This is a genomic window from Sphingobacterium faecium, from assembly GCF_003054045.1.
In the GTDB taxonomy this organism is placed as follows: Bacteria; Bacteroidota; Bacteroidia; order Sphingobacteriales; family Sphingobacteriaceae; genus Sphingobacterium; species Sphingobacterium faecium.
In genome coordinates, this window is record NZ_QBKH01000005.1 from 1 (window position 1) to 57,671 (window position 57,671).

Here is a 57,671-nt window from a genome sequence, read left to right on the forward strand (position 1 = left end):
GCAGATCACCATCAGGTACTCCATTTGCTCGATAAGATGAAGCAGGTGCGGAGCAGTACCATCGAACTGGCAGATCTAACAGATATCGTAACCCCAACAGAACTGGAACTAGGGGAAGTTCAGAACAGCTATCAGAACTTTTATCTGGCCTATCTGAATTATGTTGCGATCAACAAAGAAGGCATCTACCAGAAACGAAAAAGCTTTATTCAGAATGAAGTCAAATATATCAATGAACAGAGCCACAGAATCCAGCAGAGCTTCGATCTTCAGAAAAGAGAACTGGCACTTGCCGAAGAAGAATATGCCAAATACCAGATCCTGGCCGAAAAGAAAGTGATCAGCCAGCTTGAACTGCAGCAGAAAGAAGCACTTCTGCTCGCCAAGCGGCAGTCTATCCCACAGACTGAAAATACGATCATCGGTAACCAGAGCAGCCGGCTTTCTAAAGACAAGGAGATGTCCGAGATCAACAATCAGATGTTTGAAGAAGAAAAGAAATTCTATCAATCGCTGAACACGTTCATCAGTGATGCTGAAAATTGGAAAAAACAGTATGTGATCAGTAGTCCTTCAAAGGGCACTTTGATCTATGGTGATTTCTTACAGGAAAATCAACTGATCAAAATGGGAGAAGAGCTGTTTTATGTCAATGCCAATAAGGAAGATTATTATGGCGAGATACTGATTCCACAGAGCAAGTCATCGAAAGTGAAAGTGGGACAGGAGGTGTTGATCAAAGTACAGAGCTATCCCTATCAGGAGTATGGTTACCTAAGAGGAAGCATCGATTACATATCCGACATACCGATCAGGGACAGTGTTTTCTTCTCGAAGGTGATTTTGAACAGAAATGAAAAAGATTCGGTCATCAAGCTGAAACCGGGTATTCTGGCCGACGCAGACATCATCACTGAGGACCAGTCCATCATAAAAAGAATTTGGTTGAATCTTACGAAATCACTGAAATTTTAAAAAAAATAAATAACCAAGTATATCATAAAATTAAATTATTTCTTATGAAAGAAAATTTGCATCACTTTGTATTTCTTGTTCCTTTTAAAAATGTTAAAAACTACATTAATGATTGTATAGAATCAATTCTGAAGCAAGAATATGTTCATTTTACAATATATCTACTTGATGATTGTTCAACTGATGGAACTTTAGACGCAATAGTATTTCAGGACGATCGAATAAAAATGATACGCAATTCTGAGTCTATGGGTGCAGTAGCAAATTTATATCACGCTCTCAAGACTTTAAATATTGAAGAGGACCAAGTTGTAGTATGGGTAGATGGTGACGATTGTTTATTTGGAAATTATACCTTACAAATCCTAAATTACTATTACAATGAAGGGTTCTTAATAACATATGGACAATATATTGATAATTTTGGAAGGACCGGTTTATGTAGGAATTATACACTCGATGAATATGAAGATTTACGAAAAGCAACATGGAAAGCTTCTCATCTCAAAACATTTAAAAAAAGCTTATTTGACCGCTTTATGAAATGTGACCCAAATGGTGAATTTTTAAAAGATAAGGAGGGCAATTTTTTTATGGCAACAGGTGATATGGCTTATATGCTCCCTTTACTTGAATTAGCAGGCTACGACAAATTAAAATTTGTAGAAAATGTACTATATTTTTATCGCATAAGTCCACATAATGATCATAGTACATATGAAGGTAGGATAAAACAGGTTTTGGCAGAAGAAATAATTAGAGAGAAATCTCGCATTAATGTATATTGATATTAATTCATGTTGAAAAGGCAGCCCGGAGGAGTGTTTCTTAGGGCTATTTTATGTTTATATAGGTATATCGATACCGTTTAGAGAACTGACAATTGAGCTTTATCTACTTTTCATATCAAATATAATGATAGATTTTATTGAAAAATGGCAAGTGATAAGAATGGGTTGACAACTTTCAAAGTAGATTGAATTTTCTATGGATACAAAGTCCTATATATGATTAACATAGGAGTACTTAAGTTGTTTTTGTGGTTAAATTGATAATATCTTACTAGAATATTACTATAAATTATTATTTAAAATTAATGCTATAATTCTTATCTTGTTTATGTAAAAGGTTAAATGTTTTTTATTATTTTCACAGATTAAAACTAATACGTCTATTTATTTAATAAGGTATGGAAAACTACCCACTCCCGATGAACGAATTGGAGCGCATCCGTCAGTTAAGATCATATGAACTATTAGGACTAGGGAAAGACCCAGATCTTGATGTGTTCGCTCAGGCGGCTTGTCTCATAACAGATTGTCCTGCTTCGCTTATCGCTATGATGGAAGAGGATACACAACGGATACAGAGTTGTGTCGGAATGGAATTGGATTCAGTCGAGCGGCGCAATACGGTATGCCAGTACACCATAATGAGTAAAGATGTTCTGGTCATCTCCGACACAATGGAAGATCCCAGGACGTCAACCAATCCATTGATTCGGGAAGGGAATATTCGTTTTTATGCTGGCGTTGCTTTAATGGATGATGAAGGAAATGCTTTAGGGACGATTTGTGTAATCGATTTTGAACCTAAATCACTAACAGCAAAACAGGTGGATTCTTTGGAACAGCTTGGTAAGGCTGTTACAAAAATTCTGTTGGGTAAAAGGCGTAAAATACAGGCTGGTTATTTTGAAGAGATTTTTCACATCACGAATAACTTAATTTGTGTCTTAGATGGCCAATACTTGATCAAGGAGATCAACCCTGCTTTTGTGGAAGTGTTAAAAGTAAAAAAGGTTGAAGTCTTAGGAACTTCATTTCTCACAGCACTCCATCATAATACAGCAGATTTTCAATATTATTTAAATGAAATTGCTGAATCTAATCAGGCGATCCAATATACAACTGTTATACCACAGACAGGTAATAGCGATGTTATTATCGAATGGTTTTTTAAATATGATGCCCATACTTCTGAAATTTTTGCTTTCGGACGTAATGTGACCCATGAGCATGAAGAACAATTGAAGCTGGAGAATTCAGAGCGCCGTTTTCGTAATTTTTTTGAAAATGGGATAGGCTTGATGAGTATGCACGATCTGGAAGGAAATATACTCGAAGTCAATGAAAAAGGACGTAATCTGCTCAAATATTCAAAGGATGAAGTTCAAAGCCTCAATCTCAAACAACTTGTCCCGAATCACCACTTAGTTCGTCTTAATGAGTACCTAGAACGGATCAAATCTAAAGGTGAGGATTCGGGCATGATGATTCTGAAGTCAAAAGAGGGTGAAAAGATCTATTGGCTGTATCATAATATGCTGGAAAAAGATGTGGATGGTAAGGCTTATGTGGTGAGCACGGCTCTCAATATGACGGAGAGAATACAGCTGGAAAATGACTTATTACATACCAAACAGATATTGGAACAAACCAATGCCGTGGCACAGGTAGGTGGATGGGAAGTCAATCTGGAAGAAGATAAAGTATTTTGGTCAGATTCTACAAAATTAATTCATGGTGTCCAAAAAGAGTTTATGCCTGATTTTGAACATGCTATCGGTTTTTATGAAGAAGAAAGCCAATCAAAACTCACTAAGATATTTAATCAATCGATCATAGATGGTTCTTCTTATGATGTCGAATTGCGACTCAAAAAAGCAAATGGTGAGGTCATATGGGTTCGTGTAAAGGGTATTCCTGAATTTGAAAAAGGAATCTGCAAGCGCGTGTTCGGTATTATCCAAGATATTGACATGAGTAAAAAGCTGTATCTGGAATTGGCACGCAAGGAAGCGATGTTACAGGCATTTGTGGACTACGTACCGGCATCTGTAGCGATGTTTGATCGCGATTTTCGTTATGTTTCGGTAAGTAATCAATGGATGGATGATTTTCATAAAGAAGAGCAATCCATTTTAGATCAAAATTTATTTGATCTTTTTCCTGATATTCCAGAACATAGAAAAAATATTTATAACCAGGCACTTCAAGGTCAAGCTTATAGAAATAGGGATGAGTTGATGGATGTAGAAGGCTATCCGGAACCTCAACATCTTAATTGGGAAGTCAGACCTTGGCATCTTGCTGATGGAAGCATTGGAGGGATTATTATCTTTACCCAGAATATCAGCGAATCGGTTCAGGTAAATCTGGAGTTAAAACAGGCTAAAAAGCTAGCGGACTTGGCTAGCAAAGCTAAATCTGAATTTTTAGCTAATATGAGCCACGAAATTAGAACTCCTCTGAATGGGGTAATTGGATTTTCCGATCTGCTGCTCAAAACTCCCCTCAATGATGTGCAAAAGCAATATCTAAATTATATCAATGAGTCAGGAAGTAGCTTGTTAAATATTATTAACGATATCTTGGATTTCTCGAAAATTGAATCGGGCAAACTGGAACTTTATATTGATAAATTTAATGTGTACGATCTGGCACACCAGGTCATCAATGTTATTCTGTATCAGGCACAGCGTAAGGATGTGGAACTTCTGCTGAATATTGAACAAGGATTACCGCAAAATATCTGGATCGATGAAGCCCGTGTCAAGCAGATTTTGATCAATTTATTGGGTAATGCTGTTAAATTTACGGAGACCGGTGAGATCGAGTTGAAAATTGAAAAATTAAGCAGTGCGGATGATCAAATTAAATTACGATTTTCTGTCCGGGATACGGGCATCGGTATACCTATCGAAAAGCAGCAACGTATTTTCGATGCTTTTACCCAAGAGGATAGCTCGGTTAGCAAGCGATACGGAGGTACAGGTCTAGGCTTGACCATATCAAATAATTTATTGAAATATATGAAAAGTACGCTTTGCTTGCAAAGTGAGCTGCATAAAGGATCCGTATTTTACTTTGATCTTGAAATGAAATATGAAGAGGGTGAAAAAGAAGAATTTAACAAGCTTCCACTAAATCGTGTACTGATCGTTGATGACAATGCTAACAATAGAACCATTATAGAACATATGCTCACTTATAAAGGTGTCCATGCTGTCCATGCGGAAAATGGCTTAGCAGCCTTACAGTTATTGATGAACGGAGAACGTTTTGATGTCATTTTAATGGACTATCATATGCCTATTCTTTCTGGCTTGGAAACCATCCAAAAGATCAAGGAATTGTTTTATAAACAGGAAGAAAGCATACCGCTAATCGTGTTACATACCTCGTCAGAGGAACATGAGGTCATTTCTGCTTTTCGTCAACAAGATCGATCGTTTTGTTTATTAAAACCATTCCGTTCAGATGAACTATATCGTATGCTCAATAAGGTTATACAACAGAATAAGACTGATCTGAGTTTTGGTAAGCAAGATTCGGGAAATACTTTATCAACATTTCAGAAGCATAGCGCAAGGGTGCTTTTGGCAGATGATAACACGGTCAATATGGCGCTCAATCAGCGTATGATGGCATCCATTATGCCCAATGCCGATTTGGTAACGGTTTATAATGGGGAAGAAGCTATATTGGAATGTATGCAGGCTAATTTTGATCTGATCCTCATGGATGTACAGATGCCCGAAGTGGACGGCATAGAAGCAACTAAGCAAATACGTAAGCTACCCGGTTATAAATATACCCCTATTATCGCCATTACCGCAGGAAATATTCGTGGAGAAAAGGAAAAATGTTTACAAGCAGGAATGTCAGAGTTTCTTCCTAAACCCATAAGGCAAGATGACTTGTATAGTGCACTTCAAAGGTTAATTCATATTCCGGTAATGGAGGAGGAGGTTGTGTTTGATGCGGCTGAGCATTTAGACATAGGGGCTTTGCAAGAGCAAATTGGTAATGACCTTTCCTTTAAATCTTTCTTCCTTAATCTGGTTATAACAGAAGTACAGCAAGCAGCTATTCGGTTGAAAGAGGTACAGCAAGCGGGGGATATCAACCAAATGAAAATAAGCCTGCACAAATTGCGAGGGACTGCTGCTACCGCTGGACTTACAAAGCTGACAAAATTGACTACTCATTTGGAAAAAGAGCTTGCAACCCGAAGCGCAGTTCCTTCTTCTATTGATGAAATAGAAAAAGAAATTGAAACGGGATTACATCTAATCACAAAACTTTTAAACGAACAATAAGCGTCTAATTATAATCGATAAACTTACTATTTATCGATTAGAATTAGACGCTTTAATATAAGGGGTGACTGTTTTCTTTAAACCTAGTCACAATACCTGTATGGTTATAATGATGATTACTGTCGCTTCACTAATCTGATTTCTAATATTTTATGACTCTTATTTTGACCGGATCCACTTGTTTTTATGTTTAATTGGGGAGCTGTTAAAAGTTCTTGTGCACATGAAAAACGAACAGTCTTCATACCGGGTGCACTTGATACTGTCGATAATGTTCCTACCAATAGGTCGTTTACCCATACTTCAGTCGCTCTTGGCTCTTGCTCATCTAAATATTTGATATAGACATCAGTTGTTGTGTTACGCTCTTTTTTCATGATGTAGCTAAACCAGCCATCAGCTTCACGCCAGCGGGTATCGTCAAATACACCTGAAACACTGTTTTGCTGTTGAATAAAATGGTCCGATTCGGGCTGTTGCTCTCCACACACGACTTTATCCATGGTCAAGGCATTTAATTGTAAACTTTCCAGCTCATCGCGTTCCATCTTCTCTTGTATTTCAGTCAGTTGTTTTTCTGTTGCCTGTGGCCAATAGATGATGTAGCGGCTATCGTGTACTTGGTAAAAGGGTTCAAGTTCCATATTGACGTTATCTTTTCCTAATCGAAGTCCTGATAACGAAAAATGTAATGGTTTTGAAGCTATGGGCTTCACCAATTGCGGGATCGCTGAGGGTTCACTGGTTAAAATAGGTAAATCGGAGGACGGGATCTGCTTGCCCTTGGCGACATGCCCCATACGGCTATCGTCAGCCAATAAATCGGGTAATGTTTCGGTCGCTATACGTGCCGCCAATACAATAGGACCATAGAGTAGGCTATAGTAATTACTCCGATCGGGCAATTGTTCGGCACGGATAGCCATAGGAAGCTGGATGTCTACGCGATCGCCTTTTTTCCATTTCCGTGTAATGGATAGTATATCTCGTTCCTCTTTTTTGATCTGATATATCTGACCATTAATACGTACTGTTGGGGCTTCACTTAACCAGATGGGTTTACGTATATGCAAGGTAAAGGTCGACGATTTTTGTTTAGGATGAATAATCAGACTCGTACTCGCTTGTTCTGGAAAATTATTTTCCTGTATCACTTCAACGCCTTGCTCATGCCAATTTAAGCGAGAGGGAATAAATAGATTGACATAGAGCTGATCATCTTGATGTGCATAGATCATTTCACCATATTTAGCATGGTTTTCTATTCCCGATCCTACACAGCACCACATACTGGTTTGAGGTTGTGAATATACCCGATAATGTCCCGGACGAATTTGTGTGAAGTAAACAAAACCTCCGTGCTCTGGATGTTGGCTGGATAAAATATGATTATACAAACTTCTTTCGTAATAATCCAGGTATTTGCCTTGCGGATTAGTTTGATGAAGCATTTTTGTCAACCTAAGCATATTGTACGTATTGCAAGTTTCAGGACCTTCAATACTATGGACCATCTTGGAAAAATCATCCGTTGGATTAAAATGTTCACTGACACTATTGCCGCCAATGGATATCGAACGTTGCGAAACCACAATCTCCCAGAAAAAGCGCACCGCATCTTCCCAGGTTTCATCCTGAGCAATATCTGCTATCCTTTTAAATCCCAGTACTTTTGGAATTTGGGTATTAGCATGCTTGCCGGTCAATTTATCTTGATGGTGGATCAAGGGATCTAAGATCTCCTGGTGACTGAACTGGCGTGCTAAGGTTAAATAGGCAGGGTTTTGGGTGATGGCAGCTACATCGGCAAATGTTTCGTTAAGTCCGCCATGCTCACTGCGTAACATGTCCTGAATCTGCTGATCGGACAAGTGCTGGACGAGCCTAATCGCCCAGTCCGTCATTTTGATCAGCATATCTTTAGCCTCTTCGTTGCCAGTCAATAGGTAGGCGTCGCGCAGACCCGCATATGTTTTATGGATATTATATAAAGGCACCCATTTGTTATTTAAGTTGAAACCTCCGGCTTGAATATTTCCTTGCCTGATTTCTTCCCAAATCACTTGACCTCCCGGTACACCGCCAATGTATCCATTTCCATTAGCCTCTTGACACTGTTTTAGCGTGGACAACATGTAATCCAATCTTTTTTTGATCTGTACATCGTCCGTAGCCGCATACATATGAGCTAAGGCAGAGATATAGTGTCCACCGATATGTCCATCCAGTCCCGTATTCTCCCAATTGGTATACGATTCTTTTTTTTGTGGTAAACCGGCTTCTCTTAGGAAAGGAGCGAGCAGACGATCGGCATCAAGTTCTAATAAATAATTCAGATCCAGGTCTTCAGCATGTTTGAATGGACCAGAAAGTAAACGTACATCCTGGAGATCAAAATAGCTTAATGCTGGTTTTGTTTGAGCTGATAATTCAGTAGCACAGACGACCATATAGGTGATACAGGAAAGGATTCTTTTTAGCTTCATAGCAGTTCAGGTTGAGGTTATACCGTTGGAGACAACGGCTTGTCTTACATTAAATGTTATGTATACATTTATTAAAAAGGCACAAAAAAGGGTTCATTGAATGGATCTGTTGTGATTAACCATTAATGGACCAACTGGGTAAATAACTTAAAAAAGATATGATTTTTTCTTTGTATATGTCTTTGTTCAAACGGAAGTAGAATGCTCCTTTTTTAGAGTTTTCTTTATCTTTTTCCTTGAGTTTAATAATCAGCTCTGAGGAAAGTAGTTTACGGCTGAAATTTCGGGTATCCAGTTCGGTATCGTATACGCCTTCGTAAAGGGAAACAATCTGTGGAATCGTAAATTTCTCGGGCAATAGCTCAAATAGGATAGGGTAGAGAGCAGCCTTAGCGCGAAGCTCACGTTTAGCTTTTTCGATCATCTGATCGTGATCAAAAATTAAATCAGGTTGCTCTTTAAGTGGAAACCAGCGGGCTTCAAATTCTTCACTGATGATATGTTTATATTGGTGAATATCGATCAAGGCAAAATGTGCGATACTGACGACGCGACCATACTTTTCACGGTCGGGATCACCAAAGATGCCACAATCTTCCATATAGACATCCTCTAATCCAGTGAGTTTTTTTAAGATACGGGAAGCAGCCTGCTGTGGATTTTCATCGGGTTGAACAAATCCGCCCATTAAGCTCCACTTATTTCGTTCGGGCTCAAATCCTCGTTTTATCAGCAGAATTTCTAAAGATTCGCCGTTAAATCCAAAAATAATACAGTCCACAGCTAATAATAAGCTTGGTTCGTTTTTGTAAAAATCCATCATTGATTAGTCTCGTTTTATAATTAATTAGCGATACCATATGTCTCGTATCTGTTACAATATCTAAAATGTTTCATAAAATAATACATTTTATACCTATTTAATTGATTAGCTTATTCAAACAGGGAAATATTTTATTGCTATTGCAATACAAATCAACGAAAAAAAAAATTAAAATTTCATTTTTTAAAAAAATAAATGTTAATTTGACATTAATTACTTTAAAGACCGAGTCGTTTGATGGATTCATAAAGGTTATTGAAGTATAACAGATTATAAATCAATATTATAAACCAAAACTACAAATAATGAATAAAGCATATGTGATCGGCTTAGATTACGGAAGTGATTCTGTTCGGTCGGTTTTAGTCGATGCAGAGAATGGCGAAGAGATCTCTAGCGCGGTATTCTACTATCCTCGATGGAACAGTGGCCAATATTGTGATCCGTTGACTAACCAATTTAGACAACATCCCTTAGACTATATCGAGGGTTTGGAATCTACCATTAAAGCATGTCTTGAAAAAGCGGGTAATCCGGATATTGCCAAAGCTGTGAAAGCGATCTCCGTAGATTCAACTGGATCTACCCCAGTAGCTGTGGATGAATCTGGAGTACCACTCGCTTTATCCGAGCGCTTTGCTGAAAACCCAAATGCGATGTTTGTGCTTTGGAAAGATCATACGGCTGTTAAAGAAGCTCAGGAGATCAATGACCATGCAAAAAAATATGAGCCGGATTATTTAAAATATGTGGGTGGAATCTATTCCTCAGAATGGTTTTGGGCTAAATTGCTTCACGTATTACGTGACGATCAGGATGTGCGCAATGCCCTTTATACGTGGGTAGAACACTGTGATTATATTCCATTTTTATTAACGGGAGGCACCCGTGCTCAGGACATTAAACGGAGTGTCTGTGCCGCGGGACACAAATCTTTGTGGTCAGCTGATTTTGGAGGTCTTCCACCGAATCAGTTTTTTGCGGAATTGGATCCTGTATTAGACGGCCTTGTTGATCGTTTATTTACCGATACGTATACTTCAGCTGAATCTGCAGGAACACTTTCGGAGGAATGGGCAAACCGATTGGGACTGTCTACTGAGGTCGTGGTGGGTGTAGGTGCTTTCGACTGTCATATGGGAGCTGTAGGTGGGCAGATCGAACCTTATTACTTAAGTAAAGTGATGGGAACTTCGACTTGTGATATGCTGGTGGCACCTCATGATGAAGTGGGTGATACCTTGGTAAGAGGTATCTGTGGTCAGGTGGATGGGTCGATTATCCCAGGTATGATCGGTATGGAAGCTGGTCAATCCGCTTTCGGAGATGCATATGCCTGGTTCAAACAAGTGTTAGTATGGCCTATTACGAATCTGATCGGAGAGTCTGATGACATTTCTGCAGCAGATAAAGCGAAAATAACTAACTTGATCGATACCCAGTTGATCCCCGAATTAAGTAAAAAGGCAGAAGCATTGCCCGTCACGGAGTCTTCCGAATTGGCCATTGATTGGTTTAATGGACGTCGTACACCTGATGCGGATCAAACATTAAAGGGTGCTTTATCAGGTCTTCATCTTGGAACTGATGCTGTCCGAATCTTTCGCTCTATCGTAGAGGCGACTTGCTTTGGAGCCAAGAGTATCGCAGACCGTTTTGTGGAGCAGGGTATTCCGGTAAAAGGATTGATCGGCCTGGGTGGTGTCGCGAAGAAATCCGCTTATATCATGCAGACGATGGCTGATGTGATGAACATGCCGATCCGCATCCATAAATCTGAGCAGACCTGTGCTCTTGGAGCCGCCATGTTTGCGGCTACAGCAGCGGGTCTATATCCGAAGGTGGAAGATGCTATGAAAGCGATGGGACAGGGCTTCGAGAAAACATACGAACCGCGTGCAGAAATGGTTGCCATCTATGCGAAACGATATGAACAATATAAGAAGCTTGGAGCATTTATCGAGCAAAAATAAACTAGGGGCTGTCTAAGGGGAAGCCTTAAATAGCGCTACTTGCTATCATTATTTTAATTTTTTTGAAATTATATCATCATGAGTTATACATCCATAAAAGAAGAAGCTTATCATTGCAATATGCAATTGCCTCAATTGGGATTGGTCCTTTTTACCTTTGGTAATGTGAGTGTTGCGGATCGTGATCGGGCTGTATTCGCCATTAAACCCAGTGGAGTTCCGTATGATGAACTGACACCTGACCATATGGTGATCGTTGATTTCGACGGTCATGTCGTTGAAGGTAAACTCAGACCTTCATCGGATACGAAAACCCACGCAGTGCTGTATAAACATTGGGAAGGAATCGGTGGTATTACACATACCCATTCGACATACGCCACCGCCTGGGCACAGAGTCAACGCGATATTCCTATTTTTGGAACGACCCATGCGGATCACCTGACCTCCGATATCCCCTGTGCAGCACCTATGGATGACCATATGATTGCAGGCAACTACGAGTATGAAACTGGATTTCAAATCATGAACCATTTTAATCAATATCAGCTCGATTATAAAGAGGTAGAAATGGTGCTCGTGGGCAATCATGCTCCTTTTACATGGGGAAAGACAGGTGCCAAATCGGTATATAACAGTGCGGTATTGGAAACGGTGGCACAGATGGCACTACTGACCGAACAAATCAATCCCAAGGCGCCACGTTTGAAGGATGCTTTGATTAAAAAACATTACGAACGTAAGCACGGTGGTGCGGCGTACTATGGTCAAGAATAGAATAGACCAATAATCAACTATAAACTAAACAAAATTGAAAGGAGATTGGATCTACAGCCAATCGTATAAACTATAAAATATGAATATCGATTTAAATAAATTGGAAGTTTGGTTCGTTACCGGGAGCCAGGATTTATATGGTGAAGAAACCTTAAAACAGGTTGCATTGCATGCCGAAGAGGTCGCAAAATATTTTTCGGCACACAGTCAGATTCCTGTGCAGGTTGTGTACAAACCTATCGTGAAAAATAGTGAAGAAATATACCATACGCTAACTGCTGCAAATGCTGCCGCAAATTGTATCGGGGTGGTCACTTGGATGCATACTTTTTCACCGGCTAAAATGTGGATTAGAGGATTGCAGGCTTTACAGAAACCATTATTGCATCTGCATACGCAATACAATCGGGATATTCCGTGGAGCACGATGGATATGGATTTTATGAATCTCAATCAAAGTGCTCATGGGGATCGCGAATTTGGGCATATTGTCACGCGCTTAAACATCGGTAGAAAAGTAGTGACTGGGCATTGGCAGGACGAAGAAGTGATCGAACGTATCCAAGTATGGGTACGTGCAGCAGCGGCTTGGCACGATTGGCAAGGGGCTAAATTTGTTCGCTTTGGTGATAATATGCGTTATGTCGCAGTTACCGATGGGGATAAAGTGTCTGCAGAGACTCAATTTGGATTTTCAGTAAATACTTATGCTGTCGGTGATCTTGTTGCGATTATCGCTGAGGTCACAGAATCGGAAATCAATACTTTATTGGAGGAGTATGAGGCCACTTATGAATTGGCATCCAATGTTATCGCGGGAGGAGAGCAACGCCAAAGTTTGGTGGAAGCAGCTCGCATTGAACTTGGATTAAGAAAGTTTTTAGAATCGGGGAACTACAAAGGATTTACCGATACTTTTGAAGATCTGCATGGTCTTGTCCAATTGCCTGGTTTAGCCGTACAGCGATTGATGGCTGAAGGCTATGGATTTGCGGGTGAGGGTGATTGGAAAACTCCAGCTTTGGTGAGAGCATGTAAAGTAATGGGGGCGGGTTTGCCTGGAACTACGGCTTTTATGGAAGACTACACGTACCATTTTGATCCGGAGAATGAAATGGTATTGGGTTCGCATATGTTGGAGGTAGATCCGGCTTTAGCGGCTGATAAACCTAGAATTGAAGTACATCCTTTGGGAATTGGTGGCAAAGCCGATCCTGCTCGTTTGGTGTTTGATGGCTTAAGTGGACCTGCTCTAAATGCTTCTCTGATTGATTTGGGAACACGCTTTCGTTTGATCGTCAATAAGGTAGTCGGTGTAGATGTGAAAGAGGAGTTGCCAAAATTACCTGTTGCACGTGTCCTGTGGAAACCACTTCCGGATATGAAGACCGCTTGCAGTGCTTGGATCTACGCCGGTGGGGCTCACCATACTGCTTATAGTTTGAGCTTAACACCAGAATATCTGGAAGATTTTGCGCGAATTGCTGGATTGGAGTACGTAGCGATCGATGAAAATACAACGCTAACGCATCTGGAAAACCAGTTGAAGTGGAATGAACTCTATTTTTTAATGAAAAAATAACCTAAATAGTCCTGCTCTTTTCCAAAAAGAGCGGGACTTCATGATAAGCAACTCGCAAGACTATGGAAAAATTTGCAACAGTAGATTACGTCATCTTTGTCGTCTACTTCATTATTGTAGCCGGATATGGCTTCTGGATCTACAGCAGAAAAACAGCTGCCAATAATAGCAGTAAAGACTATTTCTTGGCAGAAGGTTCACTGACCTGGTGGGCTATTGGAGCATCGTTGATTGCTTCTAATATATCTGCCGAACAGTTTATTGGAATGAGTGGTAATGGCTTTGAGGTGGGGATTGCCGTTGCCGCCTATGAGCTAATCGCTGCAGTCGCTTTAATTATTGTAGCCGTGTGGTTTATACCGGTCTACCTGAAGAATAAGATCTTCACGATGCCTCAATTTTTGAACAATCGATATAATGAAACGACCAGTCTGATTATGGCTGTTTTTTGGCTTTTCTTATATGTGTTTGTCAACCTTACTTCGATCTTATATCTAGGTGCAATCGCCATATCGAGTATGGCAGGTGGCGGGGATAGTTTTCACCTGATCATGGTTGCATTGGCTGTATTTGCGGTCATTATTACACTGGGTGGGATGCGCGTGATCGGTTTTACCGATGTAATCCAAGTCGTGGTTTTAATTATTGGAGGTATTGCTACAACCTATGTTGCTTTAACTTTGGTGAGTGAGCACTTTGGTCTTGGAAAGGATGTTTTGGCCGGATTCAATAAGCTTATGGAAGATTCGCCTAAACATTTTGAAATGATCGTGGATAAACCAGGAGTTGGAGCGACACAAGAGGAAATAAACAAATACTTAATGTTGCCGGGAATAGGGATGTATCTAGCGGGTATCTGGATTGTGAATTTGAATTATTGGGGATGTAACCAATACATCACGCAACGTGCTTTGGGGGCTGATCTAAAAACTGCCCGTATGGGAATTTTATTTGCAGGTCTTTTGAAACTGTTGATGCCGCTGATCGTGATGTTGCCTGGTATAGCTGCTTATGTGCTCTATAAAAATGGGGCATTGCAAGAGGAAATGGCACCAGGAGGTGTTTTTCATGCCGATAATGCATACTCCGCTATCCTTGGACATTTGCCAAATGGAATGAAAGGTTTGGCTCTTGCAGCATTGACGGCGGCTATTGTTGCTGGTCTGGCAGGTAAAGCTAATAGTATTGCGACCATCTATACGTTGGATATTTATAAAAAGTATATCAATACAGCAGCATCGGAAGCGAAAATGGTATGGATCGGAAAAATCACCATTGTCGTATCGATCATTGTCGCGGTATTATTTACTTGGAATGATACCTTAGGTATCGGTGGAGCTGGTGGATTTACCTTTATTCAAAAGTATACAGGTTTTATTAGCCCGGGTGTATTTGCGATGTTTTTATTAGGGATGTTTTGGAAACGTACTACAGGTCCTGCTGCCATTACGGGTTTGATTTCAGGTTTTGGTTTATCGATATTTTTCAACGAGTTTGCGACCAAAGTATTTGGTCCTGAAACTTGGTTGTATACCGCTTATATCAATAAAAGTGGCCAGTATGAAATACCATTCCAGATCTGTATGGGATTGGCTTTTGCTTTCACATTAGCTTTGATGATCGGTGTGAGTTTGTTTGGTCCAAAAGAGAATCCTAAAGCGTTTGTACTTGATAAAAAGATGTTCAAAGTAGAGCCATCGATTTTAGTATTGATCGTGGTCACACTGCTCTTAGTAACAGCAATATATGTACGTTTTTGGTAGATATAAATTATATTAACAAATTGTAAACCATAATGATATGAATAATAAAATATTAAGTGGTCTATTGTTGACAAGCGCATTTGCATGCGCCTGTCAACAAAATTCCAATAAGCAACATACTGCTACAAGTCAAGATACCACGATCAATTCGTTTGATACGACGATCGACAATAAGGAGGTAAAACTGTATACCTTAGCAAATGGAAAACTTAAAGCTGCACTCACCAATTATGGTGCAAGGTTGGTCCACTTACAAGTGCCAGATCAGGCAGGTCAGTTGACGGATGTGATCCTTGGGTATGACAGTGCTGCGGAATATAAAGCTCATGCTGATAATTTTTATGGCGCTATAGTAGGGCGTTATGGAAATCGAATCGGTGATGCGACTTTCACGTTGCAAGGAGTCAAATATGAATTGGAAAAGAATGATGGAAAAAACTCCTTGCATGGGGGTACACACGGGGTGTACAATCAAGTCTGGGATGTCGCTCATCGCTCGGATTCATCCATTACATTCACTTATCTTTCTCCTGATGGCGAGGCGGGTTACCCAGGAAAAGTGAATATGCAAGTTACCTACACATTAAATCATACGGGCGGATTAGTCATGGATTATCAGGCCAATACGGATAAAGAAACGGTTTTAAACTTAACCAATCATGCTTATTTTAACCTGAGTGGTGCTGGATCTGAAACGATATTGGATCATGAACTGCAAATTGATGGGGAAGCCATTACTGAAGTGGATGATACGTTGATACCGACAGGAAAAAGTATTCCGGTTGATGGAACACCATTTGATTTCCGTAAAGCATTTGTAATCGGAGATCGTATAGAGGTTGACAATGCGCAATTGAAAATCGGAAAAGGCTATGATCATAACTTTGAATTGGCAAAATCTACTGGTTTTAGAAAAGTTGCTGCAGTTTATGCACCAAAAACGGGGATAGAAATGCAGGTATGGACCACAGAACCAGGATTGCAGTTCTATAGTGGTAATTTTATGTCTGACACGGATCCTAAAGGGAAAAATGGTTTAGTATATCCGTTCCGTTCGGCGTTTTGTTTGGAAACGCAGCACTATCCGGATGCACCTAATCATCCTTCATTTGCTTCAACGGTAGTGAAACCTGACCAGACATATAAGACGAAATCAGAATATAGATTTACGATAAGATAATAAAGGATGAAAAAAATTGAGATACTATTAACAGCTTTAATGGTTAGTTCTACACCTTTATTTGCACAAAGTCCTGTAAATTTTAAAGTAGATCTTGATCGACCATCGGGCAAGATGTCCTCCGATATGTGGGGGGTCTTCTTCGAAGATATTAATATGGGTGCCGATGGGGGCATCTATGCCGAATTGGTTAAAAATAGATCGTTTGAGTTTGATGAACCTTGGATGGGTTGGAAGAAATTGACCAAAGAACCTGAGGGTACTTTTCTCATCGTGAACAATAGCAAACGAAAAGGCAATCCGCGGTCCTTGAAAGTTCATAATCCAAACGGTATCCAATTGGGTCTGCAAAATGAAGGATTCCGAGGTATGGGAGTCAAAAAAGGAGAGCAATATGAATTTTCATTGCTGTTCAAACAAGCTTCTGCAGGAATGCGGATCCGTGTTGATGTGTTGAATGAACAAGATAAAGTGATCGGGACAAGCAGTTTAAGCCTATCCAACGGAAGTGATTGGCAAAGTGGAAGTTCTAAATTTAAGGTTTCAGAAACTGCTGCTAAAGGAAAGTTGAATGTGTGGATCGAAGGTTCTGGAGATGCAGAACTTGATATGATTTCTCTTTTCCCAACGGAGACTTGGAAAAATAGACCAAAAGGGTTGCGTAAAGATATGGTACAGATGCTGGCCGATATGAAACCCGGATTTATTCGTTTCCCAGGTGGCTGTATCGTTGAAGGAAGAGACTTAGCGAGCCGTTTTCAATGGAAAAAGACCGTAGGACCGATTGAAGAACGCGAGCTGATCATCAATCGCTGGAATACGGAATTCAAACATAGACCTGCACCGGATTATTTTCAAACATTTGGATTGGGATTTTATGAATATTTCTTAATGGCGGAAGATATTGGTGCTAAGGCTGTGCCGATATTAAACTGCGGGATGGCCTGCCAGTTTAATACCGGAGAACTTGTCCCAATGGATGAGTTGGATACGTATATACAAGATGCCTTGGACCTCATTGAATTTGCTAATGGGCCAGTGACCACAACTTGGGGTAAGCTCCGGTCTGATATGGGGCATCCAGCACCCTTTAACCTGGAGATGTTGGGCGTGGGAAATGAAAACTGGGGTCCTCAGTATGTGGAGCGTTTAGCTGCATTTAAAAAAGTTTTAAACGACAAACATCCAGAAATAGCCATTATTGCCAGTTCAGGAACAGATCCTGATGGAGAACGTTTTGCCTATCTGGATGAGCAGCTTCGGGATATGAAAATCGATATCATTGATGAGCATTATTATCGACCACCATCGTGGTTTTTGTCCAGTGTCTCTCGCTATGATGATTATGACCGAAAAGGACCGAAAGTATTTGCTGGCGAATATGCTTCGCATACTACCCGGCCAAATGGTCCAGGGCGCAGTACTTGGGAGGCTGCACTTTCGGAAGCGGCTTTCTTGACTGGCTTGGAACGCAATGCCGATGTCGTTCAAATGGCATCCTATGCACCCTTGTTTGGTCATGTAGATGGTTGGCAATGGAGTCCAGATTTGATTTGGGTCGATAATCTACAGGCATACGGTACACCGAGTTATCAGGTGCAAAAATTGTACTCGACACATACTGGTACAGATATTATACCACTTCAATGGAATGGAAAGGCAGTTGCTGGTCAGGACAGTTTATTTGCTTCAGCTGTATATGACAGTAAAGCGAAGGAGTTGATTATCAAATTGGTTAATTATAACAATAAACCTGTTCAAGCTAATTTTGAGATCAATTCGCAGAAAAAACTGAAACCGGCCGCTGTGAAAACCACATTGGCAAACCCGGACTTAAGTATTACAACTAGTTTTGAAGAACCGTTGAAAATACAACCAAAAGTGGAAGAGGTCAAGTATAATGGGAAAAAAATCTCAGATACTTTTGCTCCGTACTCATTGACAGTCATTAAACTGCCTGTACAGTAAGCTTTACTTTTGCAATGATCTGATCATGAGTGGCACATCCGTGTGCAAATCACCATGAACTAAACGAAGCTTGTCTTAGACAGCTGAGCACTATATTTTAAAGCTGATACCTCCACCTAGGTATCAGAAGATAAATAGGCTCATGATCGGATCATTGTCTTTACCCTGTTGTATTTATGATGCTGCCATCGGCAGGGTCGTGTCACTCAATGCGGGTTTGGATAAGATTTGAGTTCTACTTGGTGCCATTTGGAATGGGGAGTCGATTAAATAGCCTTTAAAATAGAGCTGTAATAGACATCTGTGTTGTGTAGATGTTTATCTGGTAGCTGGGATTGAATGCGATTATAGGTGATGTAGAAAAGGAGGTAAGTCAGCAGGGTTTGAAACCTAACTGAAAGCAAGCATATGGTTGTGTTGGTGCTTTTTGGCGGACTAAGTTACTGTTTTACATTGTAATTAAATTCAAGGATCATGATACCTGTACAGCTGATTTGAAACAGTTTTTCGTGATAGGGTTTGAACTGTGTGGCTACTATACGCTCCTATTTTACTTGGTGCCATCTAGGACTTTTATATATTCCTGATATACATGGTGAATGATCTACTTATCGTTATTGCTAGCTTGAGAATTAACCACAAGGAGAGCAGTAATGTAAGTTGATTCATTGAAAATGAATAACCAAAATAATTTTATTCTGATGAAAAAACAGCTCATTTATATATGCTTATTATTTTTCATTACCGTAACGCAGAACCGGCTGTACGCTAATGAACCCGATTCGGCTTATCTTTTTGCCTATAGTTCTGGGAAAAATAACCATCACAATGGTTTACATTTTGCGTGGAGCCTTGATAAAAAGAAATGGCATAGTATCGGCCCTGAGGCCAGTTTTCTGCGTTCAGATTATGGACAGTGGGGCACACAGAAGAAAATGATTGATCCGTTTTTACTGCTATCTCCCAATGGTATCTGGCATTGTGTCTGGAGTTTGAATCAAGAAGATGGCGCTTTTGCACATAGTGCGTCAGTAGATCTCATACATTGGGAAAGTCAGTCTTATCCGTTGGTATTTCCAGAAGGTAACTGCCTCAGCCCAGTCCTAAATTACAATACAAATTCCGGTATCTATCAAGTACTCTGGAAAACGGATAGACCTACCGCAGAAAATTATGCGGTAGAAACGAAGGATTTTAAATTATTTTCTGCTGCAAAAAAAGTATCGCAGGTAAAACACTCGAAAGAGCAGGTACGTCTTGCTGATGGGATCTATCCGGGAACGGTTCATAAAGTCGACTGGCAAACCATCGAAAAGTTGATTAAAAAGCAACAGTTAGAAACTTATAAAAGCAAGTTAAATCAGGAACGTATGGCAGACGATGCTACTCGATTTGCATCACTAACGACAATCAAAGGAAAACTGAAGCTCGATGAGCATACGCCTAACCGAGAGATCAGTGATTTGCTGATTGGTGCATTTTTTGAAGATATCAACTATGCCGCTGATGGTGGACTATATGCCGAGCTGATTCAAAATAGGGGATTTGAATATACTTCCATGGATCGAAAAGAGTGGAATAGCTTGACGGCTTGGAGTACGACACATGATGGGGCAGTATTGACCATCGATACCGTTTCGCCGATCCATCAGAATAATCAGCACTATGTGACCATGAACGTTAAAAATGGTACAGGAATCGTCAATGAAGGATTTGGGGGGATTGCTATCAAAAAGGGGGAGCAGTATAAGTTTTCTGTTTATTCACGTGCAAAATCGGCACAGTTGGGTCAATTACTAATTCGATTAGTAGATCGAGAAGGAAATACGATTGCGGAAAACCGAACAAAGAAGTTGTCCAAAAAATGGCAACAGTACACATCAGAAATGAGGGCAAATGCAACTGTTTCAGATGCCCGATTGGTGATTACCTATTCTCAAGATGGAGCAGTTGACCTGGATATGGTCTCTTTATTTCCTAAAAATACGTTCCGTAATAGGGAAAATGGCCTGAGAGCAGATCTCGCGACTACTATTGCTGATATGAAACCACGCTTTGTACGTTTCCCGGGAGGCTGTGTGGCGCACGGAGATGGGATTGAAAATATCTATCATTGGAAAAATACCATTGGTCCAGTGGAACAACGAAAACCACAGCGCAATCTTTGGGGCTATCACCAGTCTTTTGGGTTAGGTTATTTTGAATATTTTCAATTTTGTGCAGATCTGGGTGCAGAACCTGTACCAGTGGTGGCAGCAGGGGTTCCTTGTCAAAATTCGGCGCATCACGGTCATCAGCTTGGTGGTCAACAGTGTGGTATACCCATGGAGGAAATGGGAGATTATGTGCAGGACATCTTGGATCTGATTGAGTATGCGAACGGGTCTGTCCATACCGTTTGGGGCAAAAAACGTGCTGATGCAGGACATCCAGCGCCTTTTAATTTGAAATATATAGGAATCGGTAATGAAGATTTAATTACCGATATTTTTAAAGAACGCTTTACCATGATCAATAAGGCGGTAAAGGAAAAATATCCTCATATCGAAGTGATTGGCACAGCAGGTCCATTTTATGAAGGATCTGATTATGTGGAAGGATGGGATTTGGCAACGAAATTAGAAGTTCCACTGATCGATGAGCATTATTACAACCCGCCAGGGTGGTTTATCCATAATCAGGATTTCTATGACCGCTATGATCGAAGTAAGTCTAAAGTATATCTGGGGGAGTATGCAGCACACCTGCCTGATCGTGCCAGTACAATTGAAACGGCGCTAGCGGAAGCCTTACATCTGTGTAATGTCGAGCGCAATGCTGATATTGTGACGATGACTTCTTATGCTCCTTTATTAGCAAAAGAAGGTCATACCCAATGGTCTCCCGATTTGATCTACTTTAATAATACAACTGTAAAACCAACAGTTGGTTATTATATCCAACAGGCATTTGGGCAACATGCGGGTCAGACGTATCTATTTAGTGATTTACAACTAGCTAACCCAGATGAAGCTATCAATAAACGTCTTGGAAAGTCAATCGTACGCGACGCAAAGTCTGGAGATATCATCGTGAAATTAGTGAATCTATTGCCTGTTGAAGTTGATCTTGAACTCGATCTTTCGACTATAGGAATTCATAAGCAACAAGTGAAGGCGACTGTTATTTCAGGAAAGCCAACAGATCGTACTGTTCAACCTGTTGCAACAACAATTGAGCTTGATCGTTGCAAATTGTCCCCTTATTCATTTACCGTTTTTCGTATACCTGCCCATAACTAGTCCAGCACATGAAAAAGATACCATTTATCATCCAATTGCAGCTAGTCATGTACTTGATCATGCATGGCGTATCTGTTTGTGGACAACATAAAAAAGATACGGCGACTCCACCTGTAGGTTATTTATTCGCTTATTTTTCGGACAACAGTCCAGATGGTGAGCAGCTTCGCTATGCTTTTAGCAAAGATGGTCTAAATTTTAAACCTTTACATGGTGGGAAACCGGTGCTTGCATCCGATAGTATTGCTTTAAAAAAAGGAATCCGCGACCCACATATCATGCGTTCTCCCGATGGAAAGTATTTTTATATGGTGTTGACCGATATGCGTTCAAGTGAAGGCTGGCAGAGCAATGATGGCATCATACTGCTCAAGAGTACGGATCTGATCCACTGGGAACATCAGGCAATTGACTTCCCTACAAGTTTTCCTCATTTAAAAGGATTTGATCGCGATAACTTACACGCAGTATGGGCTCCGCAAACCATCTGGGACAGTAATAAACAAAAGTACATGATCTATTATTCTATCGGTCGGCATGATTGGGAGTATCCAGTTGGAGATCAGAAACAACCCTATTTTAAGATTTACTATTCTTATGCGAATGCTGATTTTACCGATATCAGTACACCTGAACTATTATTTGATTTTGGAACAGCGGCTATTGATGGTGATATCGTCTACGATGAAAAAAATAAGAATTATGTCTTATTTTTTAAGGATGAGGGCTTATCTACCATGAATAGGGGTTTTCGCACTAAAAGTGGCGTCATGCGGGCAACAAGTAAAAGCCTAACAGGACCTTATCAAACAGAATATCGTCATTTAAATGTGGATCAGAAGAAGCCTGTGGAAGGTTCTAGCGTGTTTAAATTGATGGATTCAGATGAATACATCCTAATGTATGACTGCTATACAGAAGGTTATTATCAATTTTGCAAAAGTGCTGATTTAGAACATTTCACATTTATACAAAATACACCGGTGGGTGGCGAATTTACACCAAGACATGGATCGGTCATCTCCATAACCGCCAAAGAATTATTGACGTTGACCAATAAATTTGGAATTCCTGCTGGATTTTAAGCCTCTACATCGTGCTCATTTATTTGTCGTGTAGAATTGATGATCATCAATCCTACACGACAAATAGTACCTTGTTAACTAGATCGATCTGTTGATCATTTGCCTGGACCAAATGAGACATCATTCTATATATAAAAAAATAAATGTTTGTTTTACATTTATTTTTTTATATTTGTTTAACTGTTATAACCAATAGATTTTTAAACCTTCAATAAGAGACTATGAATTCGTCATGCCATGCTTGAGCTTTTAGCTACACTTAAAAAAAATTTGTTATTTTTTTAAGTGTACTTTTAACATTTAATAAATAGCTTTTTATATTTTAATTTTAAAACTTCAAATGAATTTGTGGTTATTTGGGTGGATATTAAGCTATTGTATGCGTAAATTTATAAAAACAATGCTCAAACTAATTTTATTTACCTCATAACTTAATCTTACATGAACAAAAGAAAATGGCAGCTAGCCAGTATCTTAATCATTTTTTTTGCCATTAATATGATGAGCCCAGTTATTGGACAGGAGTATAAATCTGGACCAACGGAAAAGGACTTTGTCGGTTATTTATTTGCTTATTTTAAAGGCAATGCTGTAGCGGATGAATCTGTTTGCTTTGCGGTCAGTACCGATGGTTATACCTATCGCGCCTTGAATAACAATCAACCTGTATTGGACTCTAAGCTTATCAGTACGACAGGAGGTGTCCGAGATCCACATATACTCCGTGGGGAGGATGGCAAGTCCTTTTATATGGTATTGACCGATATGACATCATCAAAAGGCTGGGACTCCAATCGTGCGATGATCTTATTAAAGTCTGAAGACCTTATTCACTGGAAGCATCACGTGATCAATATCCAAAAACGGTTTAAAGGTCATGAAAACCTGAAGCGTGTATGGGCACCACAAACAATCTATGATCCTGCTGTTGGTAAATATATGGTGTATTGGTCAATGCAACATGGTGATGGTCCTGACATTATTTATTATGCCTATGCGAATGCTGATTTTTCAGATTTGGAATCTGAACCTCAGGTATTGTTTGTTCCTGAAAATGGTAAATCGTGCATCGATGGGGATATCATCAATAAAAATGGTCTGTTTTATTTATTTTATAAAACAGAAGGACATGGTAACGGAATCAAGTTGGCCTTGACAGATGCTCTCACATCTGGAAAATGGATTGAACAGCCGGGTTATAAGCAGCAGACTGCTGATGCTGTAGAGGGTTCTAGCGTATTTAAACTCAACCACTCAGACCATTATATTTTGATGTATGATGTATATGGTAAAGGTAAATATCAATTTTGTGAATCCGTTGATCTGGATCGATTTAAAGTCATCGATCATGAAGTCAGTATGGATTTTCACCCTCGACATGGTTCTATTATCCCCTTGTCGCGAAGTGAATTTAAAAGGCTGACAGATCGTTGGGGAACACCTTCGGATATCAAGTTGTCAACTAGAAAAAATCCCATATTAGATGGTTTCTATGCCGATCCAGATGTGCTTTATTCGAACAAAACCAAAAAATATTATATCTATCCAACGAGTGACGGATTCAATGGTTGGGGCGGGTATTATTTTAAGACCTTTTCTTCCACTGATCTTAAAGACTGGAAAGATGAAGGGGTTATTTTGGATTTAAAGAAAGATGTACCCTGGGGACCAAGGAATGCTTGGGCGCCTACAATAGCAGAGAAAAAAGTGAAGGGTGATTATAAATATTACTATTATTTTACGGCAGCACAAAAAATAGGTGTTGCTGTTGCTGATCTACCTACAGGTCCATTTAAGGATTCAGGAAAACCATTGATCGATTTTAAACCGAATGGTATTAAAGGCGGGCAGGAAATCGACCCTGCAGTTTTTAACGATCCTAAATCTGGTAAAAGCTATTTGTATTGGGGTAATGGGTACCTGGCTGTTGCTGAATTGAACAAAGATATGATCTCCATTAAACAAAATACGATGCAGGTACTGAACGTAGATCGTACTTTTCGTGAGGGTGTCTATGTAATCTACCGAAATGGCACGTATTATTTTTTATGGTCAGAAGATGATACGCGCAGTGAAAATTATCGTGTACGATATGGCACGTCTTCATCACCGACAGGACCAATCCATATCCCAGAAGATAATATTGTACTTGAAAAGGACCCTTCAAAGGGAATTTATGGAACTGGACACAATTCTGTATTACAAGTGCCCGGTACTGACGAGTGGTATATCGTATATCACCGATTTAATTATCCTAATGGCATACATATGGGAGAAGCGGCTGGATTTAACCGCGAAGTATGTATGGATAAGATGGAGTTTGGGACAGATGGTCGTATTAAGAAGGTAATCCCGACTCATTAGTAAGCTTTACTTTCTTAATCATTTATTCACAAAAATTTGCACTTTAATGAAACGTTTACTTACCCTCAGTTTTCTATGCTTCATATCGTTTATGGGTCTTGCTCAAAAACTGACTGTTTCTGGCCCCGATAAACGACTAGTGGTGAATCTTTCTTTGGAAAATGGCCATCTCTATTATGATGTCCAATTGGATGGAAAAGTGATGCTCGAAAAGTCAGCGCTTGGCTTAAAAGGTCGTCAGGTCGATCTATCTGCTCATTTAAAATTAATCGATCAGGTGTATAACCAAATTGATGAACGATATGAGGAAAAGAAGATAAAACGCAAACAGGTCCATTACCAAGCAAACGAGTTGATTTGCAAATTGGAAAATGCTCATAAACAAGCTTTGCATGTCGTATTTCGAGTAAGTAATCATGATATTGCTTTTCGGTATCATGTGCCTCAATCTGGGGAAGCCGCTAATTTTTATATTGATGAGGAGATAAGTGCCTTCAACTTTCCAAATTTAACGACAACTTTCCTGACCCCTCAGGCACCTGCCATGTCTGGATGGATGAAAACAAAGCCAAGTTATGAAGAAGAATATACTGCCGATGAGCAACTGGGTGTGCGCTCTAAGTATGGTTTAGGCTATACCTTTCCTGGCTTATTTCATGTGGGTGATCGCGGTTGGGTACTGGTTTCTGAAACAGGTGTAGGGGCATTGTACTGTGGATCGAAACTGAGTGAAGGTACCAAAGATGGACACTATCAGATTGCATTCCCTGAGCTAGGTGAAAATAATGGTATAGGCAGTGCTCAACCCGCAATCGCATTGCCAGGAAATACACCATGGCGTACTCTAACGGTAGGAAATACACTAAAACCTATTGTAGAAACGACCATCGCGTTTGATGTTGTTGAACCTTTGTATAAACCTTCCAAACCGTATACGTTTGGACGTTCAACATGGAGCTGGCTAGAATGGCAGGATGGAAGTATTAATTTTGAAGATCAGAAAAAATTTGTAGATCTCTCTGCAGCTATGGGCTATGAGTTTGTTTTGGTCGATAATTGGTGGGATAGTAAGATTGGTCGTGATAAAATCGAAGCATTAATTGCCTATGGAAAAGATAAAGGTGTAGGGATTTGTTTATGGTATAATTCCAATGGATTTTGGAACGACGCTCCACAAACACCTAAAAATATGATGAATACGGCTGCTACCAGAAAAAAGGAGATGGCTTGGATGCAAAAGGTCGGTATAAAAGGTATAAAAGTGGATTTTTTTGGTGGGGATAAACAGGAGACGATGAAGCTTTACGAAGATATCCTGTCGGATGCTAATGATCATGGCCTAACTGTTATTTTTCATGGATGTACTCTACCTCGTGGCTGGGAGCGTATGTATCCGAATTTTGCTGGTAGTGAGGCTGTGCTGGCATCGGAGAATCTTATCTTTACCCAACATGCGAATGATACAGAAGCGTTTAATGCGAGCTTACACCCTTTTATTCGGAATGCTGTAGGCTCAATGGATTTTGGTCCAGTTCTACTTAATAAAAGACATAACCGAGAGAACAATGGTGGAATGATAAGGAAAACAACAGAAACTTTTCAATTGGCTACTGCTGTTCTATTTCAAACACCCATACAAAATTTTGGAATTACACCCAACAATCTAACCGAAATGCCCGCATATGTTATTGATTTTATGAAACAGATACCCACGATTTGGGAGGAGACTATTTTGATCGATGGATATCCCGGTAAATATGTCGTATTAGCTCGAAGACATGCTGATCGTTGGTACATAGCCGGTATCAATGCTGAGAAAACAGCAAAAGAACTCACATTGAAGTTACCGATGCTTTCGGGTGATCAATGGGAACTCTATCAGGACAACAAGGATCGATCAGCTCGACATCAGGTATTCAATTCCAAAAAAGATAAATCGTTAAAAATAACTCTTGAACCAGATGGCGGATTTATAATTGTTGGACAATAACCACATCACGATGACTTTAATTTAATTCAATATGTTTCGAATATTAAAATATATCACTTTAGCTCTCTTGATTTTTTTACTAGGAAAGGAATCTTTATTTGCGCAACCAGGTTTTGGTCATGCAGAAAAAATCAATGAGGATTGGCTTTTTCGTCTTGGTGATTGGGATATAACAAAGATGAATACGCAATCAAATACTGGGTGGAGAACGGTTCAGCTTCCACATGATTGGAGTGTGAAATACCCTTTAAGTCCAAATCTTGCCAGTGCGACAGGATATTTACCGGGAGGAATAGGTTGGTATCAAAAGAAACTAATGGTGCCTGCTTCAGATCACGGCAAAAAACTATACCTCTACTTTGAGGGAGTATATAATCGAAGTGAGGTGTTTGTGAATGGAAAATCTGCTGGTAAACGCCCTAATGGTTATATTTCGTTTTCATACGATATCTCTTCCTTAATAGATTTTGGAAAAGAAAATACCATTGCGGTTAAAGTGGATCACAGCCAAAGTGCCGATTCGAGATGGTATACAGGGTCTGGGATCTATCGGGATGTTTGGATCGTAAGAGCTGATCCTGTTCATCTGGAACAGTGGGGTGTATATGCCTATCCAGAAGTGAAAGGAAATCAGGGAAACTTACACATGGAAGTAGCACTTGCAAACGAAACAAGTTCAACTGCATCTGTACAAGTCTTACAAGAGTTGATGGATGAATCAGGAACTATTGTCGCTAAAATTGCTAAAAAGACCAGCATTATAGCTCATAGCAGTGTGTCCATACCAACGAAGATTACCGTTAAAAATCCAAAATTATGGAGTCTGGAGCAACCTAGCCTTTACACCTTAAAAACAGTCGTATTACAAAATGGTCAGGAGATAGATCGGTCGGAGGTAAAAACAGGCTTTCGAACCTTGACATTTCACCCAGATCAGGGTTTTGCCTTAAATGGTAAATGGACTAAAGTAAAGGGGGTATGTATCCATCATGATGCCGGTGTACTGGGGGCTGAAGTTTATCCTGAAGTATGGAGACGTAGATTGTTGACTTTGAAATCATTAGGTGTCAATGCTATCCGCACAAGTCATAATCCACAGGCTACTTCATTATATGACCTATGTGATGAATTGGGACTTCTGGTCATGAACGAAGCGTACGATGAATGGGAATATCCAAAACGTAAATGGATTACGGGTTGGAATGTGGGCACAGCGGGATTTCAAGGTTCATACGATTACTTTAAAGAGTGGAGCGAGCGCGATCTTGCCGACATGGTCAAACGTGACCGCAACCATATTTCTATTTTTGCTTGGAGTATCGGTAATGAGGTCGACTATCCTAATGATCCATATTCGCATCCTGTACTGAATGGAAGCCAAGGAAATGGATTTACACAACCCATTTTTGGAGGATACAAAAAAGATGCTCCCGATGCCATGCGACTAGGAGATATCGCGAAGCGTTTGGCTGCTGTGGTCAGAAAATATGATACCAGTCGACCGGTAACAGCTGGTCTGGCTGGTGTTGCGATGTCCAATGAAACTGAATATCCTGGTGTATTGGATATCGCAGGATACAATTACACAGAGAGCCGTTATCAGGAAGATCATAAGCGCTATCCTAAACGCGTGATATTTGGAAGTGAAAATAGACATGACCTTGCGGCTTGGAAGGCTGTACGGGATAATAACCATATTTTTGGTCAGTTTCTTTGGACGGGGATTGATTATCTGGGTGAGTCTGGAAGATGGCCATCAAGAGGTTTTTATTCTGGCTTGTTAGATTTTGCAGGATTTATTAAACCAAGGGGATATTTCCGTCAATCCTTATGGTCGGATAAACCAATGGCTTATCTAGGTACTTACCCTTTGAAAGGTCAAGCTAGTACAACAGATGTCTGGTCTGCATTGGAAACGGAGCAAGGTCAGCGAAAAAATGAAGTACCTTCCATGGATGCCTGGCCCATATGGAATTATCGAGAGGGACAATTGATCCGGGTGGTCTGCTACACCAATACGGCTGAGGCAAGATTGGAGCTTAACGGAAAAGTTGTTGGACATACAAAACCTTATGATGATGAACAGGGTATTACTTATTGGGATATTCCCTATGCTTCAGGAACATTACAAGTCATTGGTTTTGATCAGCAAGGGACCGAAATCGTCCGTCAGACCTTGGAAACGTCTGATCGGTCTTATGCCTTAAAAATTATGTCCGAATCTTCCATATCGGCAACTGTTGGAGAGGTGATTCAAGTGGAATTGCAGGTTGTAGACAAAAATGGCAAACCCGTGGTATTGGCTGATGATGAAGTGACTTGTAGGATATCGGGCGAGGCTAGGTTGTTAGGGTTAGAAGCAGGAGATAACAGTGATATGGCTGATTATACAGACCATAAACAAAGGGTGTATCATGGCAAAATGATCGCTTATATTCAATTGAGATCGGGACAAGGGGAGGTTGCTGTTCAATTTTCAGCGCCATGGCTTGAAAGTACTTCTTTAAACATACAGCGTAAATAATCCATAAAAAATAAAGTAACCATAGCGCAACGTTTTGAAAAATTATATGCTATATGCGAACATAGTTGATGATGCATAAAAATAAGAATATGTTTTTTTAACAAAGGAGATCGCTCCAATTGGAATGATGTCCCGTAGTATTCTTTTAAATATTGTTTTGATGGGTGAAAAATTAAAGCAATTCGTGTGGCAAGCATCTCAGGATGCTTGCTTTTTTTATGATAAGCAGGATTGAACATGATAATAGAAGGTTTTAATTGCTCTACACGTATGTAAGTATAAATACTTATGATGGTGATAAACTCCTCTTTTTAGTTGTAAATACTTGTTTTATAAGTGCAAACAGAAAAATAGAACATTTATTGCTTGAATTATTTTAATATCATGAAACCGTAGTATTAATATAATTCAAGCAATATGAGAGTCTATTCATTTATCATCACCATTTTCCTGTTATTACAAAGCTCGGCACTTATTTCTCAAGATTTAAAAGATGAAAATACGTTGAGGGACATTGTTTTCATGCGCACGGAAGGGTTGGTCATGACGCAGCTCATGGAAAAACATACAAAGGATAAACAAATGTTATTACTCTGTAAACGGATAAAAAACTACTATCAAAAAACTCAACCCATTTTACTTGAAATCGTGAAGGGCAAGACGCTTCAATTGGATCAAAATCAGTTTGATCAGATTTGGAAAGCGGGTGAAAAATCATTTGAAAATTATAATGATAAAAATGAAAAACAATGGAACTTATTATTTGAAGAACATATCAATGCTTGCGTGCAAGCTTATACTAAACTACTTCAAGAGAGACAAGATGATGATATCTCTTATTTCTCATTTCAGGCACTACCTGAATTGGTCAATTTAGCTGCGGTGTGTAAACAGATGCAAACACAATAAATAAGTCGGAGTCATACAGGTATGTTCTGATCTGTAAGTCATTTTTCCTGGTGACATGTGCTTTACTAAAGCTAAAATGAGTAAAGGTATCTAGGTTTCAATTTAAAGATCTATATTTAGTAGGTGAAATGCCTACTTTTTGTTTGAATAATCTAGTGAAATGCTGCGGATAATTGAATCCGAGTTCATAGGCAATCTCACTAATGGTTTTTTCATGATCAAATATTCGTTCCTTTGCTAAATCAATAACCTTTTGATGTATATACTCCTGTGCTGTTGTACCCATTTCACTTTTAATAAGATCACCGAAATAATTAGCGGAAAGATTCAGTTGGGAAGCACAATAGGAAACAGTAGGCAGACCATGAGTTGATGCCCTATGTTCTGAAAAATAAGTATGTAATAAATCTTCAAATTTTTCTAATATACCTTTATTGGAATCATCTCTAGTGACAAACTGTCGATCATAGAAACGGGTACAATAGTTTAGAAATAATTCTATATTGGACGTAATCAAGGTTTTGCTATGTTTATCAATACTTTGTTCCATTTCATATTGCATCTTGTTAAAGCAGTCTAAGACCATTAATCGCTCTTTTTCAGACAAGTGCAATGCTTCATTGGTATCATAAGAAAAGAAACTATATTCGTGTATTTTCTTACCCAATGAGGTCCCCTTAATCAGATCTGGATGAAAAAGCAATGCCCATCCTGCGGGTTGAAAAGTCGTTACATCAGGTTGAATACCGAGCAGCTGTCCGGGAGCTATAAAAACTAAAGTACCTTCCTGAAAATCGTAATTGTTGCGACCATACTTCAGTTCACCACATTTTAGCTCTTTGAGATAGATGGCATAAAGCCCAAAGTTAAATGTTTGTGCAGGCATCGGTATTGCTTTTGATAAATCGATAACCGTAATCAATGGATGTAAAGTTGCTACACCACGCATTTTATTGTAAGTATCGACATGATCTATTTTGATGATTTTTTCCATATCATTTTATCATAATCATTCAAAATTAAGCAATTATCCTGCGACTCCGATGCAATTGATTAGGAAACGGTGATAATGGTATGCATTTCTGTAATCAATATAAGGGGTATTCTTTTTTTTAACTGTAGTAAGATCGGCTATCAGGTGCAAATATTTTATATTTTTTTCAAAAGCTCTGTTAAAATATACACAATAAAGTCTTAGATAACGAAAGTATGATTAGTGATTTCAATTTTACTTTATTTTTTTTATCTATTTTTTCCCTACTTCAAAAAAAGTCTTATATTTGTCCCGATAAATAATAAAGACCCTTTAAACGGAGAAAACAAAATGTATATAGTTCGTATCGTATCATTTAACATTACTGCAATAGATGCGGTAGTGATTCTTCGTGCCCAGATATAAGAGATTTTTCAAATCACAATATTAAAAGCCCGAAGATGATTCGGGCTTTTTTGTTTATTCATTTTTTTGCATTCAAATTTTCCCGAATTGAAATCTGTTGGAAACAATGTCCAACGTATTTATGGTGTTTTTCAAACACATTTTTCAATTTTTATAATACAATTATGGGAAGTAAAATCTCAGGGAAAGACCTTATAAAACTAGGTTTCCCACAAAATAATACCATTAATATTGGTTTATCACAAATACAACGTTACAGAAAGCGGGAGAAGAAAGAAAAAGTGTTGCAAGAGGTAAAAGAAGTGTTATTAGATCCTGCAAAATTTAATAGTCATGGGGTCTGGGGCAAATTGTCAGAAAGTTTGGTCAAACCAGTTGAGGTACGATTGCATGAATTGCTGACACATCGTGTCCCCTTTTCAATCTTTGGAGAAGATATCATTGATGAGCGGGCAAAATTTCAATTATACGATGCCTTGAAGTTACCAATAGCTGTGGCAGGAGCATTGATGCCAGATGCTCATTCGGGCTATGGCTTACCTATAGGCGGCGTGTTAGCGACTCATCAAGCGGTTATACCCTATGGTGTAGGTGTGGATATCGGCTGCCGTATGAGTTTATCCATCTTCGATTTACCAGCATCATTTATAAAAGGTAAAGATGCCATGATGTTGAATATTTTAGCGGAGCATACCAAGTTTGGTATGTACGAAACACATAAAAATAAAGGTGATCATGAGGTATTATCCCGATCAGAATTTCAAGATATTCCGCTCTTAAAAGGTTTGCAAGATAAGGCATATAAACAATTGGGGACATCTGGTGGTGGAAATCATTTTGTTGAATTCGGTATCATCGAATTGAAAGCACCACGTGCAGAATGGAAACTTGATCCCGGCTGTTATCTAGCAGTTCTGTCCCATAGCGGTTCTCGTGGACTAGGAGCAAACATTGCTAAGCACTATACTTATTTGGCTAGAAAACAATGTCCTTTGCCACAACATGTTCAGCATCTTGCGTGGCTGGATCTCCAGACACATGATGGACAGGAATATTGGTTGGCTATGAATCTGGCAGGAGATTATGCAAAAGCTTGTCACGAAAATATCCATCAGCGCATTGCAAAAGCTTTGGGTAAGCGTATCGCATTGACAATCGAAAATCATCACAATTTTGCTTGGAAGGAGACTGTTGATGGGCAGGAATGTATTGTACATCGCAAGGGTGCTACCCCTGCTGCTCAAGGTACATTGGGTATTATTCCTGGCTCGATGACCGCTCCAGGATTTCTTGTCGAAGGTCTAGGAAATCAAAAGAGCCTAAACTCTGCTTCGCATGGAGCAGGACGTTTATTGTCAAGAGCTGACGCAAAATCAAGTTTCAGCAAAGCAGAAATGAGGAAGAATTTAGTAGATGCGGGAGTTCAACTTATGGGTGGGAGTATGGATGAATCACCGATGGCTTACAAGGATATCGATCAAGTGATGAATCTACAAAAAGAATTAGTACAGGTTTTGGGTGTTTTTAAACCCAAGTTTGTTCGTATGGAAAGTTAACATATATGGAGGTATATATACAATTAAGTTCAGGAAAAGGTCCTAAAGAATGTGATTTTTTCCTTACGCATGTGTTAGGCATCTTTCAAAAAGAAGCCTTTAAAAAGCAGATACAAGTGACTGTTATCGATGAAGATAAAAGTGGAAGTGGTTTAATACAGTCTGCGGTATGTAAATTAACTGGCGTCGATATCGATGTCTTTCTGCAATCATGGAAAGGTTCATTATTATGGATTTGTGAGAGTCCCTTTCGCAGTTCTCATAAAAGAAAGAATTGGTTTATTGGCCTTTTTGTGATTACAAAAGAAAAAGAAATAATCCTATTGGAAAAAGATATTCTCTATCAGGTCATGCGGAGTTCCGGTGCAGGAGGTCAACATGTAAACAAGGTAAGTTCTGCTGTTAGAGCACTTCATATGCCTACAGGAATCACCACTGTTGCCATGGATACCAGATCTCAGTTACAAAATAAAAAGTTGGCAAAGGATCGTCTGGCACAAAAATTAATGCAGTTGCAAAATCAATCGGCACAACATGATATCGATAAGCAATGGCAAAATCATGCTGAAATTCAACGGGGTAATCCGACTCGTGTTTTTAAGGGCATCCATTTCAAATCTTAATTTGGAAAGAAAACTGTTGCTGATCTTTCAAATATCATGGCTCTAAGCCCCTTGTATCTGATGCAGGGGGTTTTGTTTTGATAAGCTCAAGCTGAAAAATATGGTCACTCAACGACCTTTTACCGACTTTACAGTTTGATTAATGTATAAAGTTTTACTATCTTGTTTAGGTATCAAAGCAGTGCAGTAATGGCTATTGCTTTATTTTTTTTAAACTTAATGATAGGGTATTGGATACAAGTAAATTAGATAATCCTGTATGGTTTTCACTTTCAGAAACTCATCGCGATAGCGCACTTGAATTTGATGGAGTAAAATTCTACAAGCCTCAGTATTGTCCTTTTGGTGGTTTTATAAAAATGGATCAGACTGCACAGTCTATAGCTGAATATGCTCGAGATACGTCCAATTTCTATGTTGTGGGTGATCAACCCAAATTCAATAGTCCGATCATACTGCATCAAGAATTAGTTTGTAATCAAATGGTGCTTGATAAGGAGATATCGATAGCAATGGATGAACATATAGTCGATCTTCATGTCGATCACCATGATGATCTCCTCAACTTAGTCAATTTAGTTCAACCTGGATATTTCAAAAATAAGACTTCTGAATTGGGGAATTATTATGGTATATATAAAGACAGTCAACTTGTTGCTGTCACAGGTGAACGGATGAAGATGAACGCTTATACAGAAGTAAGTGCTGTGGTCACACATCCTCGTTATACGGGTCTTGGCTTTGCTAAAAAATTAGTTGCACATACTTGCCACCAGATATTTTTACAAAATAAAGTACCTTATCTACATGTGGCAGAAAATAATAGCGGTGCTATCAATCTCTACGAAAAGCTGGGATTTAAGACGAGAAGAAAAATAAGTTTTTGGAACTTAATTAAACCAGCGTAAGGGAAGGGATTTCGCTCATTAGTTAATGAGGTAACTATTTTAAAATCTTGACCAGAACACAGCGTGCTGAGGCTCCTTATTGATTCAAAAGCCTTATTTGAGCCTTTGATGCGTATTTCTGTATAGATCGAAGTCTTTCTTGGACTGCTTCTTAGCTTTTTGTGACTACTTATTGACGACCTTTAATCCCTATTTAGGAACAAAGAATCGAAAGTTAGAACGTAGGGGCAACAGCTCAATAACTTGTAGTCCCTTATTTGAAAATGGCTGTCCAAGTTTCTCTACAAGTGATACTTGTTTTGGAAATGACTGTCCAAGTTTCTCAACAAGTGACATCTATTTTGGAAATGACTGTCCAAGTTTCTCAACAAGTGACATCTATTTTGGAAATGGCTGTCCAAGTTTCTCAACAAGTGATACTTGTTTTGGAAATTGCTGTCGAAGTTTCTCAACAAGTGACATCTATTTTGGAAATTGCTGTCGAAGTTTCTCAACAAGTGACACCTATTTTATAAATTGCTGTCGAAGTTTCTCAACAATTGACACCTATTTTGGAAATAGGGACCGCACTTTCTCAACTATGAACCGGAGAAAGCTAAAAAGTAGTCAAACTTTTGCTGTACATTGAGCTAACATAGCTATCAACTGGTATAATAAATTAGCATGCTAACTATTGTAGTTTAGTGGTATATTTCATTTATTCTCATCTAAACCCGATCATGGTATCAGCTATCAAATCAGCTGATACGCTCGATCTTTTTAGATGAATGATGAAAAGATTAACATCCGATTCCAGATGGATTTATGGGGGTTATTTTTTCATTTCTACAATTGGATGGTGTATTACTGGAAAATTACAAGAATTGGCTATAAAGCACAGTTGATTGGCTTTCTGATGTAAGTCCATTGCTAATGCTATTTGCTGAGGATCTGTAATGGTAATACATGGATTTAGTCGAACTTCAACAAAACGTCCACTTCCATCTGGATTGACCTCAAGGATTGCTTCAGCATGATCCGAGTAGGTGAGGATTTCTATTTTGTTCTGGGCACAAACATATAGATAAGACATCATATGACATGAAACTAAACTGCTCAGCAACAGGTCTTCAGGATTATATAATTGGGGATCTCCTTTAAATACTTTGGCAGCAGAAATCTCCATATCTTTTTTACCTTCGATCGAAATGCGGTGACTTTTACTATAAAATCCAGCTGTGGTTGGTTGTTTTTTCAAAACCCAATTTAATGTTGCCTTAAATAAATGTTTAAACGTTATTTTTCTTGTCATTTCGCTACTGCTTCTATTAAATAGTACTGCATTATTTTGTCGACTTGCTTGTGTCCATATGGTGTATTATATGCTGTCGATGTTATTACAACTACAATTGGTACATCCTTAAAAATAAAAATTCTATTTCCACTTGAATAATATACTACCTAATCTACTCCACTCACGTTGTAAGTTTTATAGGATCTATGCGCCATTTATCCTACTAGCATCAATATCTAGTTCTTTTGCTGCTGCGGATACCGATACTTTTGTATATCATAGATCTAGCTCCACCTTCTTAAAAGAATCATCCAATACTCTTTTCATAATTAAACAAATTTAAATCTATTTTTTCAAATCTGTCTCCACTTTTAATATTGGAGGTCTAACTAAGAAATAGTATGTTTGGATAATCGAAATCTGAAAACAAGTTAATCTCACTGCATCAATGAAAATGAACCGAAGAAAATTTTTGGAATCTGCCGGAATGCTAGGAACTATAGCTGCATTACCCCTTTCTGGTTTTTCAATGTTTGAGCAACCTAAGTATAAAATGGGATTACAGCTCTTTACCATTCATAAGGATATGACCCAAGCACCTCTTCTCACTTTGAAAGCTGTAAAGGAGATGGGGTATGCGGATTGTGAGACGTTTGGATTTGACAGTGAGAAATGCAGCTTTTATGGACTTAAGGCTTCAGAGTTCAAGAAGATATTAGAAGACCTTGATATTACAGCTTCTAGTGGACATTACGGTTTTTCTTCATATCTAACAAAGCCACAAGATGAATTGATGAGATTTGTGGATCGGTGTATAAAGGGAGCCCTTGACTTGGATATGAAATATATCACTTGGCCATGGATCGCTCCAGAACAAAGGACGATTGATAATTTCAAGTTGATGGCAAACAAACTCAATGTAATAGGAGAGCAGGTAAAACATGCAGGCCTTGGATTTGCTTATCACCATCATGACTTCGAATTTATTGACCATGATGGTGAAAATGGCTTTGATATCATTTTAAATGAAACAGACAGCTCTTTGGTCAAGCTGCAAATGGATATGTATTGGGTGATGCATTCTTCTACACTCACGCCCAAAGAATTGGTCGACAATCAGCCAGGGAGATATGTGATGTGGCACATCAAGGACATGGATAAAGTGACCAGAGATTATACCGAGTTGGGCAATGGTTCGATTGACTATGTAGAAATACTCCCAGATCCGATCAAGTCAGGACTGGAATTCTACTATTTGGAGCAGGGAGGTAATTTTGCATACAGCCCCATGAAAAGTGCAGCTGATGATGCTGCCTACTTCAAAAAGCACTTACAACGATATCTTTAATATTGAGATAAAGAATCTTAAAAGAAGCTTATGGGTATGATTTTACAAGTTCACTTGTCCTATAATTTAATCTTCTAGATTAGTACGAGGTTTAGGGCCGCGCTTGTAGATAATCAACCCATTCAGGAAATTTCTTAACAACTGGTCACCACAAGGCTTAAAATTTGGGTGGTCTTCCTTACGGAATATTGCACCCAATTCTGTCTTTGTAATTCTGAAGTCCACCAGGGCCAATACTCCAACAATATCGTCGTCAGTAAATTTTAAAGCTACGCGTAGCTTTTTCATAATATCATTGTTGCTCATGGCGTAAATTTATGAAAACTATGCTAGAAAACCATAGCAAGTCGGTTGATATGAGTGAATCTGGTGGAATTTCTGAGAAACTGTTCTGTTAATACTGGATCTGGCACATTCCACCGGCCTATCTGTTCGTCGTAAAAACGGGAACCATAATCTTACTGTCGTCGAACAAGTAAACAATCCGAAATCTATACCCTAATCCATCGGTGTATTAATTTAAATAAGTTATGAAGTGATTTTTTGGGTAGAGTTGCTGAAAGAACACTAATTTAAATAAGGAATACGATTATTTTCTACTCTTGCAATAACTGTTATAAGCATAAAAAAGAAGCAAAATCCTAGTTTTTTCTGCTCCTTTTTTAATTATAATGGTGCTCTGCATTAAACCTATAGTGCTTACTTACTCAGCAGATTGCTTCCAATACGATAAAAATAGATCCAGTAGTTCATCTATCGTCATGTCAATTTCGGAAGCGGAATACATAATTTGCAATTCCTGAGATTGCTCGTCAAATGCCATATTCCAATACATTTTGGAGAGCCTCGTCTTATAGGATTCGGCATTTTTTAAATACACGACGACTAGCGTATCGCCGCCGACCTTATGTTTCTCTATTGCTGTAACATCTTTCCAGGCAATTGGCCCGATAGCTTTGGATAAAGGAGCTGATTTTCCACTTATCGTGTTTTCGTTGAATTCAAACATGGCAGATTTATCGTTCATGTTGATTAGGCTTTTAATGACTAGAATCAACATAATCAATAAAACTGCGCCACTACCAACTGCCACTTTTGCCTTAAAAATATGATCAAAAAGACCTAAGCCATACATAAATACAACAGCCAGAACGATACAGATTGCACCTGAACTTAATAGCAGATTTCTAGTTTTAGCACTATTTCTATAGATTTTTATTTCGTTATTCATATATCAAATTTGAATTAATGAACAGCGAAAGTAATCAATTTTACGGGTAAGGTCAATTTTAAACTATATATATTATTTCATTTTACCTTTGTTTTTCCGCCGCTTACCGAGTTTAATATAATGTTAATCTAAATGTAATAAATAGATTAGGTTGTTTGTCTTAATTTTGAATCATCAAGTTAAAGGAAATAAAAACAGTATCTATTTTTGATTGACTTATTGATAAAAGACTAATAACTAAAACAATAAAATAAAGACATTATGAAAACTTTAGTAAAAACATTTGCAGCAGCGGCATTGATCGCTATCGGTACTTTCTCTATGGCAGCTGGCAAACCCGACAAAAAAATAATCAATCTATCTAGCGCGACTTATGCACTTGATCATTATGTTGATATCATTACAGAAGGGCAGTCAATCGGTGTAGAACAATTATTTGCTGCAGATTTCACTCAAAAGTCACAAGGTGCGAACGTAAAAACGAATAACCGCACTGCAGTGATCGATTTTTTTAAAAAGCAAAAAGGAGAAAAACTAAACTGTAAAACGAGTACTCAGATTCTCGAATCCTCAACAAATTATGCAATAGCTAAAGTAACGATGCAATTTGATGGCTTTACTAAAAGTGATTTAGTAACCTTAATAAATGAATCCGGTGTGTGGAAAGTGACAAGTTCAGTGTCATCTTATAAATAAAAATTACGGAAAAATCATATGTTTCATGTTGAGTCACATCGTCAGATGTGGCTTTTTTGTTTAAGATAACTCCTAGTAAACCTAGTTAATCCTTGCTCATTAGCTTCCAATTTTAAGATTGGAAGCTAAAATTGGGATTATAACTTTAGGGCTGTCATGTCGCTATTCTGGATTTTTGTCAAACCTGTGACACGGCCTTTTGAATCGATCTGAAAAATGAGTGTAGCATCTAGATCTCGAGCGAAAAATTTGTGTTGTGAAAATGGAATCAATTCTTTTTTATCATGACCAACTTGTCCATACAGTTTATTGTTTTCGAGAAGGACCTCGAATATAGGGCCTAAATTAAATTGATAGCGACCTACATATCGTTGCAAAGATTTTAACGACATGGGAATTTTATTCTGTACTGTGATCTTGGCATCTTTCCTATAACCATTGGATGCTATTCCTGTGCCACACATAATAAAATTATCAATTTTGCTATGTTGATTTCTATTAAAGCTTAAAGTAACCAAACTACTTCCTAAAGTGAATTGATCTTTTGCATTGGGAATTAATCGCGTTTTTGTACCACCTAGATTATAATACATCAAACGACCATCCTCGAGTCGAATACGATATTGCTCGCCATTGTTTAAGGTATACACTCCTTGATAAGTCTCCAATTGTGCATCTGTTAGTGTAGTTTCATGGGTAATATAGGGTTTTCCTAAAGTTACAGCAAGCATTTTGGAGGCCAATATATCCAGATCGGCAGGACTATCACTATTTCTAAAGATAGATATTGCGATTTGCTCTTCTGGTAAATAAGCAACATAGGTATAAAAACCATTGATGAGTCCAACATGCTTGACACTTAGAATTCCCTTGATATTACCGATTTCCCAACCATATCCGTATCCAGTTGACCTTCCATTGATGAGTTTATATGATGTAAAGGCATTTTTTAACGTTTCGGGTTTTAGAAACTTTCCATCATACAAAGCATGATACCAAATTTGGATATCTATTGGAGTAGAGGCAAGTGATCCTGCAGCGTATGGCAACGTCATACTCAAAAAATTGGTATTTTGATAACTTCCATTTCTTTGAGAATAGCCAGATACCCTACCCTTTATAACATGATCTGGATTATCGAAATAGGAGTGTTTCATTCCTAAAGGTTTAAAAATCGTTTCTTCGATATATGTCGCATAAGTCTGTCCAGTAACTTTTTCAATGATATAGCCTAGTAATATATAACCTGAGTTGGTATATTTATAATCTGTCCCTGGTTCGTATTCAAGGGGTTCATCTTTAAAAAGATTGATCAATGCCATAGGACTTAGATCTTTCCTTTTTAATTCTTCTGTGAAGCTGACAAGGCCAGTATAATTTCTTACTCCAGCAGTATGTGTCAGTAATGCCTCGATCGTGATGATCTTAGTCTTTTTGGGAAAATCGGGAATGTATATACGAATATCATCTTGAAGAGACAATTTACCTTCTTCTATCAGTTTTAAAATGGCACATGCTGTAAATTGTTTGCTTACTGATCCCAAACGAAATACATGATCTAACGAAAGATCAACATCTTGTTCGATATTGGATTTTCCTATAGCTTTTTGATATAGAATCTGGTTCCCTTTTGTCACGTATATGGCGGTGCCAGGAGCATTTTTTGGAAGTTCATTTTTGACGAGGGAGTCTAATAGGTAGGTCTCATCTTGCGCCAAACTGATGTGCGAAAAAAAAACGGAAAATCCAAGGCATAGCCATCCCATAAATGATGTTTTCATGTTATATAATTTAGGTAATTGTGAAAAATTGTGATTTTACTTATTATGCTAATCCTTTTTTTGCTTTTTTCGAATTAGAAAGTAAGACATGATCAGCGCTAACCCCAAGCCCATGAGAATACTGGTGATCGTCAGGTTTAGCTGATATAATGGGAATAGCTTACTTAATATCATACTACAGATAATACCCAATGATATTCCAATACTGATGATACCTAGAACTAGTAAGAGAGGGGATAAATCAGATTGGCCTTTGAAGTAATCAGGTGCCAAGCCTCTTTCTAGAATTTCCATTCGTTCTTTGTGCCTAGTAGTGAAATAATAATAACAGATTCCAAATATAACTAGGGATATGGATATGAAAAGTGCTGCTGATGTGGTTTCCATTTTAAATTGTTTAGTGTTAATTTCTTAATAAGACTTAAAATATTTATCATTGGTCACCAATGTGACCGATTTATTTTAAACAGAGTCTAAGCATGTGTAGAATGAAATTAATCTAGCCATAAGTATGCTATTTGGACAACCCCGTAAGAAAGAAGATTATTATTTGCAGCAGGCAATTCTGGGCGAACGCGAAGGGTTTGAATATCTGGTGGATACCTATAAAAATATGGCTTATACTCTTGCTCTTAAAATTTGTGGTAATAGTGAAAATGCTGAAGAAGTAGTACAAGATTCGTTTATGAAAGCCTTTAAAGGATTATCTCATTTTCGTAATGCTTCAAAATTTTCAACATGGCTTTATAAAATTGTCTATTATACAGCCTTAACGAAAAAAAACAATGACGATAAAGACACGTTAGAACTTTATGAGGAATCTGGAGCAGCGGCATATGTAACAGACGAAAAAAAAGAATTTAATAATCTAGTCGTCGCTGATCGAAAAAAATACATCAATTTAGCTCTGGATAAGCTAGCTGAAGAGGAGAGAGTGGTAATCACTCTTCATTATCTTGGAGAAAAAAGTATTTCAGAGATAGCAGAAATCCTTGATCTTGGAAAATCTGCAATTAAAATGAAATTGATGCGCGGAAGGAAAAAACTAGAGAAGATTTTAAAAGATTTATTGAATGATGAATTAAAGGATTTATGATGAAAAAGAGAATATTAAAAGAAAATGATCCATTAGCCAGCTTGATAAATAAGGAATTAATGGATATTCCTTCCGCTGAATTTTCTGATCAATTGTTCCATGCTTCTATGACTAGTTATAAGGTCAGTTACAGCATAAAATATCGAAAACAAGAACGTTTGGGAAAGATCATCATGCTTGTACTTGTTTTTTTCAATTTAATGATGTTGTACAGGTTGAATCCCTTCAATCTTTCTCCTGTTGTTTCATTAAGTTTTCTGGCTGCTGGTGTTGCCATTGGAATTCTATTTTTATGGATACATATAAAATCGAGCCTAAAATCCTTACCGATATCTCCTCAACTTTTTAATAAAGAAATAAACCTCTAACGTTTTATACGCTAATAAAGTGAATTCATCATGTATTGTGATGGGTTAATTCGTTTACTGGATTCAATCTTAATGATTTTTATGAGAACTTATGATCGATGTAAGGGGGGGCTGTTAGGTCAATGTTCAGTATAAAAGTCAAATTTTTATTCTTTAACTTTACAAAAGAAGTATATCATGAATGAAGTATGGTAGATCATTTACATATTTTTGATCAGTGGGTTGAGGACTACAGCGAGGCGCTCATGAGACGTGCGCTATACTTGTTGTCGGATAGACAGGATGCTGAAGATTTGGTGCAGGATGTCTTTATTGCTGCTTTTGATTCTTATCCTACATTTAAAGGCAACAGTACTCCATTGACTTGGCTAATGCATATTTTGAAAAATAAGACCGCTGACTTTTACAGAAAAAAATATCGGAATGATAACCTGATAAGCTTGGATTATTTTTTTGATGAGACGGGATCTTGGAAAGATGAAGCTATCATTCAAGAATGGTCATCTGAAGATCAAAACTTGATGGATGATCCAGAATTTACCACAACAATGCAACATTGTCTTGAAGATCTACCTCCTAAATGGAAAATTCCTGTTAAGCTATATTATCTGGAAGAAAAAAAAGCTCCTATCGTTTGTCAGGAAATGGGGATTTCACCGACTAACCTATGGAAGATTCTTCAAAGAAGCCGTTTACAACTGCGTGCCTGTTTGGAAAATAATTGGTTTCATATCCAAAACTAATCGATTGATATGTTAAAAAGAATGATACATTTTTTACTACTTCCTTGTAGTCAGACTACATTGCTCATCGAAATGCAACAAAGTGGACAGCTTTCTTTTATTCAAAAATTAAGACTCAAATTACATCTTGCTATTTGTAAGTGGTGCAGAGCTTATCAAAAAAAATCTGCCTATTTGGATAAAATACTATTAAAGAATATCCATAAAGAGAATATTGAAATAATTAATGATTTTGATATAGAGCAACTTAAAGGTAAAATAAGAGAAAAAATAAAAAATAATTAAAGATGCTGTCAGGATTTTGAATGTAGAGCGACTATTGGTATAAATGATGATCAATACGTAGAATTTCAAAATCAATTAAGATGCAGGTAGCAAACAAAAACAGTGGTTCATATGTAATCTCTTCAGCTGGATATTACATTTCTCTTTTCGGTTCGTTTCTTATACTTCTTTGGGTCGGAATTTTTAAATTTACTCCAACCGAAGCACAGGCAATAAAACCCTTAATCGAAAATCATCTCATGACATCTTGGATGTATGATGTAATTCGAGTGCAGACAGTTTCGAATATCATAGGTGTTATTGAAATTATAGTTGCTCTTTTAATACTGCTCACTTTAAAATTTGAAAAACTGAAAAAATATGTAGGAGTTGGTATGTGCGTCATTTTTCTCATGACACTAAGTTATTTATTTACTACTCCTAACATATGGAGTATCATAGATGGTGTTCCGCATACTGATTTTTTTATTCTTAAGGATCTGATGTATTTGGGATTTGCAGTACAGTTAATGGTATCTCGTAAACTTTAAAACAATAATACAATGAAAAATAGCTTAATAATCGTGGCATGTTGTATTTTGGTCGTTGCATTGACTGCAATGGGCTTTTCTATAAACAAGAAGGCAACATCGCCTACAAGACAAACAATTACGGAAATGAGGACAGATAACAAAACAAAAGAAATTTATTTTGCAGGGGGCTGCTTTTGGGGAACTGAACATTTTTTCAAACAAGTGAGAGGAGTTACAGCAACTGAGGTCGGCTATGCAAATGGCACCATCAAAAAACCTTCTTATCAAGAAGTTTCTAAAGGAGTGACTGGTGCAGCTGAGACGGTAAAAGTTATTTATGATCCAGAAGTCGTCGATCTCAATCTACTGATCGATCTTTATTTCAAAACAATCGATCCCACTTTATTGAATCAACAAGGGAATGATATCGGAACACAATATCGGACGGGTATTTTCTTTTCTGATAAAGCAGATGAAGCTTTGGTAAAACAAAAGATTCAAGAATTAGCAACCAGTTATCCAAAGAAAATTGTGGTAGAATTTGGACCAATTAAAAGTTTTTATGATGCTGAAACTTATCATCAGGATTATTTGGATAAGAATCCAGGAGGTTACTGCCATATTGGAGCCGATCTATTTGATATAGCAAAAAAAGCAAATCCTCCTAAAGATGCTGATTATAAGAAAAAAGATCAAAAAATGCTTAAGAAGGAGCTTTCGGATTTGCAATATGAAGTAACACAAAACAATGCGACAGAAAGAGCATTTGAAAATGAATACTGGGATGAATTTAGAGAAGGAATTTACGTGGATGTTACAACAGGAGAACCTCTTTTCGTTTCAACAGATAAATTTGAATCGGGATGTGGATGGCCTAGTTTCTCAAAACCAATAAATGAAAAAATGGTTAAAGAACTTGCTGATAATTCCTATGGTATGAAACGCACGGAGGTACGTAGTAAGACTGGTGACGCGCATTTAGGACATATTTTTGATGATGGCCCTGCTGACAAAGGTGGGTTGAGATATTGTATAAACAGTGCCTCACTTAAATTTATTCCTAAAGAAGAAATGCAAGCTAAAGGGTATGGTAAGTACATCTCGCTATTGAACAAAAAAGATGAAAAGGCTACTAAATAAGCCAGCAATAGTGTTTATAAATTAAAATATTAGGTAGATAGTCAACAGTTAACTATTAAGCCATATCGTAAGATATGGCTTTTTGTATGATATACCTTTGGGCTAATAAATAATTTCATTTTAAAATAAGTAATATCCCGGTAAAATTGATCATGACTATAACGTTAATAATAGCAAACTAATCAACAAGTTTACAAACAAATGAATCAATTGAATGGTCAATAAGGTATTTTTACTTAAATATTTATTGGAAAAGATATGGAAAAAATAACAATTAAAAATACAGATTTGGAAATTGCACCAATCAATTTTGGAGGTAATGTTTTTGGATGGACTTTGGATGAAAAAGAATCTTTTGATATTTTAGATGCGTTTGTTGCTGAAGGTTTCAACTTTATAGATACTGCAGATACGTATTCTTGGTGGGTGAATGGAGTAGGGGGACAATCTGAAACGATCATTGGAAAATGGATGAAAAACCGGAATAATAGGAAAAAAATGGTCATTGCAACCAAAGTAGGATCGGAGACAAAAGAGCATGGTGTAGACATCAGCAAAAGACATATCCTAAAATCTGTTGATGAGTCTTTACAGCGTTTAGGCACTGATTATATCGATTTATATTATACGCATTTTGATGATAAGATAACTCCAATTGAAGAAACGTTATCCGCTTACGACGAAATTATAAAAGCGGGAAAAGTACGTTATATCGCTGCATCTAATCTTTCTCCGGAACGATTAATAGCATCTTTTGAAGTTGCCGAAAAAAACAATCTTCCTAAATATGTAGCACTCCAGCCGCATTATAATTTGATGGAACGCAACTCCTTTGAAAATGATTATGCACCCTTGGTAGAGAGATACAATTTAAGTACTTTTCCGTACTGGTCTTTAGCGGCTGGTTTTTTAACTGGAAAATATAGAAGTGAAGCGGATCTTAGCAAGAGTGCACGTGGCGAAGGTGTACGTAAATATGTAAATGCAACTGGACTGAATGTCTTAACAGCTCTTGATAAAATAGCATTGAAACATCAAACCCAACCTGCAACAATAGCCTTAGCATGGTTACTCGCCAATCCATTAATTACTGCTCCAATAGTTAGTGCAACAAGCAAAAATCAGTTGAAAACGTTGTTTGATGCACCTAAAATCTCTTTAGATCATGACGATTTAACATTATTAAATGAGGTTAGTCATTTAGGAATGCTTTGATCTGTACGGTAGGTATCACCTATAAATAGAAATCTTTCGTTATTGAAAGCCTCTAACGTTTCGCTGAGTTATTTAATTAAATTTCTCTCGGTCTAGTTATACTTTCGTCATGATTTAATTGGGGATTTCGAATTATATTTATTACCGCGTTTATGAACAGCAGTAGGCTTTATCATCGGAGTAGCCTTAGTTATCATTGGTGTGAAGGATTAGCTTCACGCCAATTTTTTTACCATCATATCGATCGGAAATATCTAGTTCGTATTTCTATTCTCATTAATTAGATCGTGTTGATTGTATGCCGCCTAAAAACCATTATAATTATAAGCAGTTATATTAGTAGATTTAGAGACGATGCAATACGGCAAGCTTCTATCGAATTTGTAACACGAAGTTTTTCTAAGATGTTTTGACGGTGTCGATTGACGGTATTGATACTGATTGATAGCACATCTGCGATTTCTTTACTCCTTTTGCCAATTTTTATCAATCGAAGAATTTCTATCTCTCGCTTAGATAGCAAATTTCTACTTTCCTGATTTTCAGATTGAATGATTTGTCCTGTGACACTATTAACAATATAGCCCTCATAGGATTCTGTATTTTCAGAAAAATGAGCAAAATTGTATAAACAAAGTGCTAACCAAATACTGCCATTGGGCGAATTACGCACATAAAACATCCGATGGGATATCCAAACATATTGCCCTTTTTGATTGTACATTCTGATCTTACTGATTACATGATAATTGTGTCGCTCAAGGATAGGTATATGCTTTAGAAAATGAAAATATTGTAATTCTAGCATATGCTTTTGCAGAAGGTCATCTGGGTGAATAAGATTAAAAATAACATCTTCCCAAATGGAGTTAATCTCAGCATCATGGTTAGAGATTCCTAATGTTTTGGCAAGACCTCCAGCATAGATATAGCTTTTATCATTCTTTAGATCACTTAAAACTGCTATTGCATTTTCAATGTGGGCATAAAGTTGTGCGATATGTCGGTATTGCTCAAGCTGTTTGCTAGGATCTGTATCTTGGTCAAATACCTGCTTTAAAAGCTTATCATTAAGAATGGTAGCAATATTATTCATATCGTAAAAATGGTTATTTATCAGTATTGATAGTGTTTATGTGCTCGTATACCTTTGCTAAAATAAAAAATTATAAGATTAATTGGATAAACTGATGAAGAAATTAATATTGGTCATGGTAACTATACTTTGGCAACAGTGGACAGTGGCACAAAATCTAACTAAAATGCGATGGTTTAATGAGCCAGCAAAGTGGGAAATAAAAGATCAGGCACTCCATATGTTTGTCACACCACAGAGTGATTATTGGAGGATTTCACATTATGGTTTTACAGTGGACGATGCGCCATTTTATTATGGTACTTATGGTGGAGAATTTGAAACTAAAGTCAAAATTTCTGCTGACTACAAAGCTAGATTTGATCAGATGGGATTGATGCTTCGCATTGATAAAGAAAATTATATTAAAACTGGAATCGAATTTGTTGACGGAAAATACAATTTAAGTACAGTAGTAACGCATCGTACTAGTGATTGGAGTATCATTAGTCTAGAGAATGCTGTACCTTATGTATGGATAAAAGCAGTAAGACGCTTAGATGCTGTAGAGATTTTTTATTCGTTTGATGATAAAAAATATACCTTAATGCGTAATGCTTATCTGCAAGATAATACACCGGTAATGGTTGGCTTGATGGCTGCATGTCCGGATGGAAATGGATTTAATGCAACATTTGAACACTTCTCTGTTAAACATTTAGCCGATCAAAGACGTTTAGAATGGTTAAAAAATCATGTTGATTAATCTAAACCCATCATATGTTCAAAAATATAATATTGTCGTTAATTAAAGAATAGAAATCATATCTAACTGTAATTAAATCCTAATACCTGAATCGGATAATAGCCATATGAATGCTTTATCCGATTTTTTTATTTTCATGATTAGTTTTTAGTGAGCTCATCGAACAATAGAGCGCAGTTTTATGAAGCAACCTTGCCTTAATAAACAGGGATAAATGTTGTAATAAACTGGTTTATAAAATATTTTAATAAAATCTACTTAGTTAGTAGACTTTGTGAAATTTATTTTTATATTTGCCTTATCGTTACTCAATTGGCGTTGGCAAACGAAGCCCAAATCAATATTTACTATTTAACAAAGTTTATGAAAAACTACCTCACTAACCCATTAAAAAAAGCTGTCTTCTTGACGGATTACGTTTCTCTTTATTGTCTTTCCTTTCGGATGCGAATGTGTATCTAATTTCAAAAAGTCTTATTAAAAAAATAGGGGAAGTTTTGACACTTCCCCAAGTTTGCATATCATGAACAACAAGTTTTCAATTGGCGTTGGCACTTGTAAGTATTCACTACAAAACATTGTAAAACTATGAAAAAATTAGGAGTACTTCGGTATTCTCTGTATATTTTCTTCTTTTTATATAGCGTAAACAAGCTTTATGCTCAAGAAGATCCCAAACCGATCATCAATGCCTCCTTAATAGGCACAATTATAGATGCTTCCAACAAAGAGCCCATCGCGGGAGTGACCGTACAATTGGAAGCGGTGACGCATAGTGTTAAAACTGATGGTCATGGTCGATTTCAATTTGTAACTGGTCAAAAACTTCCTTTTACTCTTATTATATCTTTTGTTGGATATGAAAAGAAAAGAATTGTTGTCAACACTTCTCCTGTAGTAATCGAATTAAGCCCTACTACGGAAAATATTGATGAGGTCGTCGTCGTTGGTTATGGTACACAGAAACGTCGAGATCTTACGGGCTCTGTCGCATCCCTAAACGAATCTTTACTGAAACAAAATGTATCCTCCTTGGACCAAACTTTGAAAGGAGGTATATCTGGAGTGCAGGTCACGCAGACCTCAGGACAACCAGGCGGTGGTGTTAGTATTCGTATTCGTGGAGGGGCATCTATTCAAGGCGGAAATGAACCCTTATATGTTATTGACGGATTTCCGATATATAATCAAACCGAAAGCACTGGAGTAGGAAGTGGAACACCAGTGAATCCCTTGGCAAGTATCAATCCGAGTGATGTTGAAAGCATTGAAGTATTAAAAGATGCCGCTGCAACTGCAATCTATGGCTCTCGTGGTGCGAATGGTGTTATATTAGTCACTACAAAAAAAGGTAAAGCTGGTCGTGTGCAATTGAATTATGATGGTAGCATTGGTAAGCAGCAAGTATTAAAAAAAATAGCGGTATTGAACGCTCCAAATTTTGCCATCATGCGCAATGAGGCATTATATGACGCTTATCCTAATCTGGGAAAATTTCAATATCTAACTCAGGATAAAATCGACCAATTGGGAGCGGGAACAAACTGGCAAGAAGAAGCTTTTCAAACTGGAAAAATAACCAATCATCAATTATCCGTATCTGGTGGAGCAGAACAAATACAGTACTTTATCGGAGCCAATTATTTTGATCAGGAAGGCATAATTAAAAATACTGATTTCAAACGTTTAGGGTTCCGTTCTAATATCAATGCGAATCCCTTTAAACGCTTAAACGTCGGAGCCAACTTCTCCATAAATAGGACGACATCGCAAATCGCACCATCTGGAATTGTCAATGCATTACTTATAATGCCCCCTACAGCAACGATATATGATGCCGATGGGGCTTACACACTAAGAAATCCATTTGAAAATATTTTTGCAAATCCAATTGCCACATTACAAGAAACTACCAATACTTCAAATGCATTACGCATTTCAGGAACTTCCTTTGCCCAATATGATATTATAAAAGGGCTACAGGCAAAAGTGCTGCTTGGTGTGGATCTAAACAATAGAAAAGATAAGTTTTACCTGCCTTCTTATATATATGAAGGTTCTGGCAATAATGGAAAAGCAAATTTAGGGAATCTGGATACCTATTCTTGGCTGAATGAAAATACGCTAAATTACACGACTTCTTTTCAGAAACACCATGTAAATGCTTTAATTGGATTTACGCAGCAAGAAGCAAAAAATGAGATTTTCAATGCAGGTGCTGAAAATTTTGTGACTGATGATCTTTTGTACAATAGCTTACAAAGTGGGGCAACCCTTGTACGCCCTAACTCTGATGCGTATTCCTGGGTACTGCATTCTTATTTGGCTCGTGTTAATTATAATTATGCAAATAAATACTACCTATCAGCTAGTATCCGTCGTGATGGTAGTTCGAGATTTGGGTCAGATAATAAATGGGGTAATTTTCCCTCTCTAGCTTTGTCTTGGAGAGTAAGTAATGAAAGCTTCTTTAAAGAAGCATTCCCTGCAGTCAATGATTTAAAGATCCGAACTAGTTTTGGAACTACCGGCAATCAGGAGATCGGTCAGTACCAATCTCTGTCAACATTATACAACCTGAACTATCTTTTTGGCAATAAAATAGTAACTGGTTTTGCTTCACATCGTATTGCAAATAAAAATCTAGGATGGGAAACTACTTATCAATATGATGGTGGTTTTGACATAGCCTTATTTAACAGTAGGTTACAATTTACATTAGATTACTACTATAAAAAAACAACTGATTTATTGCTCAATGTAGAAATTCCTTGGACCTCAGGTTATGCTTCTTCTTTGCAGAATTTTGGTTCAGTTTCTAATAAAGGATTTGAATTGGGCTTGAAAACCAAAAATTTAAATGGACATTTTGTATGGAATACAGATTTAAACTTTTCATTTAATCGGAATAAAGTGTTGACCATAGGTACGGGAGCGCAGTCTTATATTTCTGGAAATTACATTATTAAAGTAGGCGAACCTCTCGGTACTTTTTACGGTACGAAAACCGATGGAATTCTACAAAAAGGAGAGGAATCCATTAAAGGTGTATTTACAGGAAATGCTGTACCAAAAGCCGGAGATCGTCTTTATAAAGATATTGACGGTGATGGTAAATTTACTACAGCAAATGATCGTACCAGCATCGGGAATGCACAGCCAGATTTTATTTTTGGGCTTACAAATACGTTGTCTTATAGTGGATTTGATCTTACTTTTTTGCTCCAAGGAACAATTGGTAATGAGCTGCTCAATATCAACCGTCAAAACTTAGAAATGTTTACGGGTCAACAAAATGCTTCAACAGATGCCTTAGATAGATGGACAGAAACTAACCCAAGTCAAAGTTATCCTAGAGCGAAGTTGGACCCTGCTCCAATTTTTTCCAATCAATTTGTTGAAAATGGCTCCTTTGTGAGATTAAAATCCCTTCAATTAGGCTATACCATTCCTAAACAACTATTGACTGCTGCTGGAATCTCCAATTTGAATGTCTACCTATCAGGACAAAATTTGTTGACTTGGAGTAAGTACAAGGGGTTTGACCCAGAAGTAACATCTGGCAGCAATATTCAAATTGGAACGGATTCGGGTGTTTATCCAGCTTCACGATCACTAACTGTAGGTCTTTCTTTAACATTTTAAACAGGAGATATTCATGAAAATTACATATTTATTATTTGCGGGTACGTTATTATTCGGGTTCGTATCCTGCTCAAAATTAGATGAAAAACCTGAAAGCCTATTGGTTTCAGAACAATTTTACCTCAATGAAAATCAGGCAATTTCTGCTGTAAATGGAACATACCGAAAATTATATGAAAGTGGGCAGTCCATTTATAACAGTCTTTTTCAAATAGGGGTAGAGATGGCGACAGATGACTATGAGGCTGGACCAAGAGCACGTAATGCTCATGTAAGGGCTATCAGCAACTTGACACATGATGCTTCAAATGACCGTATGGAACAATTGTGGAAACAGAGTTATGATGCTATTAACGCTTCAAATCAAAATATAGAATACATCGGCCTGATTGCACCTGAAAAGATCAATGAAACGATCCGCCAGCGTCTAATCAATGAAGCTAAATTTTTAAGGGCATTGCATTATTTTAATTTAGTTCGTTGGTTTGGACCAGTTCCTTTGGTTCTCAAACCAGTAACATCACTTAGCCCAGAAGATCTATACGTGGCAAAGGCATCTGAAAACGAGGTCTATAGTCAAATTATTGCTGATCTTAAAGATGCAGAAAATCTACCAAATTATAAATCATATGGTGACAATGATAAAGGAAGAGCCTCATCGGGTGCTGCTAAAAGTATATTGGCAAAAGTATATTTGACGCAACAAGACTGGTCAAATGCGAAGTTAAAAGCACAGGATGTTATTGATAAAGAGGGATATGATCTGTTTCCTGAATTTACTGATGTATTCCATATAGATAAGAAAAATGGTATTGAACATATATTCTCTGCACAGTTCAAAGGGAATAGCGGTTATCAGGGAAATTCACTTGCCAGCAGATCAGCGCCTGCTGATATCCCGGGTATCAATGGTGATTATGCTGATGCTTGGCATGCAGAGGGCGGCTTATACGGTACTTTTGCTATACAGGATAAACGTTTAAAAACAACCTTTACAACCGGAATGATTTCTCCGGTGGATGGTAAATACTATGCACTGGCAAAACCACAATTCAATAAATATTATGATGAGAGTGTCGTGGGCAATCAAAGTCAATCCTCTAAAAATTTACCCATTATTCGTTATGCTGAAGTGTTGTTGATATTAGCCGAGGCTGAAAATGAGCTCAATGGACCAACTTCATTAGCTCAAGCTTCTATCAACAAAGTCAGAGCACGGGCTGCAATCGGTGATATTGGAAAAGATTTAAACAAAAATGATTTCAGGGAAGCAGTATTTGAAGAGAGACGGAAGGAGTTAACCTTTGAGTATCAAAGATGGTTTGATCTTGTACGTAGGGGAGCTACCTATTATGTTGCAAAACTAAAAGCGGCAGGTAAAACGAATGCGGCCCCAAGACATCTGCACTTTCCCACGCCACAACGCGAACTGAATTTAAACCCAAATCTTAAGCAACATCCAGATTGGATTAATAATTAAATCAATTCACAGTTATTAAAAATCCCTATCATGATAAAAAACAATTATTTATTGACGCTCATATTCACTTTTTGCAGCATAGCAGGCTGGACACAGGATAAGCGTCCAAATGTAATCTTGATCTTGGTTGATGATCTCGGTTTTTCAGATATTGAGCCATACGGTGCGTCTGAAATTCATACTCCAAATCTAAAAGAACTGGCATCTCAAGGGACTCGTTTTCAAGAATTTTATAATAACTCCATCTGTGCTCCTACAAGAGCTTCTTTACTTACTGGTCAATATGCCCATCGAGCAGGACTAGGTTATTTCAATGTAAATTTAGGTCTTCCTGCCTATCAAGGTTTCTTAAATAAAGAATCTCCAACTTTGGCAGAGGTACTGAAAAAAGCAGGTTATTCAACTATGATATCTGGTAAATGGCACGTTGGAGACGATTATGACCAGTGGCCGGCACAACGTGGATTTGAACGGTCGTTCAACTTTGTAGGTGGTGCTTCTAATTTTTATGAGATCAATGATTCTACGCAAGCAACAGTCCCATTGTATAAGAATAATAAACCCTTCTATTTACCTAAAGACCGCTATCTGACAGATGAAATTACCGATCAGGCTATTGGATTTTTGAAAGAACAGCATCAAGAGAAAAAGCCTTTCTTTTTATACTTAGCATTTAATGCACCACACTGGCCACTACAGGCACCAGAAGAAGAAATTCAAAAGTATCAAAGAACTTATAACGTTGGTTGGGACAGCTTACGTATCAAACGCTATGAAAGTGCTATAGAACAAGGTGTTTTTCCTTCGAATCAAGCAATAACTGCTCAAGACACGTTGATTCAAAAATGGAAAAAGTTAACCTATGACGAACAACAGTATTGGCAACGCAGACAACAGGTATTTGCCGGGATGATTGATCGGGTGGATCAAAGTATTGGTAAAATCCGTCAAACACTAAAAGAGCTGAAAGTGGATGATAATACGATTATTATATTTATGTCTGACAACGGTGCACAAGGGGGTGATCGTGCCCGAATTTACACCACCAGAAATGCAGGCCCAGTGGGCTCTGCAGGCTCTTATGATGTGCAAAACAGCAATTGGTCCCAAACTGGTAATTCACCATTAAGAAGTTATAAGGACAATCCATATGAAGGAGGCATCGGTGCTCCTTTTATCGTCTGGTATCCAAAGGAAGTAAAGGCCAACACGATTAAAAAAGGAACTGGACATCTCATTGATATTGCTCCAACGTTATATGATTATGCGCAGGCTAAATATCCAAACAGCAATTATGGTGTCGTAACTCATACACTTCCGGGTGTCAGCCTTAGGACGTTGTTAAGTACGGATCAAAAACAATTAGATCGTCCTCAGGCTTTATTTTGGGAGCGTGCCGGTAACCGAGCTGTTCGCTACGGAAAGTGGAAATTGGTTTCAATCTATCGAAATGGTAATAAAGCTGAGTTATATGACATCGACACGGATCGAGCAGAGAATCATAATCTAGCAGCACAATATCCCCAAGTGGTAGCACAGCTAGAAGAATTGTACAAGGAATGGGCAAAGGACAATGACGTTGTGAACTATGATCGCATCAAGATACAATCTTCATTTCGTTAACATTTAAAATATACATCAACATGAAAAAAATATTTTCCATATTATATTTATCGATGGGTCTAACGGCTCTTGGTATGGCGCAGCAAAAGAAACCTAATATTGTATTGATTTTGGCGGATGACCTCGGTTATTCGGATCTTGGTGCTTACGGAGGTGAAATTGAAACCCCTAATTTGGATCGGCTTGCTTCAGAAGGATTGCGGTTACGCGAATTTTACAACAATTCGATATGTGCTCCTACACGTGCTTCCTTATTGACAGGTCAGTATCAACATAAAGCTGGTGTAGGCTATTTTTCTAATGATCTTGGATTACCCGCATATCAAGGCTACATCAATCAAGAATCATTAACCATTGCCGAAGTGTTAAAAGAGAACGGTTATCATACGATCACCTCGGGTAAATGGCATGTATCTGGAAAAGGCAACAGCCTTCCCTGGCAACGTGGTTTTGATTTCGTCTTTCCAAAGGAAGAAAAGAGCTCTGATTCAGGGGCTCCAGGATTTAAAGGGAAAACTGATGCACAGGGATACCCATTGCCTGAACATGATGCTACCAATGTGATCAATCAGCATGCCCTATCATTTTTGGATCAAATAAAAGGTGATAAGAAACCTTTTTTTCTTTATTTGGCACATACTGCTCCACACTGGCCACTTGTCGCGCTACCTCAAGATATCGCAAAATATAAAGGAAAATATGATAAAGGTTGGGAGGCGATTCGCCAAGAAAGATTTAAACGTCAAAAGGAGTTAGGATTAATACGCCCGGATGTTAAGTTATCAGTACGTGACGAAGATATTTATGATTGGGATCGACTATCATTTGATCAGCGTCAATTGTGGGCAAAGAAAATGGAAATATATGCTGCTATGGTAGATCGGTTAGATCAGAGCATCGGTCAGCTGATTCAGAAATTGAAAGATAATGGACAATTGGATAATACCTTAATTGTATTTCTATCAGACAATGGTGCGCCAGCTGAAGATTTAGTCAAATGGCATCATGGAGCAAGAATAAATACGGGCCCAGTGGGTACTACAGGGTCGTATGAATCTCAAAGTAAAAACTGGTCATATGCTTCTAATACACCTTACAAAGCCTTTAAAGATTATACCTATGAAGGCGGTATTAACACACCGTTTATTGCTTGGTTTCCGAATAGAATATCTGCTCATACTATTAAAAATGGGGAAGGACATATTATTGATTTAGCGCCAACATTCTATGCACTAGCAGGAGCAAAATATCCAAAAATATATAAGGGAATTAAACCCAATGACTTGAAAGGGAAAAATCTTTTGCCGGTTATTTTTGAGGATAAAAATCAAATTGACAGACCCGAAGGACTTTTCTGGGAGCGTGCCGGTAATCGAGCAGCGCGTATTGGTAAATGGAAACTCGTCTCAACTTGGCCTTCATATAAGTGGGAACTTTACAATCTAGAAACAGATCCTACCGAAATAAAAGATGTCGCAAACCAAAATCATGATGTGGTATCCCAACTATCTCAAGCTTATTTTAACTGGGCTAAAAATAATGGTGTAGTTGATTTCGCCCAACTTGAAGAACGGGAACCTGAATCTATGAAAGAATTTAGAAAAAGTAAGGTGCAAGAAATAGCAGCACCTGCATTTCGTTTCTAGCGAAGTATGTATTTCTAAAAAATAGAGATTACGTATAGGAAGAACATTATTGGACATTAAAAGTAATCAAACAAATGAAAAAACAGATCATATTCGTCATCATTTTATTGGCCATCATAGCTATTGACAGCAAAGGTCAAAATCAATCATCCGTATTAAAAAAGGATGGGATGGAACAAAAAGATTTTCGAACAAAAGCAGCAGTGTTTCATGAAAAATTAAACGAACAGCTTAAACCACAAATTTTAGATGCAAGATCGGAAGAAGAATTTGATCAAGCACATTTACCACAGGCTATCCAGATTGATCCTGCAGTTGAAGATTATGGTCGACAATTGGATAGATTAATTAAAAGTGAACCAGTCTTCCTCTATTCTATACAAACAGGACGGTCTACTCAGGTTGCCAATTTGCTCGCCGAGCGTGGATTTGAAACGATCTATGTTTTAGCACCTGGTATTTCAGCGTGGATAGGAGC

At 38.0% G+C, this 57,671-nt stretch carries 43 protein-coding genes (1 of these 43 running past the window's edge); 34 read left to right on the forward strand and 9 right to left on the reverse strand.

The genetic code is table 11. The features are described from left to right. The 3 genes from C8N37_RS14110 to C8N37_RS14120 form a co-directional block, all read left to right on the forward strand. Positions 1-975 (forward strand): HlyD family efflux transporter periplasmic adaptor subunit (locus C8N37_RS14110; RefSeq protein WP_108159497.1); only part of this gene is annotated, 975 nt, incomplete at its 5' end. 44 nt (positions 976-1,019) lie between these two features. After that, complete coding sequence (locus tag C8N37_RS14115) at positions 1,020-1,763, forward strand: glycosyltransferase family 2 protein (protein ID WP_108159498.1); 744 nt, start codon at positions 1,020-1,022, stop codon at positions 1,761-1,763. Positions 1,764-2,164: 401 nt separating this feature from the next. After that, positions 2,165-6,079, forward strand: coding sequence for a response regulator (locus C8N37_RS14120; protein WP_108159499.1), 3,915 nt, complete (start codon positions 2,165-2,167; stop codon positions 6,077-6,079). 116 nt (positions 6,080-6,195) lie between these two features. On the opposite strand, the gene C8N37_RS14125 is transcribed toward C8N37_RS14120, so the two are convergent. Beyond that, entirely contained in the window at positions 6,196-8,565 is a 2,370-nt protein-coding gene (locus C8N37_RS14125; RefSeq protein WP_108159500.1) for a glycoside hydrolase family 127 protein, read from the reverse strand. Positions 8,566-8,680: 115 nt separating this feature from the next. Next, positions 8,681-9,388 (reverse strand): NUDIX hydrolase, encoded by a 708-nt coding sequence (locus C8N37_RS14130; protein ID WP_307724984.1) that lies wholly within the window; start codon positions 9,386-9,388, stop codon positions 8,681-8,683. A gap of 305 nt (positions 9,389-9,693) precedes the next feature. Between C8N37_RS14130 and C8N37_RS14135 the strand changes: the two genes are divergently transcribed. The 12 genes from C8N37_RS14135 (at position 9,694) to C8N37_RS14190 (ending at position 30,784) form a co-directional block, all read left to right on the forward strand. Then, positions 9,694-11,361: a ribulokinase gene (locus tag C8N37_RS14135; RefSeq protein ID WP_108159502.1), complete on the forward strand. Its 1,668-nt coding sequence runs from the start codon at positions 9,694-9,696 to the stop codon at positions 11,359-11,361. Between the two features lie 78 nt (positions 11,362-11,439). Further along, complete coding sequence (locus tag C8N37_RS14140) at positions 11,440-12,138, forward strand: L-ribulose-5-phosphate 4-epimerase (protein WP_108159503.1); 699 nt, start codon at positions 11,440-11,442, stop codon at positions 12,136-12,138. 79 nt (positions 12,139-12,217) lie between these two features. Beyond that, positions 12,218-13,720 carry an L-arabinose isomerase gene (araA, locus tag C8N37_RS14145; RefSeq protein ID WP_108159504.1) on the forward strand — a complete coding sequence of 501 codons (1,503 nt, stop codon included), beginning with the start codon at positions 12,218-12,220 and terminating at the stop codon, positions 13,718-13,720. A gap of 62 nt (positions 13,721-13,782) precedes the next feature. After that, positions 13,783-15,483 (forward strand): sodium:solute symporter family transporter, encoded by a 1,701-nt coding sequence (locus tag C8N37_RS14150; RefSeq protein ID WP_108159505.1) that lies wholly within the window; start codon positions 13,783-13,785, stop codon positions 15,481-15,483. Positions 15,484-15,520: 37 nt separating this feature from the next. Next, positions 15,521-16,663, forward strand: a complete 1,143-nt coding sequence (locus C8N37_RS14155) for an aldose epimerase family protein (RefSeq protein ID WP_108159506.1) — start codon at positions 15,521-15,523, stop codon at positions 16,661-16,663. A gap of 6 nt (positions 16,664-16,669) precedes the next feature. After that, entirely contained in the window at positions 16,670-18,631 is a 1,962-nt protein-coding gene (locus C8N37_RS14160; protein WP_108159507.1) for an alpha-L-arabinofuranosidase C-terminal domain-containing protein, read from the forward strand. Positions 18,632-19,332: 701 nt separating this feature from the next. Continuing rightward, on the forward strand, positions 19,333-21,912 hold the full coding sequence (locus C8N37_RS14165) for an alpha-L-arabinofuranosidase C-terminal domain-containing protein (protein WP_108159895.1): 2,580 nt from the start codon (positions 19,333-19,335) through the stop codon (positions 21,910-21,912). 8 nt (positions 21,913-21,920) lie between these two features. Next, positions 21,921-22,997: a glycoside hydrolase family 43 protein gene (locus tag C8N37_RS14170; RefSeq protein WP_211322262.1), complete on the forward strand. Its 1,077-nt coding sequence runs from the start codon at positions 21,921-21,923 to the stop codon at positions 22,995-22,997. A gap of 441 nt (positions 22,998-23,438) precedes the next feature. After that, a complete protein-coding gene (locus tag C8N37_RS14175) occupies positions 23,439-25,361 on the forward strand; it encodes a family 43 glycosylhydrolase (protein ID WP_211322263.1) in 1,923 nt (640 codons plus the stop codon). A 46-nt stretch (positions 25,362-25,407) separates the two neighbouring features. After that, on the forward strand, positions 25,408-27,351 hold the full coding sequence (locus C8N37_RS14180) for a glycoside hydrolase family 97 protein (protein WP_108159508.1): 1,944 nt from the start codon (positions 25,408-25,410) through the stop codon (positions 27,349-27,351). Between the two features lie 31 nt (positions 27,352-27,382). Beyond that, positions 27,383-29,875: a sugar-binding domain-containing protein gene (locus tag C8N37_RS14185; protein WP_108159509.1), complete on the forward strand. Its 2,493-nt coding sequence runs from the start codon at positions 27,383-27,385 to the stop codon at positions 29,873-29,875. 417 nt (positions 29,876-30,292) lie between these two features. Then, a complete protein-coding gene (locus C8N37_RS14190; protein ID WP_108159510.1) occupies positions 30,293-30,784 on the forward strand; it encodes a hypothetical protein in 492 nt (163 codons plus the stop codon). A 97-nt stretch (positions 30,785-30,881) separates the two neighbouring features. Here C8N37_RS14190 and C8N37_RS14195 read toward each other — a convergent pair whose 3' ends face one another. Then, positions 30,882-31,778, reverse strand: coding sequence for a helix-turn-helix domain-containing protein (locus C8N37_RS14195; RefSeq protein WP_108159511.1), 897 nt, complete (start codon positions 31,776-31,778; stop codon positions 30,882-30,884). Between the two features lie 569 nt (positions 31,779-32,347). On the opposite strand from C8N37_RS14195, the gene C8N37_RS14200 reads away from it, so the two are divergent. The 4 genes from C8N37_RS14200 to C8N37_RS14215 all read left to right on the forward strand — a co-directional run bounded on the left by C8N37_RS14200 (position 32,348) and on the right by C8N37_RS14215 (position 35,785). Beyond that, positions 32,348-33,739: an RtcB family protein gene (locus C8N37_RS14200; protein WP_108159512.1), complete on the forward strand. Its 1,392-nt coding sequence runs from the start codon at positions 32,348-32,350 to the stop codon at positions 33,737-33,739. 5 nt (positions 33,740-33,744) lie between these two features. After that, positions 33,745-34,362, forward strand: a complete 618-nt coding sequence (prfH, locus tag C8N37_RS14205; protein ID WP_108159513.1) for a peptide chain release factor H — start codon at positions 33,745-33,747, stop codon at positions 34,360-34,362. A gap of 230 nt (positions 34,363-34,592) precedes the next feature. Beyond that, positions 34,593-35,270, forward strand: a complete 678-nt coding sequence (locus C8N37_RS14210) for a GNAT family N-acetyltransferase (RefSeq protein ID WP_108159514.1) — start codon at positions 34,593-34,595, stop codon at positions 35,268-35,270. 305 nt (positions 35,271-35,575) lie between these two features. Continuing rightward, the gene (locus C8N37_RS14215; RefSeq protein WP_211322264.1) at positions 35,576-35,785 is read left to right on the forward strand and encodes a hypothetical protein; all 210 of its coding nucleotides are present in this window, start codon (positions 35,576-35,578) and stop codon (positions 35,783-35,785) included. A gap of 296 nt (positions 35,786-36,081) precedes the next feature. Here C8N37_RS14215 and C8N37_RS14220 read toward each other — a convergent pair whose 3' ends face one another. Further along, a complete protein-coding gene (locus C8N37_RS14220) occupies positions 36,082-36,507 on the reverse strand; it encodes an OsmC family protein (RefSeq protein WP_211322265.1) in 426 nt (141 codons plus the stop codon). 490 nt (positions 36,508-36,997) lie between these two features. Here C8N37_RS14220 and C8N37_RS14230 point away from each other — a divergent pair, with 490 nt between their 5' ends. Continuing rightward, positions 36,998-37,891, forward strand: a complete 894-nt coding sequence (locus tag C8N37_RS14230; RefSeq protein ID WP_244914433.1) for a sugar phosphate isomerase/epimerase family protein — start codon at positions 36,998-37,000, stop codon at positions 37,889-37,891. A 66-nt stretch (positions 37,892-37,957) separates the two neighbouring features. On the opposite strand, the gene C8N37_RS14235 is transcribed toward C8N37_RS14230, so the two are convergent. Together C8N37_RS14235 and C8N37_RS14240 are read right to left on the reverse strand one after the other, a co-directional pair. Next, positions 37,958-38,197, reverse strand: a complete 240-nt coding sequence (locus C8N37_RS14235; RefSeq protein WP_108159517.1) for a DUF1456 family protein — start codon at positions 38,195-38,197, stop codon at positions 37,958-37,960. A gap of 397 nt (positions 38,198-38,594) precedes the next feature. Further along, positions 38,595-39,122 (reverse strand): STM3941 family protein, encoded by a 528-nt coding sequence (locus C8N37_RS14240; protein ID WP_108159518.1) that lies wholly within the window; start codon positions 39,120-39,122, stop codon positions 38,595-38,597. Positions 39,123-39,383: 261 nt separating this feature from the next. On the opposite strand from C8N37_RS14240, the gene C8N37_RS14245 reads away from it, so the two are divergent. Next, complete coding sequence (locus tag C8N37_RS14245; RefSeq protein ID WP_108159519.1) at positions 39,384-39,818, forward strand: nuclear transport factor 2 family protein; 435 nt, start codon at positions 39,384-39,386, stop codon at positions 39,816-39,818. Positions 39,819-39,955: 137 nt separating this feature from the next. On the opposite strand, the gene C8N37_RS14250 is transcribed toward C8N37_RS14245, so the two are convergent. Together C8N37_RS14250 and C8N37_RS14255 are read right to left on the reverse strand one after the other, a co-directional pair. After that, positions 39,956-41,599 (reverse strand): serine hydrolase, encoded by a 1,644-nt coding sequence (locus tag C8N37_RS14250; protein ID WP_108159520.1) that lies wholly within the window; start codon positions 41,597-41,599, stop codon positions 39,956-39,958. Between the two features lie 48 nt (positions 41,600-41,647). Further along, complete coding sequence (locus C8N37_RS14255; protein ID WP_146171075.1) at positions 41,648-41,986, reverse strand: DUF6249 domain-containing protein; 339 nt, start codon at positions 41,984-41,986, stop codon at positions 41,648-41,650. Between the two features lie 124 nt (positions 41,987-42,110). Here C8N37_RS14255 and C8N37_RS14260 point away from each other — a divergent pair, with 124 nt between their 5' ends. From C8N37_RS14260 to C8N37_RS14290, 7 genes are all read left to right on the forward strand, one after another. Beyond that, positions 42,111-42,695, forward strand: a complete 585-nt coding sequence (locus C8N37_RS14260) for an RNA polymerase sigma factor (protein WP_108159522.1) — start codon at positions 42,111-42,113, stop codon at positions 42,693-42,695. After that, positions 42,695-43,063 (forward strand): hypothetical protein, encoded by a 369-nt coding sequence (locus C8N37_RS14265; protein ID WP_147051547.1) that lies wholly within the window; start codon positions 42,695-42,697, stop codon positions 43,061-43,063. The genes C8N37_RS14260 and C8N37_RS14265 overlap by 1 nt, the downstream gene beginning before the upstream one ends. A 188-nt stretch (positions 43,064-43,251) precedes the next feature. Continuing rightward, positions 43,252-43,806: an RNA polymerase sigma factor gene (locus C8N37_RS14270; protein WP_108159524.1), complete on the forward strand. Its 555-nt coding sequence runs from the start codon at positions 43,252-43,254 to the stop codon at positions 43,804-43,806. A gap of 9 nt (positions 43,807-43,815) precedes the next feature. Then, positions 43,816-44,091 carry a hypothetical protein gene (locus C8N37_RS14275; RefSeq protein ID WP_146171076.1) on the forward strand — a complete coding sequence of 92 codons (276 nt, stop codon included), beginning with the start codon at positions 43,816-43,818 and terminating at the stop codon, positions 44,089-44,091. 80 nt (positions 44,092-44,171) lie between these two features. Next, positions 44,172-44,621, forward strand: a complete 450-nt coding sequence (locus C8N37_RS14280; protein WP_108159526.1) for a DUF417 family protein — start codon at positions 44,172-44,174, stop codon at positions 44,619-44,621. Between the two features lie 12 nt (positions 44,622-44,633). Further along, the gene (msrB, locus tag C8N37_RS23335; protein WP_108159527.1) at positions 44,634-45,743 is read left to right on the forward strand and encodes a peptide-methionine (R)-S-oxide reductase MsrB; all 1,110 of its coding nucleotides are present in this window, start codon (positions 44,634-44,636) and stop codon (positions 45,741-45,743) included. A 258-nt stretch (positions 45,744-46,001) separates the two neighbouring features. Beyond that, positions 46,002-46,958 (forward strand): aldo/keto reductase, encoded by a 957-nt coding sequence (locus C8N37_RS14290; RefSeq protein ID WP_108159528.1) that lies wholly within the window; start codon positions 46,002-46,004, stop codon positions 46,956-46,958. A gap of 331 nt (positions 46,959-47,289) precedes the next feature. Here the strand turns inward: C8N37_RS14290 and C8N37_RS14295 are convergent, their stop codons facing one another. Continuing rightward, positions 47,290-48,054: a response regulator transcription factor gene (locus C8N37_RS14295; RefSeq protein ID WP_108159529.1), complete on the reverse strand. Its 765-nt coding sequence runs from the start codon at positions 48,052-48,054 to the stop codon at positions 47,290-47,292. 94 nt (positions 48,055-48,148) lie between these two features. On the opposite strand from C8N37_RS14295, the gene C8N37_RS14300 reads away from it, so the two are divergent. The 6 genes from C8N37_RS14300 to C8N37_RS14325 all read left to right on the forward strand — a co-directional run. Then, positions 48,149-48,799: a DUF1349 domain-containing protein gene (locus tag C8N37_RS14300; protein ID WP_108159899.1), complete on the forward strand. Its 651-nt coding sequence runs from the start codon at positions 48,149-48,151 to the stop codon at positions 48,797-48,799. Positions 48,800-49,387: 588 nt separating this feature from the next. Beyond that, a complete protein-coding gene (locus C8N37_RS14305) occupies positions 49,388-52,444 on the forward strand; it encodes a SusC/RagA family TonB-linked outer membrane protein (protein ID WP_108159530.1) in 3,057 nt (1,018 codons plus the stop codon). 13 nt (positions 52,445-52,457) lie between these two features. Further along, entirely contained in the window at positions 52,458-53,924 is a 1,467-nt protein-coding gene (locus tag C8N37_RS14310) for a RagB/SusD family nutrient uptake outer membrane protein (protein ID WP_108159531.1), read from the forward strand. A gap of 30 nt (positions 53,925-53,954) precedes the next feature. Beyond that, the gene (locus C8N37_RS14315; RefSeq protein WP_211322266.1) at positions 53,955-55,547 is read left to right on the forward strand and encodes an arylsulfatase; all 1,593 of its coding nucleotides are present in this window, start codon (positions 53,955-53,957) and stop codon (positions 55,545-55,547) included. Positions 55,548-55,567: 20 nt separating this feature from the next. Beyond that, a complete protein-coding gene (locus C8N37_RS14320) occupies positions 55,568-57,193 on the forward strand; it encodes an arylsulfatase (protein WP_108159533.1) in 1,626 nt (541 codons plus the stop codon). 74 nt (positions 57,194-57,267) lie between these two features. Beyond that, a protein-coding gene (locus C8N37_RS14325) for a thioredoxin domain-containing protein (protein ID WP_108159534.1) crosses the window boundary here: on the forward strand, positions 57,268-57,671 show its 5' portion. The gene runs 340 nt beyond the window's last position; only the first 404 of its 744 coding nucleotides appear in the window; the start codon lies at positions 57,268-57,270; its stop codon lies off the right edge, out of view.

What these genes read in the sequence shown, in the direction of transcription:
- C8N37_RS14305 (WP_108159530.1), top strand. Translation starts at nt 49,388, where the DNA reads ATGAAAAAATTAGGAGTACTTCGGTATTCTCTGTATATTTTCTTCTTT.
- C8N37_RS14130 (WP_307724984.1), bottom strand. Translation starts at nt 9,388, where the DNA reads ATGATGGATTTTTACAAAAACGAACCAAGCTTATTATTAGCTGTGGAC.
- C8N37_RS14265 (WP_147051547.1), top strand. Translation starts at nt 42,695, where the DNA reads ATGAAAAAGAGAATATTAAAAGAAAATGATCCATTAGCCAGCTTGATA.
- C8N37_RS14120 (WP_108159499.1), top strand. Translation starts at nt 2,165, where the DNA reads ATGGAAAACTACCCACTCCCGATGAACGAATTGGAGCGCATCCGTCAG.
- C8N37_RS14150 (WP_108159505.1), top strand. Translation starts at nt 13,783, where the DNA reads ATGGAAAAATTTGCAACAGTAGATTACGTCATCTTTGTCGTCTACTTC.
- C8N37_RS14255 (WP_146171075.1), bottom strand. Translation starts at nt 41,986, where the DNA reads ATGGAAACCACATCAGCAGCACTTTTCATATCCATATCCCTAGTTATA.
- C8N37_RS14310 (WP_108159531.1), top strand. Translation starts at nt 52,458, where the DNA reads ATGAAAATTACATATTTATTATTTGCGGGTACGTTATTATTCGGGTTC.
- C8N37_RS14140 (WP_108159503.1), top strand. Translation starts at nt 11,440, where the DNA reads ATGAGTTATACATCCATAAAAGAAGAAGCTTATCATTGCAATATGCAA.
- C8N37_RS14250 (WP_108159520.1), bottom strand. Translation starts at nt 41,599, where the DNA reads ATGAAAACATCATTTATGGGATGGCTATGCCTTGGATTTTCCGTTTTT.
- C8N37_RS14295 (WP_108159529.1), bottom strand. Translation starts at nt 48,054, where the DNA reads ATGAATAATATTGCTACCATTCTTAATGATAAGCTTTTAAAGCAGGTA.
- C8N37_RS14245 (WP_108159519.1), top strand. Translation starts at nt 39,384, where the DNA reads ATGAAAACTTTAGTAAAAACATTTGCAGCAGCGGCATTGATCGCTATC.
- C8N37_RS14300 (WP_108159899.1), top strand. Translation starts at nt 48,149, where the DNA reads ATGAAGAAATTAATATTGGTCATGGTAACTATACTTTGGCAACAGTGG.
- C8N37_RS14240 (WP_108159518.1), bottom strand. Translation starts at nt 39,122, where the DNA reads ATGAATAACGAAATAAAAATCTATAGAAATAGTGCTAAAACTAGAAAT.
- C8N37_RS14170 (WP_211322262.1), top strand. Translation starts at nt 21,921, where the DNA reads ATGAAAAAGATACCATTTATCATCCAATTGCAGCTAGTCATGTACTTG.
- C8N37_RS14115 (WP_108159498.1), top strand. Translation starts at nt 1,020, where the DNA reads ATGAAAGAAAATTTGCATCACTTTGTATTTCTTGTTCCTTTTAAAAAT.
- araA (WP_108159504.1), top strand. Translation starts at nt 12,218, where the DNA reads ATGAATATCGATTTAAATAAATTGGAAGTTTGGTTCGTTACCGGGAGC.
- C8N37_RS14275 (WP_146171076.1), top strand. Translation starts at nt 43,816, where the DNA reads ATGTTAAAAAGAATGATACATTTTTTACTACTTCCTTGTAGTCAGACT.
- prfH (WP_108159513.1), top strand. Translation starts at nt 33,745, where the DNA reads ATGGAGGTATATATACAATTAAGTTCAGGAAAAGGTCCTAAAGAATGT.
- C8N37_RS14135 (WP_108159502.1), top strand. Translation starts at nt 9,694, where the DNA reads ATGAATAAAGCATATGTGATCGGCTTAGATTACGGAAGTGATTCTGTT.
- C8N37_RS14215 (WP_211322264.1), top strand. Translation starts at nt 35,576, where the DNA reads ATGACTGTCCAAGTTTCTCAACAAGTGACATCTATTTTGGAAATGACT.
- C8N37_RS14320 (WP_108159533.1), top strand. Translation starts at nt 55,568, where the DNA reads ATGAAAAAAATATTTTCCATATTATATTTATCGATGGGTCTAACGGCT.
- C8N37_RS14165 (WP_108159895.1), top strand. Translation starts at nt 19,333, where the DNA reads ATGAAAAAACAGCTCATTTATATATGCTTATTATTTTTCATTACCGTA.
- C8N37_RS14155 (WP_108159506.1), top strand. Translation starts at nt 15,521, where the DNA reads ATGAATAATAAAATATTAAGTGGTCTATTGTTGACAAGCGCATTTGCA.
- C8N37_RS14260 (WP_108159522.1), top strand. Translation starts at nt 42,111, where the DNA reads ATGCTATTTGGACAACCCCGTAAGAAAGAAGATTATTATTTGCAGCAG.
- C8N37_RS14270 (WP_108159524.1), top strand. Translation starts at nt 43,252, where the DNA reads ATGGTAGATCATTTACATATTTTTGATCAGTGGGTTGAGGACTACAGC.
- C8N37_RS14230 (WP_244914433.1), top strand. Translation starts at nt 36,998, where the DNA reads ATGAACCGAAGAAAATTTTTGGAATCTGCCGGAATGCTAGGAACTATA.
- C8N37_RS14200 (WP_108159512.1), top strand. Translation starts at nt 32,348, where the DNA reads ATGGGAAGTAAAATCTCAGGGAAAGACCTTATAAAACTAGGTTTCCCA.
- msrB (WP_108159527.1), top strand. Translation starts at nt 44,634, where the DNA reads ATGAAAAATAGCTTAATAATCGTGGCATGTTGTATTTTGGTCGTTGCA.
- C8N37_RS14190 (WP_108159510.1), top strand. Translation starts at nt 30,293, where the DNA reads ATGAGAGTCTATTCATTTATCATCACCATTTTCCTGTTATTACAAAGC.
- C8N37_RS14185 (WP_108159509.1), top strand. Translation starts at nt 27,383, where the DNA reads ATGTTTCGAATATTAAAATATATCACTTTAGCTCTCTTGATTTTTTTA.
- C8N37_RS14175 (WP_211322263.1), top strand. Translation starts at nt 23,439, where the DNA reads ATGAACAAAAGAAAATGGCAGCTAGCCAGTATCTTAATCATTTTTTTT.
- C8N37_RS14180 (WP_108159508.1), top strand. Translation starts at nt 25,408, where the DNA reads ATGAAACGTTTACTTACCCTCAGTTTTCTATGCTTCATATCGTTTATG.
- C8N37_RS14315 (WP_211322266.1), top strand. Translation starts at nt 53,955, where the DNA reads ATGATAAAAAACAATTATTTATTGACGCTCATATTCACTTTTTGCAGC.
- C8N37_RS14280 (WP_108159526.1), top strand. Translation starts at nt 44,172, where the DNA reads ATGCAGGTAGCAAACAAAAACAGTGGTTCATATGTAATCTCTTCAGCT.
- C8N37_RS14195 (WP_108159511.1), bottom strand. Translation starts at nt 31,778, where the DNA reads ATGGAAAAAATCATCAAAATAGATCATGTCGATACTTACAATAAAATG.
- C8N37_RS14125 (WP_108159500.1), bottom strand. Translation starts at nt 8,565, where the DNA reads ATGAAGCTAAAAAGAATCCTTTCCTGTATCACCTATATGGTCGTCTGT.
- C8N37_RS14235 (WP_108159517.1), bottom strand. Translation starts at nt 38,197, where the DNA reads ATGAGCAACAATGATATTATGAAAAAGCTACGCGTAGCTTTAAAATTT.
- C8N37_RS14290 (WP_108159528.1), top strand. Translation starts at nt 46,002, where the DNA reads ATGGAAAAAATAACAATTAAAAATACAGATTTGGAAATTGCACCAATC.
- C8N37_RS14160 (WP_108159507.1), top strand. Translation starts at nt 16,670, where the DNA reads ATGAAAAAAATTGAGATACTATTAACAGCTTTAATGGTTAGTTCTACA.